At 44.0% G+C, this 57,671-nt stretch carries 50 protein-coding genes (1 of these 50 running past the window's edge); 11 read left to right on the top strand and 39 right to left on the bottom strand.

Annotated elements, in window-relative coordinates; all coding sequences use genetic code 11:
• Positions 1-871, bottom strand: the 5' portion of a protein-coding gene (locus QQL66_RS01985) for an MBL fold metallo-hydrolase (protein ID WP_284378157.1). It extends 188 nt beyond the left edge of the window; 871 of the gene's 1,059 nt are visible here — the first part of the coding sequence; the start codon lies at positions 869-871; the stop codon falls past the left edge of the window.
• Between the two features lie 34 nt (positions 872-905).
• Positions 906-2,162, bottom strand: a complete 1,257-nt coding sequence (locus QQL66_RS01980; protein WP_284378154.1) for an ABC1 kinase family protein — start codon at positions 2,160-2,162, stop codon at positions 906-908.
• A gap of 291 nt (positions 2,163-2,453) precedes the next feature.
• Between QQL66_RS01980 and QQL66_RS01975 the strand changes: the two genes are divergently transcribed.
• Both QQL66_RS01975 and QQL66_RS01970 read left to right on the top strand, forming a co-directional pair.
• The gene (locus tag QQL66_RS01975; RefSeq protein WP_284378151.1) at positions 2,454-3,788 is read left to right on the top strand and encodes an MATE family efflux transporter; all 1,335 of its coding nucleotides are present in this window, start codon (positions 2,454-2,456) and stop codon (positions 3,786-3,788) included.
• A gap of 3 nt (positions 3,789-3,791) precedes the next feature.
• A complete protein-coding gene (locus QQL66_RS01970) occupies positions 3,792-4,262 on the top strand; it encodes a DUF2489 domain-containing protein (RefSeq protein ID WP_284378149.1) in 471 nt (156 codons plus the stop codon).
• 70 nt (positions 4,263-4,332) lie between these two features.
• Here the strand turns inward: QQL66_RS01970 and QQL66_RS01965 are convergent, their stop codons facing one another.
• The 16 genes from QQL66_RS01965 to QQL66_RS01890 all read right to left on the bottom strand — a co-directional run bounded on the left by QQL66_RS01965 (position 4,333) and on the right by QQL66_RS01890 (position 23,436).
• Complete coding sequence (locus QQL66_RS01965; protein WP_284378147.1) at positions 4,333-6,432, bottom strand: TRAP transporter large permease subunit; 2,100 nt, start codon at positions 6,430-6,432, stop codon at positions 4,333-4,335.
• 100 nt (positions 6,433-6,532) lie between these two features.
• On the bottom strand, positions 6,533-7,537 hold the full coding sequence (locus QQL66_RS01960) for a putative solute-binding protein (protein WP_284378144.1): 1,005 nt from the start codon (positions 7,535-7,537) through the stop codon (positions 6,533-6,535).
• Positions 7,538-7,612: 75 nt separating this feature from the next.
• Entirely contained in the window at positions 7,613-8,632 is a 1,020-nt protein-coding gene (locus QQL66_RS01955; protein ID WP_284378142.1) for a hypothetical protein, read from the bottom strand.
• 384 nt (positions 8,633-9,016) lie between these two features.
• Positions 9,017-9,430, bottom strand: a complete 414-nt coding sequence (locus tag QQL66_RS01950; RefSeq protein ID WP_284378140.1) for an MAPEG family protein — start codon at positions 9,428-9,430, stop codon at positions 9,017-9,019.
• Positions 9,431-9,505: 75 nt separating this feature from the next.
• Entirely contained in the window at positions 9,506-9,697 is a 192-nt protein-coding gene (locus QQL66_RS01945; RefSeq protein WP_284378138.1) for a hypothetical protein, read from the bottom strand.
• Between the two features lie 54 nt (positions 9,698-9,751).
• Positions 9,752-10,204: a type IV pilin protein gene (locus QQL66_RS01940; RefSeq protein WP_284378136.1), complete on the bottom strand. Its 453-nt coding sequence runs from the start codon at positions 10,202-10,204 to the stop codon at positions 9,752-9,754.
• Positions 10,205-13,624: a PilC/PilY family type IV pilus protein gene (locus QQL66_RS01935; RefSeq protein ID WP_284378135.1), complete on the bottom strand. Its 3,420-nt coding sequence runs from the start codon at positions 13,622-13,624 to the stop codon at positions 10,205-10,207. It abuts the gene before it with no gap.
• A 10-nt stretch (positions 13,625-13,634) separates the two neighbouring features.
• Positions 13,635-14,273 carry a pilus assembly PilX family protein gene (locus QQL66_RS01930; protein WP_284378133.1) on the bottom strand — a complete coding sequence of 213 codons (639 nt, stop codon included), beginning with the start codon at positions 14,271-14,273 and terminating at the stop codon, positions 13,635-13,637.
• A gap of 2 nt (positions 14,274-14,275) precedes the next feature.
• Positions 14,276-15,328, bottom strand: coding sequence for a PilW family protein (locus QQL66_RS01925; protein ID WP_284378131.1), 1,053 nt, complete (start codon positions 15,326-15,328; stop codon positions 14,276-14,278).
• A gap of 10 nt (positions 15,329-15,338) precedes the next feature.
• Positions 15,339-15,929 (bottom strand): type IV pilus modification protein PilV, encoded by a 591-nt coding sequence (gene pilV / locus QQL66_RS01920; RefSeq protein ID WP_284378129.1) that lies wholly within the window; start codon positions 15,927-15,929, stop codon positions 15,339-15,341.
• Positions 15,929-16,453 (bottom strand): GspH/FimT family pseudopilin, encoded by a 525-nt coding sequence (locus QQL66_RS01915; RefSeq protein WP_284378126.1) that lies wholly within the window; start codon positions 16,451-16,453, stop codon positions 15,929-15,931. The genes pilV and QQL66_RS01915 overlap by 1 nt, the downstream gene beginning before the upstream one ends.
• Before the next feature lie 191 nt (positions 16,454-16,644).
• Entirely contained in the window at positions 16,645-18,357 is a 1,713-nt protein-coding gene (gene recJ, locus QQL66_RS01910) for a single-stranded-DNA-specific exonuclease RecJ (RefSeq protein ID WP_284378123.1), read from the bottom strand.
• A gap of 147 nt (positions 18,358-18,504) precedes the next feature.
• The gene (thrC, locus tag QQL66_RS01905) at positions 18,505-19,905 is read right to left on the bottom strand and encodes a threonine synthase (RefSeq protein WP_284379348.1); all 1,401 of its coding nucleotides are present in this window, start codon (positions 19,903-19,905) and stop codon (positions 18,505-18,507) included.
• A 49-nt stretch (positions 19,906-19,954) separates the two neighbouring features.
• The gene (locus QQL66_RS01900; protein WP_284378121.1) at positions 19,955-21,259 is read right to left on the bottom strand and encodes a homoserine dehydrogenase; all 1,305 of its coding nucleotides are present in this window, start codon (positions 21,257-21,259) and stop codon (positions 19,955-19,957) included.
• 99 nt (positions 21,260-21,358) lie between these two features.
• Complete coding sequence (locus QQL66_RS01895; RefSeq protein WP_284378119.1) at positions 21,359-22,672, bottom strand: tetratricopeptide repeat protein; 1,314 nt, start codon at positions 22,670-22,672, stop codon at positions 21,359-21,361.
• A 305-nt stretch (positions 22,673-22,977) separates the two neighbouring features.
• Complete coding sequence (locus QQL66_RS01890) at positions 22,978-23,436, bottom strand: acyl-CoA thioesterase (RefSeq protein ID WP_284378117.1); 459 nt, start codon at positions 23,434-23,436, stop codon at positions 22,978-22,980.
• Between the two features lie 153 nt (positions 23,437-23,589).
• Between QQL66_RS01890 and QQL66_RS01885 the strand changes: the two genes are divergently transcribed.
• Positions 23,590-24,510, top strand: coding sequence for a LysR family transcriptional regulator (locus QQL66_RS01885; RefSeq protein ID WP_284378114.1), 921 nt, complete (start codon positions 23,590-23,592; stop codon positions 24,508-24,510).
• On the opposite strand, the gene QQL66_RS01880 is transcribed toward QQL66_RS01885, so the two are convergent.
• The 11 genes from QQL66_RS01880 to ffh form a co-directional block, all read right to left on the bottom strand.
• Complete coding sequence (locus tag QQL66_RS01880) at positions 24,507-25,619, bottom strand: diguanylate cyclase (protein ID WP_284378112.1); 1,113 nt, start codon at positions 25,617-25,619, stop codon at positions 24,507-24,509. The two genes, QQL66_RS01885 and QQL66_RS01880, sit on opposite strands and share 4 nt — an antisense overlap.
• Before the next feature lie 181 nt (positions 25,620-25,800).
• A complete protein-coding gene (locus tag QQL66_RS01875) occupies positions 25,801-28,962 on the bottom strand; it encodes an efflux RND transporter permease subunit (RefSeq protein ID WP_284378110.1) in 3,162 nt (1,053 codons plus the stop codon).
• 2 nt (positions 28,963-28,964) lie between these two features.
• Positions 28,965-30,092, bottom strand: coding sequence for an efflux RND transporter periplasmic adaptor subunit (locus tag QQL66_RS01870; protein WP_284378107.1), 1,128 nt, complete (start codon positions 30,090-30,092; stop codon positions 28,965-28,967).
• A gap of 56 nt (positions 30,093-30,148) precedes the next feature.
• Positions 30,149-30,799, bottom strand: coding sequence for a TetR/AcrR family transcriptional regulator (locus tag QQL66_RS01865; protein ID WP_284378105.1), 651 nt, complete (start codon positions 30,797-30,799; stop codon positions 30,149-30,151).
• A 203-nt stretch (positions 30,800-31,002) separates the two neighbouring features.
• Positions 31,003-31,899, bottom strand: a complete 897-nt coding sequence (locus QQL66_RS01860) for a DsbC family protein (RefSeq protein WP_284378103.1) — start codon at positions 31,897-31,899, stop codon at positions 31,003-31,005.
• A gap of 95 nt (positions 31,900-31,994) precedes the next feature.
• Entirely contained in the window at positions 31,995-32,891 is an 897-nt protein-coding gene (xerD, locus tag QQL66_RS01855) for a site-specific tyrosine recombinase XerD (protein ID WP_284378101.1), read from the bottom strand.
• 110 nt (positions 32,892-33,001) lie between these two features.
• On the bottom strand, positions 33,002-33,355 hold the full coding sequence (gene rplS, locus QQL66_RS01850; protein WP_284378098.1) for a 50S ribosomal protein L19: 354 nt from the start codon (positions 33,353-33,355) through the stop codon (positions 33,002-33,004).
• 10 nt (positions 33,356-33,365) lie between these two features.
• Entirely contained in the window at positions 33,366-34,130 is a 765-nt protein-coding gene (gene trmD / locus QQL66_RS01845; protein ID WP_284378095.1) for a tRNA (guanosine(37)-N1)-methyltransferase TrmD, read from the bottom strand.
• Between the two features lie 40 nt (positions 34,131-34,170).
• Entirely contained in the window at positions 34,171-34,728 is a 558-nt protein-coding gene (gene rimM, locus QQL66_RS01840) for a ribosome maturation factor RimM (protein ID WP_284378092.1), read from the bottom strand.
• 56 nt (positions 34,729-34,784) lie between these two features.
• Positions 34,785-35,027 (bottom strand): 30S ribosomal protein S16, encoded by a 243-nt coding sequence (gene rpsP, locus QQL66_RS01835; protein WP_284378089.1) that lies wholly within the window; start codon positions 35,025-35,027, stop codon positions 34,785-34,787.
• Between the two features lie 249 nt (positions 35,028-35,276).
• A complete protein-coding gene (gene ffh, locus QQL66_RS01830) occupies positions 35,277-36,701 on the bottom strand; it encodes a signal recognition particle protein (protein WP_284378087.1) in 1,425 nt (474 codons plus the stop codon).
• Between the two features lie 314 nt (positions 36,702-37,015).
• On the opposite strand from ffh, the gene QQL66_RS01825 reads away from it, so the two are divergent.
• From QQL66_RS01825 to QQL66_RS01805, 5 genes are all read left to right on the top strand, one after another.
• The gene (locus QQL66_RS01825) at positions 37,016-37,834 is read left to right on the top strand and encodes a cytochrome C assembly family protein (RefSeq protein WP_284378084.1); all 819 of its coding nucleotides are present in this window, start codon (positions 37,016-37,018) and stop codon (positions 37,832-37,834) included.
• Positions 37,835-37,892: 58 nt separating this feature from the next.
• Positions 37,893-39,149, top strand: a complete 1,257-nt coding sequence (locus QQL66_RS01820) for an HlyC/CorC family transporter (RefSeq protein ID WP_284378082.1) — start codon at positions 37,893-37,895, stop codon at positions 39,147-39,149.
• A gap of 201 nt (positions 39,150-39,350) precedes the next feature.
• Positions 39,351-41,786 carry a hypothetical protein gene (locus QQL66_RS01815; RefSeq protein ID WP_284378080.1) on the top strand — a complete coding sequence of 812 codons (2,436 nt, stop codon included), beginning with the start codon at positions 39,351-39,353 and terminating at the stop codon, positions 41,784-41,786.
• Positions 41,780-42,871 carry a phosphatidylserine decarboxylase gene (locus tag QQL66_RS01810; RefSeq protein ID WP_284378079.1) on the top strand — a complete coding sequence of 364 codons (1,092 nt, stop codon included), beginning with the start codon at positions 41,780-41,782 and terminating at the stop codon, positions 42,869-42,871. The genes QQL66_RS01815 and QQL66_RS01810 overlap by 7 nt, the downstream gene beginning before the upstream one ends.
• Before the next feature lies 1 nt (position 42,872).
• Positions 42,873-43,916, top strand: a complete 1,044-nt coding sequence (locus QQL66_RS01805) for a prolipoprotein diacylglyceryl transferase family protein (protein WP_284378077.1) — start codon at positions 42,873-42,875, stop codon at positions 43,914-43,916.
• A 251-nt stretch (positions 43,917-44,167) separates the two neighbouring features.
• On the opposite strand, the gene QQL66_RS01800 is transcribed toward QQL66_RS01805, so the two are convergent.
• The 4 genes from QQL66_RS01800 to QQL66_RS01785 all read right to left on the bottom strand — a co-directional run bounded on the left by QQL66_RS01800 (position 44,168) and on the right by QQL66_RS01785 (position 46,683).
• Positions 44,168-44,404 carry a DUF5683 domain-containing protein gene (locus tag QQL66_RS01800; protein ID WP_284378075.1) on the bottom strand — a complete coding sequence of 79 codons (237 nt, stop codon included), beginning with the start codon at positions 44,402-44,404 and terminating at the stop codon, positions 44,168-44,170.
• A gap of 97 nt (positions 44,405-44,501) precedes the next feature.
• Positions 44,502-44,984 (bottom strand): FKBP-type peptidyl-prolyl cis-trans isomerase, encoded by a 483-nt coding sequence (locus QQL66_RS01795; RefSeq protein ID WP_284378073.1) that lies wholly within the window; start codon positions 44,982-44,984, stop codon positions 44,502-44,504.
• A gap of 300 nt (positions 44,985-45,284) precedes the next feature.
• Positions 45,285-45,530 carry a GrxA family glutaredoxin gene (locus tag QQL66_RS01790; protein WP_284378070.1) on the bottom strand — a complete coding sequence of 82 codons (246 nt, stop codon included), beginning with the start codon at positions 45,528-45,530 and terminating at the stop codon, positions 45,285-45,287.
• A gap of 97 nt (positions 45,531-45,627) precedes the next feature.
• Entirely contained in the window at positions 45,628-46,683 is a 1,056-nt protein-coding gene (locus QQL66_RS01785) for a PA0069 family radical SAM protein (RefSeq protein WP_284378068.1), read from the bottom strand.
• Between the two features lie 147 nt (positions 46,684-46,830).
• Between QQL66_RS01785 and QQL66_RS01780 the strand changes: the two genes are divergently transcribed.
• Genes QQL66_RS01780 through QQL66_RS01770 form a run of 3 tightly spaced genes read left to right on the top strand, consistent with a single transcriptional unit; the run spans position 46,831 to position 49,784 of the window.
• Positions 46,831-48,120, top strand: a complete 1,290-nt coding sequence (locus QQL66_RS01780) for an HD-GYP domain-containing protein (RefSeq protein WP_284378067.1) — start codon at positions 46,831-46,833, stop codon at positions 48,118-48,120.
• A gap of 55 nt (positions 48,121-48,175) precedes the next feature.
• Positions 48,176-48,721 (top strand): cyclic nucleotide-binding domain-containing protein, encoded by a 546-nt coding sequence (locus QQL66_RS01775; RefSeq protein WP_284378066.1) that lies wholly within the window; start codon positions 48,176-48,178, stop codon positions 48,719-48,721.
• Complete coding sequence (locus QQL66_RS01770) at positions 48,714-49,784, top strand: AI-2E family transporter (protein ID WP_284378063.1); 1,071 nt, start codon at positions 48,714-48,716, stop codon at positions 49,782-49,784. The genes QQL66_RS01775 and QQL66_RS01770 overlap by 8 nt, the downstream gene beginning before the upstream one ends.
• Positions 49,785-49,963: 179 nt before the next feature.
• Here the strand turns inward: QQL66_RS01770 and QQL66_RS01765 are convergent, their stop codons facing one another.
• The 6 genes from QQL66_RS01765 to QQL66_RS01740 form a co-directional block, all read right to left on the bottom strand.
• Positions 49,964-50,623 carry an MBL fold metallo-hydrolase gene (locus QQL66_RS01765; protein WP_284378061.1) on the bottom strand — a complete coding sequence of 220 codons (660 nt, stop codon included), beginning with the start codon at positions 50,621-50,623 and terminating at the stop codon, positions 49,964-49,966.
• Between the two features lie 127 nt (positions 50,624-50,750).
• Positions 50,751-51,740 (bottom strand): tRNA 5-methoxyuridine(34)/uridine 5-oxyacetic acid(34) synthase CmoB, encoded by a 990-nt coding sequence (gene cmoB, locus QQL66_RS01760; RefSeq protein WP_284378059.1) that lies wholly within the window; start codon positions 51,738-51,740, stop codon positions 50,751-50,753.
• A 132-nt stretch (positions 51,741-51,872) separates the two neighbouring features.
• Positions 51,873-52,637, bottom strand: a complete 765-nt coding sequence (cmoA, locus tag QQL66_RS01755) for a carboxy-S-adenosyl-L-methionine synthase CmoA (RefSeq protein ID WP_284378057.1) — start codon at positions 52,635-52,637, stop codon at positions 51,873-51,875.
• 76 nt (positions 52,638-52,713) lie between these two features.
• Positions 52,714-54,738 carry a sensor histidine kinase gene (locus QQL66_RS01750; protein ID WP_284378055.1) on the bottom strand — a complete coding sequence of 675 codons (2,025 nt, stop codon included), beginning with the start codon at positions 54,736-54,738 and terminating at the stop codon, positions 52,714-52,716.
• Positions 54,739-54,884: 146 nt separating this feature from the next.
• A complete protein-coding gene (locus tag QQL66_RS01745) occupies positions 54,885-56,108 on the bottom strand; it encodes an argininosuccinate synthase (RefSeq protein ID WP_284378053.1) in 1,224 nt (407 codons plus the stop codon).
• Positions 56,109-56,324: 216 nt separating this feature from the next.
• A complete protein-coding gene (locus tag QQL66_RS01740) occupies positions 56,325-57,269 on the bottom strand; it encodes a flagellar protein MotY (protein WP_284378051.1) in 945 nt (314 codons plus the stop codon).
• Positions 57,270-57,671: the final 402 nt, after the last annotated feature.

The raw sequence follows: 57,671 nt of genomic DNA, 5'->3' as shown, positions 1-57,671 counted from the left end.
CTACCGATTCTTCAGGGTTCACATGCATGTTCTTCATGAACCAACGCGGTTCATACGCGCCGATCGGTATCATGGCAAAATCGAACGGCCCCAACTTATCCCCAATTTCTTTAAACTGGATGTCGTTGTAGCCAGTATCACCACCAAACCAGCTATTAAAATCATCGATCTGGATTTGCCACGATCCCCACAAGGACTCATTAGTGTCCCACGGTGTTCGTTTGGACCAATGTTGGGCTGGCGTCAGGCGTAAGGTCAGGTCGTCAAATTGATGAGCCTGCCACCAATCCAGTTCAAGGACTTGAGTAACACCCTGTTCGTTGAACCATGCTTTTAAACCAAGAGGAACAAGCCAGGTGGTTTTATCCCCTATGGCCTCCACGGTTGGTTTATCCAAGTGATCATAATGATTATGGGAGATCACTACATAATCGACCTTGGGTAATTCCTTCAAATCTATAGCGGGTTTGAATGCCCGTTTTGGCCCGGCAAAGCTGACAGGGGACGCTCGGTCAAAGAAAATAGGGTCAGTGAGTACGGTTTTATCTTTGTATTGAATAAGGACAGTAGAATGACCAATCCAGCTAATTCTGGGCTTCACATAATATGACTGCTGAACATCCCTTAAATCCAGTTGGACTGGGGTAACGGTTACCTCATGGCCTTCCCAATCAGACCAATCAGAGGTGTACTTAGCCCATAGAAATTTCAGAATGGATTTCTTACTGTTCTCTAAATAGAGATTTTTGAAGCTACCATCAGGGTTATGATGTGCAGGCAGGCCTGATTTGGCGATAACGGGTGAAGATTGGCAGGAATACAGACTGATTCCTGCCAGTGCGAAAGATAGAAGTACAAAAAGTTTAAACATCCCTCTCAAGACTTGTCGTCCAAAGTGCTTCATATCAGTTTAAGAATGACATGTAGTCTTCAGCAACCAAATCAATCGCCATCACATGACGATAACGATCAAAATAAAGCAGTTGTTTGATCAACAAGCCAAACTGACGAGGGAACTGAATACCATGGCGCTTCGCCATGCGAACAAAGTCGGTCATCAGCTTGTTGATATCGTTCTCTGTCTCTGTAATGTCGAGGTAGCTTACTGATTGAAGACCATCCACACGTTTGATGAATTTCTCCAGATCATTCGCTAACTTAACGGTGTCTACCTTTTGCTTAGTAATACCAACGACCACCATTGCATTGGCCATGGTTTCATAGTCACCGGCGATCAATGCTTCGCCAAAATCATTCAATGCATCCCAAGTCCCTGGCGTTAATCGGCCTACGATACCAAAGTCAATGAAGCCTACCCGGCCATCTCTCAACACCATTAAGTTACCAGCATGAACATCGGCGTGGAAAATATCGCATTGATGCAAACTGGCAAACCAGGTATTCATAGCAATACGCAACGTCAACTCAGGGTTTTCACTGTAGCGTTTGATCGCATCAAGATCGGTCATGGAAACGCCGTAGAGTCGTTCCATGGTCAATACACGTCGACTGGTTGCCTGATGATACACCTTCGGCACCACCACTAAATTGTTTTGCGTTTCATCTAAAAAGCGTTGGAAGGATTCAATGTTTTGCGCTTCTTTTAAGAAATCGCATTCATCCATCATGGACTTCTGAATTTCTTCCACAATTTCAGAGAGAGAGGCCATTTCCAGATGCGGAGTAATCGTCTCCAGGATCTTCATCGCAAGATGAATAAAGTTCAGATCCGTGTGGATCACATGCTCCACTCCCGGCTTCTGGACTTTAATTACGACATCTTCACCCGTTACTAACTTGGCCGCATGAACCTGAGCAATCGACGCAGATGCCAGAGCATTAGGATCTATCTCAGAAAATACTTGATCCAGAGGCTGACGAAGTTCTTTCTGTAATACCGATTCAATGTAGGAATAAGGTAGGGGTTCGGTCTGGTCGAGACACGCTTGAAATTCTTCAACGTAATCTTCAGGGAAAAGCGTGGGGGAGCTGGCGATAAATTGACCTAATTTAATGTAGGTAGCGCCTAAATCTTCAAAGGTTTCCCGGAGTAACTTCGGCGTCGGCGGTCGATCACCTCGGAGCCAATCGAATCCATTTTTGGCTAACACCGAAGTCGTTTGCGCGATTCTCCAAGCGCCTTTGATTCCACTCAATAACATCGACAGCCCTCCAAGGCCAAAACCATAACTGGTCACATCACTAACAGATGAAAATTTACGTTGGTATTCTATGCAAGAGCTAACAATAAATCACCAAATGTTGACAATTTCACGAAAGGAAAATGTCTATTTCGGAACCTATATCCGTCTTAAACGACAGATCTTTCAAACTTTAACTTATGGTAGGATAGTCAATCCTGGTTTTAGGCCAAATTATTAACGTTCGTTTCCTATTGATCAGCGGCCAAAAATATCAACGTCTTTATTTAGGACTCTACATAAAAACTATTTATGTCTAAATCTACTAATTTATTGGACGGTAATATTGCCGCCACATTGACCCGACAAACACTGCCAATGACATTAGGACTCATCAGTCTGATGCTCTTCCACCTGGTGGATTCCTACTTTGTCGGTCAATTAGGCGTAAAAGAACTTGCCGCATTGAGTTTCAGTTTTCCGATCACCTTCACCTTAATCAGCCTATCAATTGGACTAGGAATTGGGGTTTCTGCGTACGTAGCCCAAACCATTGGAAGAGGCTGCGATAAGCAAGGAATACATCCGACTGCGCTCTTGCTGAATCTGGTTATTCTCTCATTCGCCAGTGCGTTAGGTTATGTTTTCAGCCGACCAATTTTCAGCCTTTTAGGGGCTGATGAAAACATGATTGTACTCATCATGGACTACATCAGTTTTTGGTACCTAGCCGCCCCCTTCTACGCCTTTATTATGACGATGAATAGCCTTCAAAGAGCCGCAGGAAACACTAAGTTTCCTGCGGCAATTATGGCGCTGAGTTCTATTTTGAACGCAATCCTAGACCCAATATTCATTTTTGGTCTCGGCCCAATTGAAGGGTATGGACTTAAAGGTGCCGCAATTGCTTCCCTAACCGCTTGGTTGATCAGCTGTGTTTTAAGTCTGATCTACATCCAGGCTCGTGAAGACTGGTTTGAAGCGTTTCCAACGCGCCAACAACTGATTCAACATTCTAAAAAGATCTTACATATCGGGCTTCCGGCCGCCGCCGCAAACATGCTTACGCCAATCACCAGCAGCGTACTGATTTCTATTATCTCAAACTATGGTGAGGCTTCAGTCGCAGCCTTTGGTGTTGGAACTCGAATTGAATCATTAGCGATATTGATGATTCTTGCACTCTCGATGACATTACCACCTTTCATCAGTCAGAACTTCGGAGCCAAACAGTTTGATCGAGTACACAGCGCCATCAAACTTACTCGAAAATTTTCTCTGGCATGGCAGTTTGCTATTTATCTTGTACTCGTTCTTTGCTCCGATAGTATTGCTCGTTTCTTTAGTGATTCCGCTGAAGTCCACGATCTCATTCAGCTTGTTATCTATATAATGCCACTGGGTCATGGTGCAATGGGCATTATCATATTGTCCGGGTCATCGCTGAACGCCCTCTCAGAACCTAAGAAGGCACTAATCGTCAGCATCATTCGCTTATTAATCATCACCATTCCATTTGCAGCCATCGGTGGTTACATCAACGATTTTAAAGGGTTATTGATTGGCATTACCCTAGGGTCCTTCCTGACCGCCTTCATAGCCGCCAACCTGGTTAATCAAGTCATTTATAAAGTAAAGGTTTCTTAACACATGACAACGCTTCATATCACTCTGTTAATTCTTGCGCTGGGTATCATTGCAGGCTTAGCCTTTTGGGCCTGGTCATTAACTCAAAAGGTAAAACAACGAGAACAAGAAATTCTCGACACCGTAAATGCCAGGCATGACAAGATCATTGAAAGCATAAGGGTCATCACATCTGCATTTGAAGATAAACAAGTGGAAATGATAGAAGCCTCAATCCGGCTCAAGGTATTGCTGGACAACCTACCTTTACCTGAAGAAGAGAAAAAGCCGTTTGTAGTATTTGATGTTATCTATGAAAAAGTAGCTCACATACCAACTCATGATAACTGGAAGGCCCTTAGTAAAAAGGAAAAATTCCAATTCGAAAAAGAAATGACAGACGTAGAAAAAGAATACAAAGATCTTTTTACTGCCGCAGCTAAAGATCTAAAACAATCCTCTTTTGATATCACACCTAAAGTAAAAATTAACTGAGTTTTTACGTTTCTAATAGACATTAAAAAGGGCTCATCAAGAGCCCTTTCTGTACTTATACACCCAACATTTAGTTGGACATATACCAGAGTGGTACGTAAGCAACAAGCAATAATGCTGTGCCCATGGTTAATAACGGCAACAGAATCTTCTCGTGTCGTCTCCAGAACGTAGTACCTTCGTTACGAGCTTGATCCACTTCATCCTCACCCACAACTTGTCGGGTCAATAAGTGGTTCAAGGCAACCGGTGGGCTGAGATAACCTAATTCAAAGGCCACCAAACACACCATCCAGAAGTGCAACGGTTCAATACCACTGTCAAAGGCAATGACGGCAACAGTAGCATTCACAAGAATTACAGCACCGTATGGGTCCATCACCATTCCAACAAACACCAGCAGAACAACCAGCGCAGTCATTGCCGCAAACTGACTATCAAATACCGTTGGGAACAACTCCATAACTCCAGAGCGCTCCATCACACCACCGATACTGACAGACAAGCCCATCAACAATAACAATGCACCGATATGTGCGGTTGTTTCGTTGATTGAAGTCCGCGTTGCACGCTCAATACCCTGATATTCCGGCTCAACATGATCAGAATCTCCTGCCATAGCAACCGAAGCTGAAGATACTCGCTTACGAGTAAAGTGCTCATACACTAAGAAACCAAGCATCATGACAGGTAAGATTCGAGGCGCAGAAAACTCATTCAGAGCGGTATCCAACACCACATGATAGAAAATCACTACGCCGGCAACGATGACCACATAAGGAAGAATCGGAAGCATTAGCTTCAATGCTTCAGGAATTGCCTGAGAAAGAGGTGCAGGGTTATTTTTCACTTCTTTATCACGCGTCAACCAAACAAACGCTAAGAAAAGGAAAGCTGTTAAGAAGAAGACTCGATTACCCCAGTAGAACAACTCATCGGTCGTCACGTCACGGTTCAGATAAGCAATGATCACAACCAACAGACAAGGACGTAATACAACCCCCATACTGCCTGACATAGCCGTTGTAGCTAATGCTAACTGACGACGTGCACCGGCACGACGAAGCTCCTGATAAATCACCGCACCTACCGCGATCACGAAAATACCTGACGCACCGGTATAAGCTGTCGGTACTGCCGCAACAACCACAGCAACAAAGGCTAGTAATTCGGTTGGCATTCTGAACGGTCTGAAAGTATTGAATACCAGAGACGCCAGACGAGTCTCTTTTAGCATCATCCCGGTCCAAACGTACAGACCAAGATTCAGGAACATGTCGGAGAAGTCCATCATTTTATCAAGATACACACCGATACCAGCGGTATGGCCTTGAAGCATGAAGTAAGTACCTGAAATTAGACACATTTGCGTATAAAGCGGCACCGACAACATCGCGTGTCCGAAACTACCGCCTTTCTTCGCATCTTTCGGAATATTAACCAGCTGATACAGACTGCAAATAGCCAGCAATCCGAAGCCAATCACCCAGGACGCATGGATACCTTCTCGCGCGGCATCAATGCTTTCTTTACCAACATAAGAAAGCGCCCAGAATTCAATGGAAGAATAAAACAGCATACTGTTCGCAATAAATTGCAACAGCGAGGACCAACGATGATCTAACGCCGATTCCATTGGACGCATCGCGATTTGGTGTCTTGATAAAGTAGCCGTAGCTGCACAAATCAATACCAAAAACGCCAGAATAAACTTCTGAGCACTCAAACCGAATGCAACGACATCCGCAACAAAGCGCTCTACCGTTCGGTAGATGATAACGCCTGTTGTCATCTGACCTTGAATACTTTCAAAAGACTCGAACTTCTCCTGACACAAAGATTTAGAGTTTTCGAGTGACTCTCTCATAGACTCAGTGTCTAAAGGCTCATCATCAAAAAGTCCAAACTCATCCTCTACGGCTTCCGCTTTGTGCGTAGCAACCAAACGAGCCAACTCGGCATCAATATTGATGGATGGATCACAGGTTGGAGCCTGAGGGTCATTTCTTAAATCAAAATAGCTATCCCAAGTGCTTTGACCCAATTTAAGTAATTGAGCATGAATATCCGCACTTGTGGTATACGCAATAACACCGAGAAGGAGGAAGAAGGCGGGAAGTGATGATAACCATTCCTGCCAAGTACGATTGGCAAATCCACCAGAAGACATGAACGAACCCTCTTTTTATTATAAAGCCCGGGGTCCATCACCGGGCCTACTACATAAACTACCTAGAACACACTAAAAATCAGGTGCTTTTTAGATCCACTTATTCAAGACGCTCAGCACACTCAGGACGAGAGGCATCCGACTTACAACGAACTTTGAACATCAATTTAAGTGCTTTAGGGTGGTAAACACCTTCGTCACGTAGCTTGATACGAACATCACGAAGCATGTTGTCGTAACCAGTGGTGTGATCCTTGGAAATAGGCTCAACCCAGTAAGAAGGTTTAATTTCTGCTTCAGCCGTCTTAATAATGTCAAAAGCTTGATCGAAACGAGTCATCGAGAAATCACGAGACGCTTGGCCAAAACCTTCTGGCATTTTGTCGGTGTGAATTAAGATCTGGAAGTTCATTTGTGCAATCTTGTAGTTAAAGACACCGCCTTCCGTACCAAGACCTTTGTATAGCTCAAGAGGCGTATAAGCCACTGCTGGAGCATATGCGATATCCACACTGCCATTATTGAACTTACCAGCAAAGGTAGACACAGTTGCAGGAACAACAGAACCACCTACATGACGCACCATCGTCAAAGCAGCTGGGTCGTAGTCTTGAGTTGCAAACTTCTTACCTTGAAGATCCGCAACGTCTTTTACAGACTTATCACGCATGTATAGGTAGATCGCACCCGCCGGTAGAACACCAGCAACTTCGTAATTACCTTCTTTCATGAACTTCGCACCTTTAGGAGAATGCAAAGTTTGAAGAATCAAGCGTAGCTCTTCATTAGAAGTGATCGCACCCATTGCTTCCAAAGAGCCAGTGAATTTATTAAATTCACGAGCGCGAGTTCCGGTCAAAAGAACGCTGTCACATTGACCAGCTTTAAACTCTTCTGCCGCAATTTTTTCATCTGTGTAAGCACGAAGTTCCAAATCCACACCCACTTTCAGTGCGAACGTCTTCGACTCTTTCATCAAATTGAACAGCGGACCGTTAGAACCAACGGGATCGAATACACAGAATGATTTTTTCTCTGCTGCTTGCGCAGTACCCATCATTAAACTTGCAGCAAAACCTGCAGCTAGAACCTTCTTGAGCGACATACCTGATTGCCTCTTTTCGAAATTATCTCGTTATTATTATTTATGTGCTTTGTTTGAATGACCTGCTATAGAACCCTATAGCAAATCATCTAAATCCAAAGTCTCTACTTGCACTACGTCATCCGGGAACTTACCAAGACTACCTGCAGGCGTTCTATGACCTGTTTTTTCTGTCCACATACGATCAGAAATTGCTCGAATATTCATGGTAGCGATGCGATCAAGCATCGCGGCATCTTTTCGAACAGGCATAGATTTAATTGATTTTGCATGAGCACGGATCACGTCTTTTAGAAGATCCGTTTTATTGGCATTTGAAGCAGCCAGTGCTTCAAAAACATGAGAAAGGCGAACACCTACGTTCTCACCTTGTTTCGATGACTGAGACAAGCGCGCCCAGGCATTCTGACCTTTAGGCATTGTTCCTGGCACCATTGTCCAAACAACTGCGCGCATAGCTGATGGTACACCCCACCAGTCTTCATCTTTCAAACACTCAGCGGCACGGCCAACTTTCGAAGCGATATTGGTAGGAATACCCTGATCAGACAATGAAGACAACTGACTATTCAACGCTTGAAGACCAGACAAGTTACCTACTAACCAAACCAACTGATCTTCACGATCATCAAGATCACCACACTCTTCACCAAGTGCCACATCGAAGTAAGCATCCATATGCTTGTAGGCTTTATATTGGCGTTTAGCCGCCAGAGCAAAATAACGTTTCTGAGCTTCACGAGCATCTTCGGCTTCTGCCGCATCACCCGCTTTTAATGCGCGAAGGTAACGTAACTCTTCATTCCAACCTTTTTCTTCAGCACAAGAAGCAGCAGAGGCATAAAGCAATACACCCACATTATGAGCAGGAGTAGTCACACGACCAAATGACATAAGTAACGGAGACATAGCTTCACCTGAAGCACAGCCCATAGCGGCATCATCCATAGACATGATGAACGGTACGGCATGATCCGCACTGTACCCTGCCATAGTATCGCCAGTTACTTTATAAATTAGATTACAACCCGAGCCTAGTAGAGCCAGAGTAACAACAGATACAAGTTTTACCAGCTTGTTATTATTGTTTTTCACTGCTTTCACCTTTGCTAGCTTTTTATTGGTATTTCTCACACGTGAGTGGAAATCTTCTTATTGGATTTAATAATTTTTATTGTTTTTATAGTAACCAGTTACGATCAGTTACACATGCGTTAATACGACATCTTGTCGTCATTTAGCACAAAAACCTTCGTTTTTGAGAAAGTTATCACATCTTAAACAAGTAAATTAGTATTTTTACTCTAAAATGGTTTGACCGACAAAATCAACCGCCAAGCGCCCTCTTTTGCATTCTTCTCATTGAATACGACTTTCCAACAGAAGCCTATCTTAAATTAACTAAGACGATATACGGTTCTGATAAGAAGACACATTTAGAAGATTCGTTTAGTTGTACCCAGAAGGTCTCAACAAAACTTAGATTAGACAGTAAGCGAGATAGACTAGCATTCCTAGTAGGATCAAAACACCAAGCGCAAAGATCTTCATTCGATAAGGAACATAGTTTGAGGTCATATGCACATAGCTATGGATATAACGGCTAGCAACATATATCCAGGCAACAATCACCAACCACTCAGTCACTGCCTGAATTAAGTAGGAGAGGATACAGAGAACGTAAAACAGCACCGGCGTTTCAAATTGATTGGCGATATTGTTTGATGCTTTAACAACACTTTCAGGCCATTGCCGGTTATCTAACGCCGTTTTCTGACGATCAACAGAGCCCTGTTTAACGGCGGTAGCTTTACGCCGAAGAAGCACAATATAGGCTATTAATGTGAGAAAGATCTGCCCTAACACAGGCAAAAAAATTGATGAGGACTCCATAATTTCGACTCTCCTAGTAAAGTATACTGGCAATCAAACTTACTACATAAGCATTATAAACTCGTTAGATAGTATCTAAGAGTCCGAGTCAGTCTGTGGTTCTCCCGATCCAGATTCCTCTTTCTTTTTACTGAAGATCTTGTCCCACAAATCCATCCCGGGAAAATCAAAGCCCGTTTGATCACCCAACTGATCAGGATCATAACGCATACCGCAACCAGCCTTCACAGTTTTAGCTTCGTCAACATTACCGGTTTTGATTTTCATAGAGTCCATCAACTACAAACTAAATGACCAATGTACACAACACTGACTCAATAGCTATCTGAGGCAATCAGATGTCATGTCTTTATTATCTTTAACAAGAGTCCAAACTCGATTGCTGTTTAGAGTAATTACACCGCACCGGTCTTCAACTTGCTTCCCTTTAGGTACCGCAGTAAGAATAAACCCCGTTACACTTGCCTGCTTTACAGTCACGGTGTAATGCTCTGCAATTTTAGTATCCAGTTTATATACTTTGACTGGATCAGGAACACCTTTATCGCCTTCTGAAGCAGCCCCCACAAACGTATGGTTTTCAAAGGCGTATTGCTGCATAGCTAGCTCAAGAGATTGAAGCTCTGAAATCACATCCTCTCGATGTGTTTCGATGACATACTCTTGGTAACTTGGATATGCTATAGAACTCAAAATCCCAACAATAGAGATAACAATCAGTAATTCAATTAATGAAAAACCAGTATTACCAACTAAGCCCTTTTTATTCTTCATTTATCTTACATCCGTCCAAGAACTTCGAATTGGCTGACGCCCCATTAAATCCATTATCATAACTTCAGGGCCCAAAAATTCAGAGATTCCTACACCAGAACTGCCTAATGTTGATATTCCAGCAGGCGGAGACTCAATCTTAGTACCGGCATAGTTATAATCTTTTTCGTTAATCACACCGTCACGACTAAAGTCCAATAAACTTTTTGGAGCAAGACCAGTGCGATAGTTAGCGGCCATCAAATAGCCTGCAGCTCCATATTTACATGGATCTAGCGCAGACGGGAAGAAGGTATTAAAAAGAACATAATCACCCACAATCTTAGGACTGTGTATCACCCGTTCCCCTGTATTCGGGAGCGGTAGATACCAACCATATTGTCGATCAGATGGATCTTTATGGTATGCGATTTTTTCCTCACCCTCCTCGCCAGTAATCAATCTCAATTCAAGAGCTTTCCCATCAATCTGAACTGAAGCATTAGTGATTGTACGTTCTACAAAATCCCCAGAAGTATCAATACTTAAATCATTTTGCCCGAAGGTATGCATCACACCATAAAAGTGCTCGACACGAGTGGATGTTGCATCCGAATTAGTCATGAATTGACCAGAGCCAAACATTACCATCACAGCAGGATAGTGATTATTCTGTCTGGTTTGGCGATAAAACGGCGCAACAGCTAAATCAGTAGTAATAGATGAAGAATCTTTAGTGACAAATAACGGCTCAATCAAACCACCGCCATAACTTTGAACAGTTCCATCTGAATTGTAAGTAACTTGACTATCAAATACCCACTCAGTCTTTTTGTCACTCCCAACATTAATGACCCAAACATTACCCTGAACATCACCTGCGTACAGATAATCGGCAGTACCATTGCCATCAATATCAAGAGGAGTCACTGTCGACATACCATTACAAGAATCACATGAACCGGAAGAAAGACCACCTTCCTCAGTATCAAACTCCTTAATGACGCGGCCAGTTGCTATATCAAGTAAGAAGATTTTGGCACGACCATCGCTGGTATTGTTGTAGCCATTACCTACAACCGCCACCCATGTGCCATCGTTCATTTTGGCTACTTTTGGCTGAGCGAAACTGTATCCCATATCCTCAGAGGTAAATTCCCACATCACAATATCCGAGGCATTAGATTCCTTAAGTGAATCAGGGTCAGTTACATCTAATGCGTAAACGGATTTACCACCTGCGCCTAAGCCACCCAATAAAACGGTTTTCCACTTACCACCAACATAAGCATCAGCAGGTGACGGTGTACCATCCACATAATAGCGATGGTTGTAATCTTTATCTAAAAGATAGTGCATCCCACCTTCCTCTTCGGTAGACGCAATTCCATGAGGAACGAAAGCAAACACTTCAGAGCCTTCTTCCGCATCAAACCCATGCACCATGCCATCATTGGCACCCACGTAAACAATGGCCTTCCGGTTTTTAACACTACCAACATAGCTTCCATAGCCCGCTTCAATGTACGGTGGCCAGTTGGATACAGCGCCTCCCACGTACACAGGAGAAGAGTTAATGATGTCCCCTAATCGTCCTTTACGGGAATTACGCTGTCTAAAGTCACGCCCTTCTTTATTTCGAGCACCTCTCATATAGTCCACAGCTGTAGTGTAGTAGTTACCTGAGTTACTCGAATTATTTCGGTCATAGGCCATTTTAAGGTCGTCAACCTGAGTCGAACTCAACAAACCTTGCTTAAAGGCAACACCCTTTTTACTGTCCGCATTGAAGGTCACAACTTCACGCTGGTTATTGTTATTAGCGGGGTCTGTCAGGATAGAAGCGGCTGACCACAAAGGCGTGTCTTCAATCGCACCACTGGTTCCATCTACCTTATACGCCAGTAAATCACCATACCAACCTGAGGTAGAGAATTGGGAGACATAAATAATACTACCGCTGTCCAAACTGGCAGAATTAAACGTAACCGAAGCAGCTGTTCCCGTTCGATCAGCAATATCTTCAAAGGCCGTTTTAAGGGATTGAATTAACGTATCAGGGTCTTTAGCAGAAAGAAATTGACCACGGCTTACCCAGGCTGCATGGCGTAAATCATCAATTTTCTCTGGAATATTTTCATCCTCACCTTCTTCTGTAAGAGGATTTGGCCAAATATATGTTTCATTTGGATCTGTTGGGTTTGCATCCAACGTTCCATTCACCCCAAAAGAAATCCCAAAGGTAACCAAATGCTGTGCGGAATTTTCATCAATACCAGGGCGTGTAGGTACATTATTATCCAAGCCGTCATCTAAATCTTTCAAATAATAAGTCATTGCAACATCAGCTAAGGTATTCGAATAACTATCGCTGTCAGACGTTCTAATCAAATCCTTAGTGGTGCTATCACCTTTTATTCCATCCCTGTCGGCGTTATCCACACCTGGGTTAGTAGTACCATTCCAGTACCCATCTGTCATTAAAACTGCAAAGTTTTGCTGACAACTACCTCCTTTGTCATTCTTCAATATAGGGCCGTTTGAAGAGGCGAAATGCTCACCAGCTCGTTTCAATGCCTTTCTAAGAGGTGTCCCACCTCCTGAAGCTTCATTATAAATTGCTTTTAACAGATTTTTTTTATCTTCTGTATCTCCTGATTTGGTCGCCATTTCCGCAACCTCAAAAGCTGGTTCACTACCGCCATTGATAGTCATCAAACCCACGCGCTGATCACTAGCCTTAACCACTTCTCCCATGGCTTTTTTAGATACCATCATTCGATCTCGATAATAAGAATACCAAAGGCGATAGTTTTCCTGTGTGGCAGCATCTTGATTACCAACCACCTTTGCAGCATTTGCGCTAGTGGAACACTCTCCTTTCTGTAATTTACCGTCGCCATTATCATTCCATAGATAGTATTTATGATTTCGAAGACTATAGTTTGAAGCTTCTGACGGACATCCATCTGTTCCCGGGCATCCAGTCCATGCAGAGTATTCAATGGATGGATTAAAAGCTAAAGCATTGTAGCCAGAACATAGCTCCAATCTATTCTGTTTCTTAACTTGGTAGGTATGCTCATCTGTTTTCCATGTGCAATTGCCCCAAAAGTTACAATCCTGATAAGTATGAGAAAAAACACCATCTAAGTCATAATCAGGAAATAACTCTCCATACCTAACATAGTACCCATGGTCACTGATGTAATAAGAATCACCTGAATTTTTTTTCGAAGGGTATATTGTCTTGGCTTCCTTGGTTCTTAGCAGTCGCCATCCCATACTCCCAGAATCGTCCGCTATCAGCATGATATTAGACTTAACGGAGTGCCCTAGAAACAAAGGACGCTCAGCTAGATCACCTGGCGCAGCAAACGCTGTTGAAATAGCAATCAATGAGAAGAGCAAACAAATATATTTAAAGGCATTGGGTTTCATTCAGACGTCCTTATCTAATCGCTAATGCCACATGGCTTCGTAGTACCGTAGAGGAAATGCCTTGTGGCCCCCATCCTATAACCGTCACTCTAAACATTTCTTTGGCTTGAGGGTCTGGCCCATAGCCACCACTTGAAGTCATGACATCGTATCGATCCCGCCCCATGTATTCGATCACAGCCAAGGGCTGCTTAACCATGCGCGTTACACTGTCCGCTCGATCATCGTACACAATGGAAATGGCACTAAAGCCTGGACGATCAACTTCTGCTGTCCAATTTCGGACACTTCCATTCTCATTCACCCAATGACTGGGATCACGATAATTAAACTGTATTGGCAATAGACTGAGAGACAGGCTCCGAGAGACATCCCTAACTTGGCTATAGTGACCATTTGTGCCTGTGAATAAATTAACGATATCACTCTTACTGGTCACCTGAGTTCGAACAAGGTTCTCGGCTTGACGAAGCGCATACTCAGCGGCCTCGACAGAAATTTGTTTAAGGCGGGCATTATGATTTCCCTGAAGCATGAAACTGGTGCTCTTTACTGCAGCAATGCCCCAGATAGTCAACAAAATAATCACAGCCAACGTGATTAAAAGCACACTTCCTTTTTGTTTTTGAACAATACCTATAGGTCGCATGACTATAACCCTCTGTTTCTAAGGTTAATGGTGGTCTCCAACATTTCTTCATCACTTCCGCGATCTAGTGTAATTTTGATCGTAACTGCAGACGGGGTATTATCAAAGTTTCCATTAGCGTCGATAAATCGATCAGGCAAACCATCCTGAGCATTTGCAGCATCATCCCGAACACCGTACTTAATTTGGAAATCCTTCACTGCACTAATTAATTCGTTATGAATGGACGGAGCCTCACCATTCACTATGCGAAAGAGAGAATTCTTATCACCATCAGGATCAATCTTGGACTTACCCACCATATACGTGATATGGAACAACTTACCTAATGAAGAAGCACCACCACTTGCATAGTCATTAAACATCGAAGGCTTTTGAATATTCTGGAAGCCATCAACGGTGCTAGTAGAGTTCTCCAACGCAGCAACTTTGGTAATTCCACTTTCTTTATACGCAGAAGTTGTCGATAAACTCACGACTGCAGGATTAGCAGTTAAGACAAATGGGTGTGCAGTCGCGCAATCACTCAACACCAACAGATCACCCTCATGAATTACGGGCGCACCAGCGGAATCAAGGACATTGGTTGCATCGACAATAATATCTTTCCCATAGGCATCTGCTAAATCGTGCTGCCCCTTAAAGTCCAGCACTCGAATGTCTAAGTCCTGACTGTATACAACATTCAATACATCCGGTTTATCACCCGAGCCATCGACACCATAGACGGCATAGCTAAATTGCATCCCGCCTGAACCATATAAAGACGCATTACCAGGCCCTCTTAGATTTACAATAACCCGCTCAGAGTTATCATCCTCATCTTCATACAAACCGGTTGGGACGCATCCCAAATACCCAGCTCTTTTTAGATCTTTAGTGATATCCTGTAATGCAAAACGACTTGTTTCCATTAAGGTCAATTCGTCTCTGTTAGATCGATATGAGCTGGCCGATTCAGAAAAAATTCGGGTCACAGCTAGAAGAAAAATAGAAGATAAAAGTAATCCAACTAACAACTCTACCAGAGAAAACCCTTTTCCTTTAAAGTGCATATTAACCATCCTATGGCAGTATCATTGTTTTCATACATGCTAAATCTACATTAGGATTTCCACTGCACTGGATTCCTAAATTGTCTGAACCACTATAATTTTTTGAAAGCTTACGATCATCCCACATAACAATTACTTCGTAAGCGTCGACTGTTATGTCTTCCCCATCAATAGTATTTTTCACCTGAACCTTATTCACAAAGCCTTGTCCCAACGGTAGCTCAGTAGCAATGGTGTTTTCCCATGTGGCAACATAATGCTGAATTAAAGCTCTAGAAGAACAGCTACTTTCACAGTTATCTGAACGTAAATATTGGGTATAGTTGTCTCCATCAACTTTCAATTCTTCAAATATTCCAAGAATTGAATAGTTACCTGTTGATGCCTGACCCCGGAGAATATCCCCCATTTCATCAACCAGTTTCATCGCCTGGGTTTTGTAACTAGAAGACGCATTTTTCTGCATCGCTTTAGACTGCATTGCTGCCATCCCCAAGAGTGCGATACTAAAAATCAAAATAGAAATAAGCACTTCCAGGATAGTCATTCCTGATGAAGTATTTGGGATAGAAGCTTGAGAAGAAAGATTACATGAATTCATTAAGAGCACCCCGCAGCTGAATCATCTACTTTTGGGATACCAATTAAAGACATGTTTAGTAGTTTTGAACGACCAGCCTCTGATGTATCACAGAACCTTACCGTACCAGCCTGGGATCGACCTTCTCCATCATAACTAAACCAAGTATTAGATGACGTAACGACAACGGATGAATGGTTTTGATTGACGACTAGTATTTCATCGCCAGAGTTAATAATACCATCAGCCTCACCGCCCTGATTATCTACAAATATTAGATAACCATTCTTCCAGTCAGCTTGGTTTGTTCCACATGTATCCTGAGAGTTGGATTTAAGAGCACAGATAGTGACATTTGTTCGGCGTTTCAGAGCTTCAGACTTAGCGGAATAAAAGCCTACCATCGCACTTTCTGATGCAACACTAGAAACGCTACCGGAAATCAGTTGAGTAAAGCTTCCAGTAGAGGCCACCGCTAATATACCTACAATCAGAATAACAGTAAGTAATTCCAAAAGAGTAAAGCCATCATTCTTTTTCGTCATAAGTGACCTTAAAATTCCATTTTCTGAACAAAGAATCCCAAAATATCAATAATAAATTATTACTAACATTCTTAGAAGTTTTCATTATTGATAACTTGATCGATATCACACAGAAGGCGAGAAGAAAGAAGAAAAATATACGAAATAGGAACTAAAGAAAGTTTAAAAAAATTTGGCAGCAACACTCCCAACTAAAGGAGTGTTGCAAACTCCACCATTAGCTGAAGAGTACGACGATCCCGAAACTCATTCACAGCCAAACGGTAGCATAATTTTACTTTAGAGGCGCCCTCAAACCCTTCTGGGTTTTTAACATTGAAGAAAATGGCATCTACCAATTCTCCTAACTCAGATAACAACACCCACTTAATGTGACCACCGTTCAGTACTCGGATCGAATCAACCGTAAACTCACCTTCGAACAATGGTTCTGCAAACTGCTGCCCCCACGGGAATTTCATCGTCAGTAATTCAGCATTCGACAAAGTCAGTTCATTGGCAGCAAGTTCGCCATCAGTTAATAACTTCTGCTGGAAATCCACATGACTAAAATGCTGATCCAGAACCCGGTTGAAGGCGACTTGAAATTGATCGACCATGCCTGCACCAATGGTTAATCCCGCCGCCATCGCGTGACCACCAAACTTGTGAATCAACCCTGGATTCTGCTTATGAACAAGATCCAAACAATCTCTCAAATGCAGCCCAGGAATAGAGCGAGCTGACCCTTTGATGATACCTTCACCCGACTCTGCAAAGGCAACCACCGGGCGATAAAAACGTTCTTTAATTCGTGAAGCGACAATTCCGACAACCCCCTCATGCCAATCCTGCTGATAAACCACAACACCTTTAGGTAAGCCCTGAGAGGAAACCAAAGCATCCACAAATCTCTCGGCCTCTTCCCTCATACTGGTTTCGATTGACTTTCGCTCTCGATTCAGCGAATCAAGATTCGCCGCTAACTCCAAAGCTTTGTTTGGATCATCTGCGAGCAAGCATTCAATCCCTTCGGACATATCATCCAAACGACCAGCTGCATTGATTCGAGGGCCAATCGCAAAGCCAATATCCGTACTGGTGAGATTTTTGGGTAGTCTTTTCGCAACCTGCAAAAGCGCATAAATTCCAGGAATCGCTCGACCTGAACGGATACGTTCCAACCCCATGGCAACCATAATCCGGTTATTCCGGTCGAGAGGAACCAAATCTGAAACAGTCCCCACGGCCACCAAATCAAGAAATTGCGACATGTTAGGCTCTGCAAGTGCTTGCTGTTCAAACCACCCTTGTTCCCTGAGAACACGCCGAACAGCCAGCATTGTATAGAAGGCAACCCCAACGCCCGCCATTGCTTTACTCTCAAACTCGCAGCCTGGTTGATTAGGATTGACAATTGCTGCTGCCTTAGGCAATTCATTCCCCACCAAGTGGTGATCTGTTACAACCACCTTTATCCCTAACCGATTTGCTTCTTCCACGCCTTCGACACTGGAGATACCATTATCCACCGTCATAATCACATCAGGCGAGAACCGAACAGCATCCCTCACCAACTCGGGGGACAAGCCGTATCCATACTCAAAACGATTAGGCACAAGATAGCTTACCTGTCTTCCACCGAAAGCCTTTAGACAACGAACACTCAGGGCCGTACTCGTTGCACCATCCGCATCGAAGTCACCAACAATCAGAATTCGCTGCTGTTTGATAATCGCCGCAGCCAGAATCATTGCAGCAGAGTTTATGCCCTTTATCCCATCAGGAGACAGGAGCCGCTTCAAACTAAATTCCATTTGTTCAGAATCCGTTACTCCCCTAGCTAATAAAAGCCTCTCTATCAAAGGAGAAACAAGGCCCAAATTGTGATTAACCTGCGGAAGTGAACGTTGAATTATCTTCATAACAATTGGAATGTAAGCCCGCTAACATTGTTGAATGGAACAGCTAAATAAATAGAACAGATAAATAAAAAAGCCCAGCCTCCGTTTTACAACAAAGAGGCCAGGCTTTTGAATAAGTATTTCAGCTAATGAATTTACTAGCGTCGATTACTTAAAGGTATTTTCTGCGATGAACGCTTGGACTTTGTCCAACTCAGCAGGAAGTACACTCACTCGCTCGTCACGATCCATCAGATCAGCAAGGTGATGTGGCAACGCTGGCATATCAAAACCTGCACGCTGAACAGCTTCTTCAAACTTAACAGGGTGTGCAGTACCTAGCGTAATCATAGGAATTCGAGGATTACGACGACATGCACGAGCCGCTTTCACACCAATGGCAGTATGCGGATCAAGTAGATAACCTGTTTCGTTATACACTTCCTGCATGGTTTCGATGGTGACATCTTCGTTCACAGCATAGCTATCGAACAACTCACGTGCTTTCGCAAGCTTGGACTCGTCCAAAGATACAATGTCTTCTTTCGCATTCATCTTAGCCATCAAGTCTGCTAAAGCAGCGCCATCACGATCATAAAGATCAAACAGAAGGCGCTCAAAGTTCGAAGAAACGGCAATATCCATCGATGGTGTGATGGTATGTTTCAACGGACGAACTTCGTATTGATTCTGACTCATGAAACGGTGAAGAACATCATTGCTATTAGTAGCAATAATTAGCTGCTCTACTGGCAAGCCCATTTTCTTAGCCATGTAACCCGCAAAAATATCGCCAAAGTTACCGGTTGGAACAGAGTAAGCCACCGGACGCTCTGGTGCACCCAGGTTAAGAGCAGAATAGAAGTAATAAACGATCTGAGACATGATACGAGCCCAGTTGATGCTGTTCACAGCAACCAACTTACGCTCACCACGTAAGAACGCCTGATCACCAAAGCTCGCTTTCACCATATCCTGAGCTTGGTCGAAGTTACCTTCAATGGCGATGTTATGAATATTATCGCCTTCAACGGTGGTCATTTGACGGCGCTGAACTTCAGACACTTTACCGTGTGGATGAAGAATAAAGATATCCACATTTTTACAGGCTTTAGTACCTTCAATCGCAGCTGAACCAGTGTCACCCGAAGTGGCCCCCATGATCACAACTTTCTCATGACGACGCTCAAGTACGTAATCCAATAAACGACCTAACATTTGAAGCGCAAAGTCTTTAAACGCCAAAGTTGGGCCGTGGAACAATTCCAACACATATTCGTTATGATCAATTTGTTGTACAGGTGCAACCGCTTTATGACCAAAGCCTGAATACACCTCATCAATCATTTTCTTCAGAGAATCGCTGTCTACTGAACCCTCAACAAACGGATAAATTACCTTGTGAGCAAGCTCCGCGTAAGACAGATCTCGCCATGATGCGATTTCTTCTTTGGTGAACTGAGGAACTTCCTTCGGAACATACAAACCGCCATCCGAAGCCAATCCAGTCAGTAGAACGTCTTCAAACGTTAACTCAGGTGCGTTACCACGAGTTGAAATATATTTCATCGCCATGATGCTAAAAACCTAATTCGTAAATCTAAAAATCGTTAACCAGTTACTCAGAATGCTCTGCACGAATACGAGTAACGCTACCAGACACATACTCCAGCGCTTCAATCGCGGCAATTGCTTCATTCATGATTTGTTCTTTCACTTCATGCGTCAGAAGAACAACGGTCGCGTTTGAATTACCGCCCTTGGCTTCTTTCTGAATCATTGCTTCGATGCTGATATCACGTTCACTCAAAATTTGAGTTAACTTCGCCATTACGCCAGTGTGATCCTGAACCTGAAGACGAAGATAGTAAGAAGTCTCCACATCTTCTACCGGCAATACACCGATATTATTGATACTATCAGCACGGAAACCAAGGTGAGCCGGACGCGCATTGTTATCCGCATCAAAGGTTCTCGCCAAATCCACCAAGTCTGCGATTACTGCAGACGCAGTCGGCTCGGAACCAGCACCAGGACCGTAGTACATGGTATCGCCTACGCCGTCACCATGAACAGCAACCGCATTCATCACGCCATCAACTTTTGCAATCAACTGAGACTCATGAATCAGTGTTGGATGAACACGCAATTCAACACCTGCCTCAGTTAGCTTGGCAATACCCAAATGTTTAATGCGATAGCCCAACTCGTCTGCAAACTTAACGTCTTGAGGAGTTACTTTACTGATACCTTCGGTATACGCCTTCTCAAATTGCAGCGGCACACCGAATGCGATAGAAGCCAAAATGGTCAGCTTATGTGCCGCATCAATACCTTCTACATCAAAGGTTGGGTCCGCTTCGGCATAACCTAATTCCTGAGCCTCTTTCAAAACATCTTCAAAATCACGACCTTTTTGGCTCATTTCAGTCAGAATGAAGTTACCAGTACCATTGATAATGCCAGATAAGTGATCAATATCATTCGCAGCCAAACCTTCACGAATAGCCTTAATGATAGGAATGCCACCAGCTACTGCCGCTTCATAGGCAACCGTAACACCTTTTTTCTCAGCCGCAGCAAAAATTTCATTACCATGTACCGCAATCAGAGCCTTGTTTGCAGTTACTACATGCTTGCCGTGCTCAATAGCCGTTAGCACCAATTCTTTAGCTACATCGTAGCCACCAATCAGTTCAACAACGACATCTACCGCCGGATTTTTTGCAACATCAAAAATATCACGAGTTACGTCGACACCAGTTAAATCGCACGTAGGATTATCACGACGCGCACCTACTTGTGTTACCACAATTTCACGACCAATACGGCCAGAAATTTTCTCGGCATTTCGTTTTAAAATATTGAAAGTACCGCTACCAACGGTGCCTAAACCACAAATACCAACGCTAACCGGTTTCAAAACGTCACTCCGTTTTTTTATTATCTGGATACAAAGAGGCGGTTATTCTACATGAAACAACTATTAGTTCGATAGTCGTTATGTGAACCTAATGCAGACTTAACTTCGAATATCAATCTTGGGACACTCAACACTTGGAAAGACTACAGCAGCCTGTAAACAATACTCTGTTAAACCTGCCTCATCTCCAATTTGAGCAAGAGATGCCAGGAGATATTGCCATGCTGGCTGAAAAAATGGGTTTGCATCTATACTCTGTTTTAAATACCCAACAGAATCATTAAATCTCTGCTCCAACATAAAGCTCCGACCATATAACAATAAAGCATAATGATCTGTAGAATTAATGAATAATATTTTATCTAGCATCCCTCTCGCTTGATCATATCTATTTGCTTGGAACTCATCTATTGCAACCTTATAGACTAACGGAGTAAAAACAGAGCTAACTTTAGAATTATACAAGTCCTGCTTTAGAGATAATTCATAAAACTGGATTGCTTTTTCATCATCTCGTAATCTCATATACACATCGCCCTTTGCAGCCAATACGCCTGCATCATTCCCATACTCTAAAACCTTATCTAAGATCTCCAATGCTTTAGAGAACCTTCCGATTGACACTTCCATCTCAGCTTTATCAATTGGAACCCTGAAATACAAACTTTTTAATTTTGGATTTATATTCCACCTAGATTTAGTCCTCTTTGCCTGACTAATCATCTCTGGATAAGAACCATGCCACCTTGGCAACAAACTTGTCATGAAACAGTGACGAATCACAGAACTGTATGGATGAGCTTTGAGCATTCCATCGGCATAAGCAATAAGATTAGCCTTTTGCTCACTCCGAGATAACTCTCTTCTTGAAGCCCTGTAGATATAACTTTTAGCACAGTACTCTGGAAGTAGGTGTTCACGAATACTTTCAGTTTTCTCAAAATCAGCTAAAGCATTTTCAAAGTATTTTTCCATCTGAAAAAATTGCTCTTTGGAGGTTTCATTGGCATACCTAGTCCCTCGAGACAGCCCGCCCATATGAGTAAAATAAATACCCCTGGCTAGATAGGGATAATAATTTTTAGGTGAATTTTTTACCCAGAGGTCCAAAAATTTTAGAAACTCAAGATTATCCACTTCAAAACTGCTATATGCCCAATCTAGAGCTTGATCGTTCATTGGATTATCTAGATATGCCTGATAATAACCATCTAGTTCAAGTTCAAGAGTAAGGTAATCACCACTAACCAATAGACTAATGAAATGCGATTGAGAAGGAGGAACTGAAATGTAACTATCAGCATAGGAAACCTCTGGAGCGAAATTTTCCTTTATAGCTTGGGACTTACAACCTGAGAGAACAGTCAAACAGATAAAAAGCAAGTAAAGGTAGCGTCTTCCTGACACAAACATTAATAGACCTCATTATTAAAATTCCAAAATTTAATCCAAGACTACCAAAAACCGAGTGATGGTTCACGATAACACACAAGGTGAACAACTCTTCAGGTTCATCACTTTCCTATCAATCGCTCCTAATGCTACAACTCAAGCAAAGACCTACGCTTAGAAAACAACAATTTCCAAGCGCCAGATACACCTATCCCAGAAATATTCATACAAATGAACATTCATAAAAAAGGCCCCATCAGGGGCCAAAACGTACGACGCTAAATAGAACTCAGGAACATTTACGCTTTTTTGAACAAGCGAAAGAATTAAGCCAACTCTTCTATCTGGGTGGCGTTTTTCGTCAACGCATCAATATCAGATAAATATACTTGCTGAATTTTTTCAGGCAGCTCAACGACTTTACGCTTTGCTACGTCCATCCAACCAACAACTACTTGATGCTGCGCCGCCAACTCACCACTTGGTTTATAAACTTTATTCACAATAGAAACGGACTTCTTAGACCCTGTCGGCTCACCTGTCTCTACAGTCACTCTGACTTGCTCACCAATGAACACTTCGCGGAAATACTCGGTTTGCTCTTTAAACAACACCGGGCCAATACCATTTTCCTTAAACCATTGAGAGGTCATACCAATTTCAGCCAAAAAACCAATTCGAGTATGAGCACATAAATCCGAGTAAGCACTGTGCCTCATATGCTGATTGGCATCACAATCCGCCCATCGAATTTCAAAAGTCTTTTCAAACAACGCATCAGACATGTGATTACCCTCTCTAGTATCCAGTGTGGACAGCGATATTAATTCAGAGGACATTCTCTACGGAAAAAGACCATAAATAAAATTCATTATAATAATCACACCCATGATTTATAATCATTACAATACATCATTAAGAAAGTGAGCAGAGCAGCTATGTCGATCAATCTCAAAACATTAAGACAATTTGATTTAAACGCTCTGGTTACATTAAGTGTTCTGCTCGAAGTTAAGCACGTAACCAAAGCCGCTGAACAATTGAATCTGACCCAATCGGCTGTAAGTAGAACACTGTCCAAGCTACGAGATGCATTAGATGATCCGATTCTTGTGAAATCCGGAAAACATTTGGCACTGACTAACAAGGCCGAACGTTTGGAACCGGCCGTCACAGCCATTCTCCAACAAGTCAGCAATATTCTTGAACCGGAAGTGTTTGATCCTAAAAAACACACAGGGACGATTCGTCTGGCAACCACGGATTACGGAACTCATACGCTGTTGCCTAAGCTAATTCCTCTACTCGCTGAGGAAGCCCCAAACGTTCAACTGACAGCCGTAGACTGGCCTTCAAACCTATTGAACGAATTAGAAGAGAATAAAGTCGATTTGATCATCGGAGGCACTAAAAAACCCCCGGAAGATATTTTTCAAAGAGTCTTGGCTCACGACCATTTCAAAGCCCTAGTTCGAGCTGAGCACCCAATAAAAGACCGGATAAGTTTGGAACAATACCTCTCGCTCAATCACATCATGATCAGTCCATCGGGTCGTGGAAATAGTGCCATTGATGAGATTTTGGCTACGATGGGACACAAGAGAAATGTCTCAGTTCGTGTTCCCCACTTTTTCGCTGCACTCGAAGTTGTAGCCAGCACAGATTACATCATCCTGCTGCCCAGCCACTTCATCAGGCGATATGTAGATCAAACAAAATTCAGAGTATTGGAACCCCCGTTCGAGATTCCACCAATGGAAGTTTCGATGTTCTGGCACGCAAGAATGCACCAAGCCCCATTACACAAATGGTTCCGACGATTCATTTATGAGAAAGTCTACAACCGGGTTAAATCTTAGTCGGCCAACTTTTTGTGCCTTAACTCCAGGACATCAGACGAGGTTTGTCGCTGCTTTGCCTGCTCTTTTCGGTGGTACATCAGGTCATCTGCCTGACGTATTAATTCTTCAGTCTCCAAGTAATCCTGCGGGCCAGTTTGAATGACACCAATACTGTAGCTAACAAAATTAGAGCGTTTTTCAATTTCATCTTCAAGCCGTTTCTTGTAAATATCGATAGCAGCGTCTGATTCACAATTAGGCAAAATGACACAAAATTCATCTCCCCCATATCGAAAACAACTGTCTTCTGCTCGGGACACCGCTCGTACCGTCTGAGCAAACATCTTCAATATTTCATCACCGAACTGATGCCCTTTGGTATCGTTCATTTTTTTCAGATCATTAATATCTATGTAGGCAAAACAAACCGGTTCGGAACGTCTTTGTGCAGCCCTCAGAACACTGGTCAAGGTATCGTTTAAGTGACGCACATTGAGCAAACCAGTCAGAGGATCAGTACGGGACATTTCCTCCAACTGCATGGTCCTTTCCTTGATTTTTTCTTCCAAATCCATCGCATACTGATCTGATTTTTCTTTTTCGATTTCAATTTCAGAAAGCAAACTACGAATGTAGGTATCAAATACCAAGGTGATATCAAAATACATCAACTTTTCAAGTGCATTGAGTGTATTTATCCTGATGTCCTGATCTTGTATATTATCTCTCAGGGCTTCGTTCAGAAGACTCTTAAGCGTATAGATAGCAGACAAATAGAGTTTAGGCTCAACCCCGATTCGCTTATGAACCAATCCAATACGAAGGCGATTATTTACATACTCCAAATCGTATAAACCGCTGAATAAATCCACGACATATTTACGCTGAGCATGAGCCAAACGTTGCAAGGTATCTGCATCACCAATCAATAAGGCAATTTCAGGGTTTTCAGTTTGAAGCTCGTAAAACTTTTGGACGATGTAATCAAGGTTTCGATCGATTAGAGGTTTTGAGGCTTTGAGAAGCTTTATATCATCAGAAGTAAGAGAAAACAGGTGTTTCCTTTGAGCAATTTCAAACTCACTGATTTTCATTTGCTCAAGTAACGTTTTTTCCGTCTGTTTCATCCTGCCATCTCTAGTCGACAAAGGTAAGAGTATTCCACCCACGCAAGTAGCGCTTTTAATTGAAGATAGCAGATATTAGCTCCGTACTAAGAATTTCTGACAAAAGTCAGCATTTACTTACAAAACTTACATCCTTACCCCCTAAATAAAAAAGGCCTGAACATTCAGGCCTTAGACGGTATTACACCACTTCCCGTCTGGGTTTCGACTGCACGTTAACGGAAACTTCCAGCGGACGATTCTTCACCAACCTGGAATTCCGTCGTAGACCTTTAAACCAGGACGATACGTTATCTCCTAGCACCAATAAGCAAGGCGTTAGCAACAAGGTTAATAGGGTTGCAAAAGATAGCCCGCCAGCAATAGAACTCGACAGTTGAGTCCACCACTGGGTTGAAGGAGCGCCGAAAGCCACATAGCGATTAATCAAATCAATATTCATCGACATCACCATCGGAATCAGTCCCAGCACGGTTGTAAATGCGGTCAGAAACACCGGTCTTAAACGAAGCATTCCCGTCTGTAATGCGGAATCATACGCAGAGTATCCAGCGGCCCGATATTGGTTGTAGGTATCAATCAAAACAATGTTGTTGTTTACGACGATTCCTGCCAGCGCGATGATACCCAATCCACACATAACAATGCCAAAGGGCTGATTTGTCACCAATAACCCCAGCACCACTCCGGCAGAAGACAGAACAATCGCACTCAACACCAAGATACTTTGATAGAAACTATTAAACTGCGTTACCAAAATCAAAAGCATCAAAATGATGGCTGTACCAAACGCCTGAGATAAGAATTCTCCAGTTTCCTTTGCATCTTCATCTTCGCCTTTGAACTTAATACGAATATCTGCTGGAAAGGTCACACCTTCGAGCTGACTCTGTAATTCCTTCAACTTATCCGCAACCAACACCCCTTCCTGCACGTCAGCCTGAATAGTAATGGCACGACGACTGTCTACACGGGTTAGATTGCCGACTTTAGGGTCAGGCTCTAACGTCAGGAAATTACCCAAGGCAACCATTCCGCGATCCGTTCGTAAACGAATCTGCTCAAACTGTTCCAGATTACGTGCTTCTTCAGGATAACGAACACGAATATCCAACTCTTCATCACTGTCATCCGGACGATAGCCAGCGACACGAATCCCTGTAGTCACTAACTGAACCGCAGAGCCTGTTAAGGTCACGTCGGCCCCGTTTTGTGCGGCCAATTCCCGATCCAGATTCAGTTTCCAATCAATACCAGGCAATGGACGGTTATCTTCAAGGTCTTTAATCCCGTCCATTGAACCAAGTACTGAGACAATACGATCCACCGCTTCGGTGATACTTTCGTTATACCAACCTGAAACCTGCAACTGAATTGGCTTGCCGCCAGAAGGGCCATCGTTTTGCTTACGATACTCCAGCACGACGCCAGCAATGTCCTGAGTCCGCTGTTTCATTTCTTCCAGAATCGCAGACGCTTTGGGCCTGTCCTGCCAGTCAATGAAACGAAACTGCAGCGCACCGATGGTATCGTCAGGCATTTCATTGGCAGCGCGGTTAAATGATCGGGCATAAACACTGAGTAGTTCAGGCATCCCAACCACTCGCTCTTCAACCTTTTTAAGCAGTGCATCTTTCTCATAAATAGATAAGTCACCACGAGCCCGTACAAGAATTTGCGCTGAGTCTGGCTCTACGTCGGGGAAGAACTCAGCCCCTTTACCAAACTTAAAGTAAGACGCATAAGCGGTAACCACCAAAATCATCACCAAAAGGAAGAACTTGGCTGGCATTTTCAACAGGACACCCAACAGACGGCCATAGCCACGGGTAATCAGGGAGGCAGAAACCTCCTGATCAAGACTGCCTTGTTGCTTCTTCCGGGTAATCGCAGCCCCGATCACAGGCAAAAACACAAGTGCCATTAACGTCGCTGCAATCAAGCAAATGATCACAGTGGCAGGCAAGAATTTCATGAACTCCCCCATCACCCCAGGCCAAGGTAATAGCGGAATAAAAACAGCTAACGTGGTTGCTGTAGAGGCAATAACAGGCCACGCCATTCGGGTTGCTGCTGCGGCATACGCCGCCTTCGGAGATTCACCTTCTTTTAATTTGCGATCTGCCAGTTCCGCAACCACAATTGCACCATCAACCAGCATCCCTACAACAAGAATCAAACTAAACAAGACAACAATGTTAAGCGTAAAACCAATAGCATCAATGATTAACAAGGCTGCCAGGAAAGATCCCGGAATCATCATTCCTACAATTACCGAAGATCTGAAGCCCATCGCTGCGATGATCACAATCATCACCAGCACAATTGCGCTCAACACATTATTGAAGAGATCCGTTAACATCTCTTCAATCTCTTCAGACTTATCCAGAATGTAGGCAACTTCCACGTCTGCTGGCCAGAATTCCTGCTTAGTCTTAATTAAGGCCCGAATTTCATCCAGAGTTCCAATGATGTTGGCACCAATCCGTTTCTTCACTTCCAACGCCAGCGCAGGCTGCCCGTTCACACGAGCAAATCCTTCCGGGTCTTTGAAAGTACGACGAACCTCAGCAACGTCACCGATCTTAACAACTCGACCATCATGCACTTTAACCGGTAGTTCCAAGAGATCCATAGGTTCTTCAATAACACCAGGCACCTTCATAACCATACGACCACTGCCTGTATCTAGTGCCCCGGCAGCCACCAACTGGTTATTGCGACCCACAATGTTAAACACTTCTTCCAGATTGACGTTGTAGGTTTCCAAAATGACAGGATCAACAATCACCTCGAGCATTTCTTCACGTTCACCGCCAATTTCAACTTCGAGAACACCGGCCAGCGCTTCAATGTCATCCCTTAAATCTCGGGCAATCATCAGCATCTGACGCTCAGGCACAGGCCCAGACAAACCGATGGTCATCACAGGAAAAAGTGCCACATTAATTTCATGCACTTCAGGTTCTTCGGCACCATCAGGTAACTCGACCTTAGCCAAATCCACCTTTTCTCGCACATCCTGCAAAGCGGTTTTACTATCAAAGCCCGCATCAAATTCAAGCGTGACCGACGCATGCCCTTCACTGGCCAAGGCGGTCATTTCTTTTACGCCTTCAATACTTTTCAGCTCAGATTCCATCGGACGAACCAACAGTCGCTCCGCATCTTCCGGGGAGATACCGTCATAAATCATCGACACATAGATGTAAGGTACCGCCACATCCGGTTCTGATTCCTTCGGCATACTATTTAGGGCAACGATGCCACTAATGATCAAGAACAGGAAGATAACGAATACCGACCTGTTTTTTTGCAGAGCAAATTCAATGAGTTTTGCCATGACTACGCACCTTCCAACTGGCTCTGAGCTTCTGTGGCCGAGTTTGTACTTTCAACAGAGGTGGCCGTTTCATCCTTTGACTCTTCGCCAACTACGACAGGCTCCACTTTCTGACCATCAACCACAAAGCCTTGTCCCATAGTAATCACAGTGACCTGCTCAGGCAGACCTGTTAGCCATAAGCCAGAGGATTCACTTTGAATGACGTCCACAGGATAGGATTCAACCACTGCGTCCTCCGTAACCGCTTTTACCAGAAGAACACCGTTGGCTCCCAAGCTGATCACAGAAGCTGATAAGAAATGCGCTTTTTGACGCTGGGTAGTTATTTCCGCACTGACACTAGATCCCAACAACTTGATTTGAGACTCAGGCTTAATCGTTACTTCTACCTTGAAAGCACGGGTGTCAGTATTGGCTTGCGGAGCCACATAGCTGATCACACCTTTCAGAGTTTCACCGTTTACCAATGTAGTGGTTACTGATTGGCCTTTAGCCAAAGAAGCCGCTCGCTGTTGAGGCACCCAACCCGTCATTTTTACCGTATTAATATCCAATACACGCGCTAAGTCATCGCCACTTTTCACATAATCCCCTACCTCAACAAAGCGGTCATCAATGATGCCATCAAAGGGCGCTTTCACTCGGGTGTGATCAATCTCGTTCTTTATTTGACTCAGCTGTGCTTTTGCAGATGCGTACTTAGCTTCATCCTGATTTAACTGACTCGCGGACAAAAGGCCACGTTTAAACAGTTTACGATTGGCTTCCAGATCACTTTCAGCCTTCAGAACTTCAGCCTTGGCCTCGTCCAATCGAGCAGCCCTGTCATCCATAGCAATCGTTAATAACGTTTGCTCCAAACCAACAGGTTGCGCTTTATCTACGTCAACCGCAGCAATTCGGCCCTGGGTTTCTGCTCTCAATACCACAGAGCGGGCGGGCAAAAGTTCACCTTGCATCTTGACTTTAATGTCCACAAATTCAGCTGCAACGGTCTCAACCTGAACTTTCATCAACGGGGCGTCTTCTCTTTGAGTAACTTCCGATGTTGAACGTCCTGGGCCAGATAACACCCAAAGCAAGAGCCCAATTGAAAGAGCAATTGCTATCCACATAGACTTATTCATATTTCCCCCTAATACCCAACTTCCATTGTTGGACTGTTATTTTTTGATTTTTGTATTCATTTCTCAGAAGACGCAGCTAGTGCATTCATCATGAAACCAGTGATAACCTCGACAAACTCATCTTCTTTTAGTTCCGAAAAATCGGTATATGAGTCGTTCATCATCATCGAGATCGCGCCTTCAAACGTGGCCTCCAAACCAATCATCAAGTGCATAATCGGTTGATTTTTTATCACGCCCTCTGCAATCCCGGATTCAAGAAGCCCCCCAAAAAAGGTTTCAAACTCAACGTCTAATGCTTCGTATTCTTCCCGCAAATGAGGAGAAATACGTTTCTTAAAATCAATGCGTTTACAATAAGAGCTCAATTTGGCACAAACGTTATTTTCCCGATAAAAACGGAACGACTCTGAAATAGCTTCTCTCATAAACCCTAAAACGCCCTGCTCCTGGTCTATGGATTGAAATACCTCCATCAACTGATAATGAAAGCTCAACGCAACTCGTGCATAGATGTCTTCCTTACAGCTGAAATGCTTATAAACCGTTCCCTTACCTATACCAGCCTGTTCCGCGATTTGAGAGACAGTTACGTCTTCCCAAGTATCCTTTTCAAACAGTTCGTTAGCTGCTTCCAGAATTTCCTGCTCTCTTCGCTGAAATTCCCTTTCCTTACGGCTCTGTACCTTTGATGTATCTATGGTCATGCCCCTACTTTTATCAAACTACAACTTTTCAAAATACAAGTTTTCATAATAAGACTTTTCACAATAGGAAAAGACGACAGCTTATCGAAACATACAGCCAAGGTAAATGACCATAAGTCATTTTGTGACCACTGGTCATACATTTATTCCAAGCGTAAAAAAGGCCATCAAATGATGGCCTCGATAACGCATTAACTGGTGATTTATTTCACACCTAAACGAGCAGCTAACTGATCTGCTGGGACATACCCTCGAATCAACTCACCCGATTCAGTCACTAAATTAGGCGTTGAATTTACACCCACCTGCTGCCCCAGCATATATTGAGCTTCAACAGGGTTCTCACAAGTCTTAGGTTCAATTGGCTGACGCTGTTTGGCCTTATTCATCGTTGCTTGCTGATCACTTGAACACCATACCGAAACATACTTATCGTACGAGCTTGAACCAATGCCTGCACGAGGAAATGCCAAGTAGCTTACTGAAATACCCATTTCATTCAGCTCAGGAACTTCCTGATGAAACTTGCGGCAATAACCACAATCGATATCAGTAAAAACGGTTAACTTAGCCTTTTCCTCACCTTTAGCAGGAAAAGAAATCATTTGATCCTGTTTAACTGAAAGCAGCGCCTTAGCACGAACCGTATTCATCTTTTCTTCAGTAACATTAGATAAGCCATTCGGCCCCACACGATAAAGATCACCGGCAATGAAATGACCACCATCTTCAGACATATAAATAATGCCATTCCCAACAACCTCTACCGCATACAAGCCTGAAATCGGACTTTCAGAAACAGATTCAATTGTAGCTTGAGGGATTACTTTCTTTAACTTTGCGGTAATATCGACCACTTGCTTTGGTTCATCGATATCCGAAAATGATTGTTGCGAGTTAGAGTCAACTTCAGTTTGAGGAATAGCTTTCTTTGACTTTTCGGTAATTTCGCCCTCTTGCTTTGGTTTATCAATATCCGAAAGCGATTGTTGCAAGTCAGACTCAATTTTACCTTCGGCACATCCAGTTACCCCAACCGCCAACAGACTAATGAAGGCAACATTTAACATTCCAATTTTCACAAGAGAAGAGTTTTGCATTTATATATCCGTTTCTTTAATAAAAAATACATTCTTGTTCAACATACCCTATCAGACTTATTAGCGAAGCGATAGTTCCTATATAACCCAAACAATTACCCTCGCGGATGATGCTGTTGGTGCAACTCATTTAAACGTTGTCTGGCCACATGAGTGTAGATCTGAGTGGTTGATAAATCACTGTGACCTAATAGCATTTGAACGACTCGAAGATCCGCACCATGATTCAACAAGTGAGTGGCGAAGGCATGTCGCAAGGTATGCGGAGAGAGATGCTTGGTTATGCCTGCTTCAATCGCATACCGTTTAATACGATGCCAAAAGGTTTGTCTCGTCATAGGACGCCCCTGCTGACTGGGAAAGACCACCGATTCAGACAAGTTATGTAAAAGCTCGCCTCTTGCCTCAGCCAGATAACGATCAATCCAATCCATCGCCTCTTCACCCAACGGAACAAGTCTTTCTTTATTCCCTTTACCCATAACTCGTACCAAGCCCTGTCGCAAGTTCACTTGCTCAAGTCGTAATCCAACCAACTCTGACACTCGCAGGCCGGTAGCATAAAGCACCTCAAGCATGGTTCGATCCCGCATACCCAGCGTGGTTTTAATGTCCGGCGCTTCCAACAGATCGTCAACTTCCATTTCTGTTAAAGAATCAGGAATCGGCCTCCCAAGCTTAGGACTTTCCAGGTTTTGTGTGGGATCTTCCGAAATTCGATTTTCACGAATCAGATAGCGATAAAAACTTCTCAGACAGGACATCATGCGAGCCGTAGATCGAGCTTTATAACCAGCCTTCATTCGACTGCCCAAATAATCCATCAGATCAATACGATCCACCAGAAGCAATGTTTTATCCAGCTTTTCTATAAACTCAGCCAACCCTTTAAGATCTCTTCGATAGGCCGCCAAAGAATTATCACTCAGTCCTTTTTCAAGCCACAAAGCATCCAAATAATTAGCAATAATCTGATCGTTTTCCGAATTCATACAAGACCATTTACCCAAACAACAGACACAAAAAAAGGCAGTCATCAGACTGCCTTTTTTCGATAAGTGATTCAAGCTTAGAAAGCTGAATCCCTCGTATCAAAAGAAGCTTACACTTTCTCTTTAATACGAGCAGCCTTACCTTGAAGCTCACGCAAGTAGTAAAGCTTAGCTTGACGAACCGCACCACGACGCTTCACTTCAACGCTGTCTACTAGCGGGCTGTAAGACTGGAAAGTACGCTCAACGCCAACACCGTGAGAAATCTTACGTACAGTGAACGCAGAGTTCAAACCACGGTTACGCTTACCGATAACCACACCTTCAAACGCCTGTAGACGCTCACGGTTACCTTCTTTTACTTTCACTTGAACTACAACAGTGTCGCCAGGGCCGAACGCTGGTAGTTCTTTATTGATTTGTTCGTTTTCAATTTGCTGAATGATTGGGTTTTTGCCACTCATGACACAACTCCTACTTTTTCGTGGCCGGAGATTCCGACTCACGTACAAACTCTTCTAACAACGCCTTCTGTTCTTTATCCAGCTCTTGCTGTTCAAGTAACTCAGGCCGCCTCAGCCAGGTCCGTCCAAGCGCTTGTTTCAAACGCCACTTGCGGATGGCCTCGTGATTTCCACTAAGCAATACATTCGGCACCTCTAGACCATTAATCTCTTCAGGTCTGGTATAGTGCGGGCAATCCAACAATCCCGTCGCAAAAGAATCTTCCTCTGCAGACAGCTCATGTCCTAGAGCACCTGGGATCATACGAGTAACTGTATCAATCATTACCATTGCAGCTAACTCGCCACCACTTAAAACATAGTCCCCAATTGACCATTCTTCATCAATCTCGGTTTGAATCACCCGTTCATCGATGCCTTCATACCGACCCGCCACAATAATCAGCTTGTCCATTGAAGAGAGGTACTTAACCCCGTCCTGATCTAACGGTCGCCCTTGAGGCGACATGTAGATAACTTTGGCGTCCTCACCCATTTCAGCTTTCGCTGTATGGATTGCATCTTGTAAAGGTTGAACCTTCATCAACATGCCAGGACCACCACCATACGGTCGGTCATCTACGGTTCTATGTCGGTCATGAGTGAAATCTCTCGGATTCCAAATATCGACTCTTAACAAGTCGCGCTCACATGCCCTTCTGGTCACCCCATGCTCAGTCACTGCTGAAAACATTTCAGGGAAAAGAGAAATTACTCCGATCCACTTACTTTGCATTGACTAAACCTTTTATTAGCTCTTTGGTTTGAATAAACACCTAGAACTCTGGGTCCCAGTCTACGGTAATCGTTTGTTCTTCAAGATCGACATTAAGTACAAACTGGTCAGGCAAATATGGCACCCAACGCTCTCTCTTATCGATACTTCCAGAACATGGCTTAACTACCAACACATCGTTTGAGCCTGTTTCAACCAGGTTTGCAACCTTGCCGAGCAATACAGGTTCACCTTCTGTAGCAACACTGAGAACTTTCAGTTTCTCAAGTTGATGCCAGTAGTACTCACCACTTTCTAACTCAGGCAGCTCATCGGAAGTCACTTCAATCATACTTCCAGCTAAACTCGCAGCCTGATCACGATCATCATAGCCAACCAGCTTTGCGATAATGCCTTTACCGTGTCGCTGGCCTTTTTCAACCTCAACCGCCAAAGTTTGACCGTTCAGATTGAGATACCAAGGCTGATAGTTGAAGATTCCTTCCATCGGATCAGTATAGGCATACACCTTTACCCAACCTTTAACACCGAAGACACCGGTAATTTTTCCGAGTTTAACCGTCTTTATAGAGACAGGTTTTTCAGTGCTTTTGGACATAGTAGAATCTTTCAGTCTGGTACCGCGATTACTTAGTTTGCTTTGCTAATTAACTCTTATTTCTGAGAGTCTTTAACTAGCTTAGCAACGCGATCAGATAGCTGAGCACCTTTAGATACCCAGTATTCAACGCGCTCATTATCAATGCGAAGACGCTCTTCCTGACCACGAGCGACTGGATTGAAAAACCCTACCCGCTCGATAAAGCGACCGTCACGTGCATTACGTGAGTCAGCTACTGAAATGTGATAGAAAGGGCGTTTTTTAGAACCGCTGCGTGCTAATCGAATTACTACCATAAGTTATCGATCCTTTATCTGCGGGAGGCTTTGATATCACCTACCATTGGTTTTAAGGTACTTCGGACTTAGCGAGGCCTGAAATACCCAGTAAAATAAGTGCGCGTATTCTACGCGAACGCTCAAACAAAAGAAACTAATTTCTAAACTGCTCTTATAAAGGGTAAAAACAGTCGGATTAACTCAGAACAAAAAAGCCGTAATCCAGTAGAATTACGGCTTTTAGAATCAACTAGACAAGCCTGCCAGTTAGAACTTCGGAGGCATTCCACCGCCCATTCCACCAGGAGGCATCCCGCCCGGCGGCATACCACCACCCGGTCCGCCGCCACCAAACATGCCTCCCATGCCGCGCATTAGGTTGGCCACAGCACCTTTTTTACTGAACTTCTTCATCATCTTCTGCATTTGCTTATGTTGTTTAAGCAAACGATTGATATCTTGAAGTGTGGTACCAGAACCAGTAGCAATACGTTTTTTACGCGAATTGTTAATCACGTCAGGGAAGCGACGTTCATGAGGCGTCATTGAATTAATGATGGCTTCCATTTGATCGAACATTTTTTCGTTCAAATGATCACCCGCCAATTGAGACAAATTACCCATGCCCGGTAATTTATCAAGAAGACTGGTCATACCGCCCATGTTCTTCATCTGATGCAACTGATCACGGAAGTCTTCCAGATTAAAGCCTTTACCTTTCTTGATCTTCTTAGCGAATTTCTCCGCCTTTTGCTTATCAATCTTACGTTCTGCTTCTTCGATAAGAGACAAAACGTCTCCCATACCCAGAATACGTGACGCCATACGATCAGGATGGAAAGGTTCAAGAGCATCGGTTTTCTCACCTACGCCCAGAAATTTGATCGGTTTACCAGTGATATGACGAACAGAAAGTGCCGCACCACCTCGCGCATCACCATCAACTTTAGTCAGAATCACACCGCTAAGTGGTAATGCATCATTAAACGCCTTGGCTGTATTCGCAGCATCCTGACCTGTCATGGCGTCCACCACAAACAAGGTTTCTACAGGATTGATTGCCGCATGGAGACGTTTAATTTCGCCCATCATTTCTTCATCAATGTGAAGACGACCGGCGGTATCGACAATCACAACATCCGCCTGCTTACGTCGGGCATCTGCAATTGCGTTATTTGCAATATCAACAGGATCTTGATCACCTGTACTTGGATGGAATTCAAGTTCCAAATCCGTTGCCAGCGTTTCCAGCTGTTTAATCGCCGCAGGTCGGTAAATATCAGCGGACGTCACAAGTACTTTTTTCTTATGACGTTCTTTTAAGAACTTACCAAGCTTACCAACGGTAGTTGTTTTACCGGCACCCTGCAGACCCGCCATCATAATAACGGCAGGTGGCTGAGCATTCAGATTCAGGTCTTCATTCGCTTCCCCCATAAGAGCTTCCAGCTCTTCACGGACGATTTTGACAAATTCCTGACCTGGATTCAGATGTTGAGACACATCCAACCCGATGGCACGGTCTTTAACTTTCGAAATAAAGTCTTTTACCACCAACAACGCCACGTCCGCTTCTAACAGCGCCAGACGTACTTCACGCAACGTGCCTTTGATATTATCTTCAGTCAGTTTTGCCTGACCGGTAATGTGTTTGAGGGAGTCCGTTAAACGATCGGATAAATTTTCAAACATGAATCTCTGTCTACCTTATACGGCTATATTCAAACGAGTAACCAATAACTATGATCAATCACTCTGATAATAAGGGCATAAAAGCCGATTCCAAACTCCCGAAAATCCTAACACACCAAGGAGCTTAAATAGCTTAAAAACACACCTTTTTAATGATTGAGGACAATTCTAACTGATTCCCCCCCTGTTAAGCTATTAAGACTCTTCTATAAACCCCTTATCTGTGACAAACTACTGTGGTTTTTTGATCCCAATCAGATCAGTCCCTAAGTATTCAGGTAAGAATCGAAGTTAAACAGGAAAGATAAGAGCATATGTGGGAACTTGCCTCGGCGATTGCCGTTTCCATTATTTATTTAAGTGTTGCAGTTTCACAGCTGCGAATTCTTAATGGAAAATCCGGTATACCTCTGGATAAACAAAACCTGTTACTCGGCTTAGGCATTTTTGTTCATTTCATTCTGTGCAGTAGCAGCATACGGACGGATCACGGCCCGGACATCAGCATCGATAACATTTCATCACTAGTCGCCGCGCTGATTGCTCTAATGGTGTTCCTCAATGGCTTTAAAAAACCAGTTTTGAGTTTGTTTATCGGTATTTCACCAATAGCTACTGCCGCCCTATTATGGTCGGTATTATCAACGCACACTGATCGCCCAACATTCACCCACCTTTCACCAGGTTTAGCCGGGCACATTATTCTTTCAATTACTTCCTACGCGTTCTTTAGTATCGCGGCATTACAGGCCATTTTGTTACTGGTACTGAATAAAAAACTAAAACAACGTCATAACAGTTGGAACATTATTAAGACCCTGCCTCCATTACAAACAATGGAGCACCTTCTGTTCAATATGCTATGGACAGGATTCATCCTTCTCACCGGTGCAATGATTGCCGGTGTCATTTTTGTTGAGGATTTATTTGAGCAGCATCTGGTTCATAAGACAGTGCTTTCCATCATTGCCTGGATAGTCTTCGGGACCCTACTACTGGGTCACCAAATTTATGGCTGGCGTGGTAAAAAAGCGATTCGTTGGACCTTAGGTGGCTGGGCACTCTTACTGATCGGTTACTTTGGTAGTAAAGCCGTTCTGGAATTCGTACTTCAGATTCCAGCTAGTTCTTGACGTATGAGCGTTTGTGCTTAACAATTTCAACAAAATTGCATAGTAGGTCTAACTTTCCTTGAACGAGTACCCCATCGCACTTCTAAGTGCATTCCTAGTCTTTTTGATTATTCTCTCTGCATTCTTTTCAAGCTCAGAAACCGGCATGATGTCGCTTAACCGGTATCGTTTGAAACATTTATCCAAGAACGGAAACCGTGGTGCTAAAAACGCCGAAAAACTCCTGAAAACACCGGACAAACTGATCAGTGTCATTCTGGTTGGTAACAACTTCGTAAATATTTTGGCATCAGCCATTGCCACTATCATTGCTGTTCAATTGTGGGGGGATGCAGGTATCGCCATCGCGACTACCGCATTGACAATCGTCGTTCTCATTTTTGCCGAAGTAACCCCTAAGACCATTGCGGCCTTGCATCCTGAACGAATAGCTTTTCCTGCTTCGTATGCATTGTCTTTTTTATTGAAAGTGCTTTATCCGGTGATCTGGATACTAAATCAAATCACCAAGTTTTTACTTTCTCTATTAGGCATCAAAAGCAGTGATGAAGGCACAGACGCACTGAGCAAAGAAGAACTTCGTACCGTCTTATTTGAGTCCAGTCAGCGCATTTCACCCCGCTATAAAGACATGCTGGTTTCAATCATCGATTTAGAGAAGGTAACCGTCGATGACATCATGGTGCCTCGTCATGAGGTAGTGGGCATCGATTTAGATTTGGAAATCAACGACATTATTGAACAGATTCGACACAGCCAGCATACCCGTATGCCAGTCTACAAATCAGACATTAATAAGGTCGTTGGCATTGTGCATCTTCGCAGCATCAACCGTTTCTTAAATGAGAATCAACTGACCAAGTCGATGATCATGCAAGCGACGCGTGAGCCGTATTTTGTTCCTGAAAGTACCCCGCTTCATACCCAAATGTTTAACTTCCAGAAAGAGAAACGACGTATTGCACTTGTGGTGGATGAGTACGGAGACGTACAAGGTATCGTGACTCTCGAAGATATTCTTGAAGAAATTGTGGGCGAGTTTACAACCGATATCGCCACCTTCAACAAAGACATTACTCCGCAGGACGATGGTTCCTTCATCATCGATGGTACTGCGGCCATACGTGATATCAACAAAGCTCTGGGCTGGGCATTACCTACTGAAGGTCCTAAAACCATCAATGGTTTAATCCTTGAGTATTTGGAATACATACCGGACGCGAGCTTAAGTCTAAAGCTGGGGAATTACTACATAGAAATTCTTCAGGTTAAAGAAAATATCATCAAATCCGCCCGAATTATCCCTGCTTCTTAGGAAGCAGGTATCCCCATCTCTTATTGCTTCTACCTAATAATTTCCCAACCCGTTAATTCCAAACGATTTTCAGAAAAAACCACACAATCACTGTCATCTTTCTGAAAAGAAAGTGTCACATCTTGTTCAACGAACGGCCAAATTTCATACACATAATCGCCATAGACTCCTAATAAAACAGTAACAGGAGTCGGACAAACGATGTCCAGAAGCCATGAAAATCCGACCTATATCCAGCTAACGCAAGATAAGAAAACTCACACAAACAGTGAGCTTCTCAACGAACAAGTTTGCTGCGAATTATTAGGTATCAACTCCAACGATATCTCGACACTGCCTTTTTCGGCAGACGACATTACCGCAGGCTCAGAAACCGAGCTCCAAGTTGCCGTAATGGGGGATAAAAACCATGTTGATCTACCCTGCACGATCAGAAACTCATCCTACTATGCCAATATCGTCCGTCGTTCCAAAACAGGGGATGTTCCTGACACGGCATTAGAACAATTGGATGAATATCTAAACAACGAGTCCAACGTCTGGGAAAACAGCTGGGTACGCTTTCCCCTGGAAAAGCTCAATACCAACAGCCTTAAGATTTTCAATTACGATTTAAAAGCCGACAAAAAGTCGGAAGAGAATCTACAACGCAGCGACTCGTCAAACTTCTTATTTATGGAAGACGACCAGCCCTGGGTTCGCGTGCCGATCAGTTATCTGGTTCGACTCTCACTGGCCGATATTCTGGCAGAGAAATACGAATTGCCGGAATACATTCGATCTGAGGGTATGAAGTTGGTGGATAATTTCTCCAACGACAACACCTCACCGGAAACTCATTCATTCACCGTGCTGAATCTGGATAAACAGAAAGGATTAGGTTTCCAACTCTCACGAGAAACCTCCCACCGCTTTCTGTTTACTCACCTATTAACCGAGTACGCCAACAAGCACTTCGGCTTGGAACACTTCCAGCAGAAAGCCTTAATATTTTTCTCACCTCACCCACCGAGTCGTCAGAAACAATTAAACGATTGTATTTCGGATAACTTCTATCGTGCCTTATTTATGAGTCCTTGCCTCTCTGGCTGGGATAAAGGCGAAGAAAAACACGCCTACATGGCCTTGTGCCATCAAGTATTAAGCCGTTCTCATTTGAATGCGGTCGCTAAGCTGAGAGATGCCGGCATTATTAACTCCAACCTGATTATCCTGCCAAACACCTCCAACATCAGTTTGGCCAATAATGGCACACACATCAGTTTGGGCAGTAAGAAAGTACAGCGTGCTATTGAAGACAAACAAAACGCATTCAACGAAGCGCACGAAAAGTTGTTAGGTGATTTGGTGATCAAAATTACCGAACACTTTTTGCCGTTGTTCGTAGGCACCTATACGGCGGCCCCTTACCGCATCGACTTTGAGCAATTCCACCCGGAAACCGCGCTGGGCTTCTTGCCTCACGAATTAGATTTTACGCACCTTCGGATGTTCTGGCGTCGCTGGAAGAACAAAGCCAAGATCAAATTTATTGGCCGCCCGATCACTCCATTTGGTCCAAACCTGGTTGATCAGACGGTCAGTTCATCTTTGGGCTTAAAAGGGGATTTTGTTCCTGATTTCCGATTGATTGACTACCCGGCCGCTCTGCTCAGCACCGATGAAAATGCGGCACTGGATGGAAAATTAGGCAATCAGGATTTGCTAAAAGAAGACCTCGATAAAATGGGTATCTTCGACAAAAACATGTCGATGTATCTTCTCTTCAAACTCCGGGAATTCCATAAGATGGGTTACTGCGGTTTTGAGGGGCGTCACTACTCCCTGTTCCACAGCATCGAACACGACATGGGCCAGGCTGTTAACTTACAGATCTTAATTCAGGCGTTGGCCTATAAACTGATAGCCGAAGGGAAAGTGACCCACAAGGACATTCCGGACTCGCCCGAGATTGAAAGCGAGCGTCGTCAAATCTTCTTTACCGCCGCTGTACAACTGAAGAAGTTTTCGATCAAACAAGACACACAAAATCAGTTCTTAACCACCCTACTCCAATCGGCTAAGCGCATTAAGAAAAGTCGCCGCAACAAAGGGTTCAATTCGGTACGACTTAAAGACTACCGGGAAGCCTTGGTTAATTTCATCAAGACCGAAGGTGAAGAACTCATAACCAGTTTGGGCTTGGAGGAAACCGTCACAGACTTAGAGCGCCGACTGAACAGTGACTTCTCTGTTTCGGACAGATTGGTGAGTGACATCCTCAAAGAGGAAAGACATGACAATCCGATTAAGTTAAGCGGTAAACGTTTCAACAGCAAAGCCGAAGAATATTACCGCACGGATTTGAGAATCAAGCACTTAGCCGAAGCAATGGATTCTATCTTCATTCAGGTAAAAGCAATGACAACGGAGCATCAGACTCAGCTCCAACAGAGCCTGAAGATTGAGATAGAACTGACAGAATGGTTATTCCAAACCAAACAGCACCTGATTTCTGAAGCGTTGAATAGCGACAGAATTCGTAAGCTAGTAGCTCTGATTATCTTCCTGGATTGTGATCTATCCGCAGACAGCCACACAACAGAGCAATCCAACGACGAACAAACTAAGTATCAGGAAAATGTAAACGCATGCTGAACCACCAATACATAGATAAAAATGCAGAGGTCATTGATGAAACTCTGTTTGCAGATCGAATCATTCAGTGGCTCTACAGTTCTGCCCGTGAACGTTCGCCGACTGTATTTAAAGCATTGACTGGCTCATTCAGCTCAAAGCTGCTTGCTCATTTGAACTTTGACATGGCTCTGACGACCCGGTTACTGGGCAATAAAAAGTTCTTAAAGCAATGTGGCGTCAATCTCGAAGAATGCATCGATCCACCAGAATCCTTTACCACAGCACGACGTATCTTCGAGCGAAAAATAAAATACTGGGAATGTCGTCCACAGCCCGATGAATCAGAGGCAATTATCTCTCCTGCCGACTCCCGAATGTTGATCGGTTCCTTTGATGATCAATCGCCTTTGTTAATCAAAGACAAGTTTTTCAGGTTTGAAGAGCTGCTCGGTGAAGATAAGACGCGCTGGCTTACCGCCTTTGATCGTGGTGATTTTGCGATCTTTCGTTTAACGCCGGACAAATACCACTTCAATCATGTTCCGGTCTCCGGCAAGGTGGTGGACATCTATGAACTTGATGGCCATTTCCATTCTTGCAACCCAGGCGCCATCGTTAAGGTTGTAACGCCCTACTCCAAAAACCGTCGGGTAGTGACCATCATCGATACCGACATTCCGGGTGGTAGTAATGTTGGCTTGGTTGCCATGATCGAAGTAGTTGCTTTGATGATCGGGGAGATCGAACAATGCTACAGCGACCGGGAATACGACAGCCCCGTTAATGTAGAACCCGGGTTATTCCTGAAAAAAGGCCAACCTAAAAGTCTTTACCACCCTGGGAGCAGCACCGATGTGCTGATTTTCCAAAAAGATCGAATCCAGTTTTCAGAACAAATCATTGCAAACCTACGCAATGAACACGCTAAAAATCGTTTCAATGATGCGTTTAATCAACCACTGATTGAAACCGATGTTGCGGTTCGTTCCTTGATTGCAATGCCTGCTAATCCTAAAAAACGCCAAGTAAGCGGTCTTGGTCAAACCAACACGTTAGATAATTCTCTACCAACGTACACGACATCGAAAGATGGAGGAAAATAGTATGAATACTGTTTTTGTTCTGGCATTAGGCGCATGTCTATTAGCCTTTCAAGCATGGATGTTCAAAGTCTTAACTAAGGAACGGTGGCAGTTTCTTGCAACCATTCCTTTCAAGAAAAATGAAGACGGTGAGTGGGTTGGCCTGAACCTCACCTATTACGGTGTATTCACAGCCACTTCATTAGCCATCGGGGTTTTATTGTTTGTGATGATGATGGAATCGGTCAGCAACTCCCTGATTTTAACGGCCGTCGTTATTGCCCTACTACTGGCTATTTGCTTGCCATCCGCCCGACTGGTGGCCCGAATTGTCGAAGGAAAAAGTCATACCTTCACCATTGGTGGCGCAACCTTTGTTGGCATCATCGCAGCACCTCTGCTGATTGAAGGTGCAAACACCTTATTAGCGGATTATGGCGAATTATCTCTGATTCCAACCATGGCTGCGATCTCCGTCGCTTACAGCTTTGGCGAAGGCTTAGGTCGACTGGCCTGTGTCAGCTTTGGTTGCTGCTACGGAAAACGTATGGATGAACTACCACAGTGGGTTCAGAAAGTATTCGGCCCAATGAGCTTCAGTTTTTCCGGTGAAACACGCAAAGCCTGCTATGCCTCTGAATTAAATGGTGTTCAGGTATTACCGATTCAGGCCATCACATCAGTACTCTACGTAATGTGTGGATTGATTGGTTTGATGACTTTCCTTGAGGGCTATTACTTCTTCGCACTGATGTTTACGCTGGTATTCACTCAGTTCTGGAGACTGTATTCAGAAACGCTACGTGCCGATCACCGAGGTGACAGCAAAATCTCTCCTTATCAGATCATGACCGTAGTTGCCGTCATCTACACAGCCGTGTTTATGAGTTTCTACCCGGCACCTGAAGCCGCTAAGGCAGATCTGGCTGCGGGCCTGTCGTTCCTTTGGAGCCCTGAAGTGATTTTGGGTGTTCAAGCGATCTGGCTACTGTCGTTCTTCTATACCGGAGCCAGCACGGTAACCAGCTCGAACCTGCGTTTCCAGCTTCACAGGGATCGAATCTAGAAACGTCGTGGGGTAGATACTGATTTCAGCTAGGGACTTTTTTCAGCTAGGGACTTTTTCAGGTAAGTACTTTTTCAAGTAAGTACTTTTTCAAGTAAGTACTTTTCCAGATGGGCATGTCTCTCAGGTAAGAACTAAATAACCTAAAATCAGTACCTACAAAACAGCGCCCTTCTGAATTAGCAAGAACGCGACACACAAAAAAGGCTGCTCAACATAGGCAGCCTTTTTTGTTTTAGCATCGATATTCGTTAATCAGGCACATTACCGTCCAGCTCTAAGAGTTGCTTCTCTTTGGCCTTTTGATAGGCGGTGTAGGAGGCAATTAAATGACAAATCCAACCTAAGAAACCACCAGACCCAATCCAAAAACCAGGAGTGATGATTAACCAAAAGATGGCCCGCCAAAAATGACCGTTATAGATCTGCCCTAAACCTGGAAGAATCAGACTTAACACAGCTGCAATGCCTGGAGAAGAGATATTCATCCACCTTCCTAACGTACTCAATTAAATATCGATGCGTCACTAGTAGCAGTTCTGTCCACTACCCAGTGATAACCTGGAATCTATTGATGGTGACGTATTAGTGGTGACAACCAGGTCCATGAACATGTCCGTGTTCCAGTTCATCAGCAGTCGCTTCACGAACGTCTTGAACAGTTACTTCGAACACAAGATCTTTGCCAGCCAACGGATGGTTACCATCAACCGTTACCATGTCACCTTCTACTTCAGTAACAATGATTTGAATTGGGTGACCGTCTGGAGATTCTGCGTGGAACGCCATACCTGGTTCTACCTGATCAACACCTTCAAATGCTGCCATCGGTACTTGCTGAACCATTTGATCGTGGTACTCACCATAGGCTTCCGCCGCAACCACTTCTACTTTTACGAAATCGCCAACGTTTTTGCCTTCAAGCGCAGCTTCCAAGCCAGGAATGATGTTTTGTGCACCATGCAAATACACTAACGGCTCTGCACCTTCTGACGAATCCAATACTTGTCCGTTAGTATCAGAAACTTTGAAGTCCATAGTGACAACTTTTTGATTGGAAATAGACATAATTATTCTCTATTTGGTGTGTCCGCACACTGCGGAAATGAATTTATGATATAGAGTAAAGCAAAAAGGCGGGCTTCTCGTCGGAACTCATGCTCTATTTATAGTCTCACTTTGATAATTCAAGTAGCAAGCTCCAATTTTTTATTCAACACCGTACACATTCCGACAACAATGCCCAAATATTCTTCATTTGAGGTCGTCAGCTCATCATTTCAAATTTGCCGTCCCAATCAAAAACTGCCTACACCTACCCCTCATTCACGATCAAGTGCAGACAGTTTAAAGTAGTCATCAGGTCATCTAGGCTGCAAGCTGCTGCTTTACAAAGGCATTAAGCTCTGTGAAGCCACCAATGTGATCCTTACCGTGAAATACCTGAGGTACCGTCAGTACAGGCTTACCGACTGTTTTCTCAAGATCAGCTTTGGAAATACCTTCTTGGTGAATATCCACATAGACATAGTTCAGTCCCTGCATTTCACACAACTCTTTCGCGCGCTTACAGAAACCACATCCCTCACGACCAAAAATAGTAATACGTTGCATTTCAGACACTCCCCATCGATTGATTTGATGGGTTCATTATCAAAGCAACTCCAATTTAAATAAAATTAATTATTTCTCTAGAAGCAATAGTTTTTTATTAAAACAAGCTCATTTGTTGATTAGGCTTTGATGCCGAAAACAAGTCGCAATTGAGCTTGTCGGAATGCGCAACCTTTAAACCCAACTTATTACAAGCCAGTAAAAAGCGTTTCGAAATCATATCGGCAAACACACCTTCGCCGCTCATTCGCTGACCGAAAGAAGAATCGTACAGTTTCCCCCCTCTGCTTTGACTGATCAGACTCAATACGTGTTTTGCGCGCTGAGGGTAATGCGTCTCTAACCAAGTGCTAAACAGCTCTTTCACTTCCAACGGTAATCTCAACAAGATATAAGTCGCTGAGATGGCCCCTGCATGTTTAGCCGCTTCTAGAATTGCTTCTAACTCACTGTCATTAATAGAAGGAATGATAGGTGCTACCAGCACTCCGGTCGGAATGCCTCGTTCAGCCAATTTTGACACTGCCGCTAATCTGGCTTGGCCGGAAGCAGTTCTCGGCTCCATCTTTCGTTTCAGTTGATTATCCAACGTAGTGACGGAAATTCGAACCGAACACAACCCTTTTTGCGCCAGCTGCTCAAGAAGATCAAGATCCCGTTCAATCAAGGCGCTCTTGGTGATTAAGCTCACGGGGTGTGACTTTTCCAGACACACTTCCAGCAGCTGTCGGGTCAGTTCCAAACGCTGTTCAACCGGCTGATAAGGGTCCGTATTGGCACCAATCAAAATAGGCTTGGCTTTGTATGCTTCTTTCGAAATCTCTCGTGAGAAACACTCACTGACGTTGGTTTTGGCAATGATTTTGGTTTCGAAGTCTAACCCTGGGGATAAATCATGGTAAGCATGGGTAGGTCGGGCATAGCAATAGACACAGCCATGCTCACAGCCGGCGTATGGATTAACTGATTGACTATGAGGAACGTCAGGTGATTGATTTCTGGCAATAACCGTTTTCGCTGTTTGCTCAATAATATCAGTACTTAAAAGTTTTATTTCTCCGACATCTCCATCATCCCCTACGGAATGCAATGAGTGATATCGATTATGAGGATTACCAGAAACGCCACGGCCTTTTATTGCATGTGCTTGCATAATGAATAAACCATAAAATACTGTACATAAAAACAGTATACTTATCTTTATGAAAATGCAAATCAAAAAGCGAGGTTGAATATATGCACTATATTGAAGAAACAAGCATCTTGTTTGACATCAGGCCATCACAGAAAGGAACCATTGATGACCACCAATACAACCAATGACCAGTACTTAGGCCACGTAACCGACTTGGGTGAAACGGATGTGGTTACTGCCAGCGAAGACATCGTTAGTGCCAAGGGAGTAATGCTGTTACCCAAAGGCGCAAAGATAAATAAAAAACTTCTGGCCCGTCTTCAGCAGCACGCCCTAAGTAAAGACGTAGATCAAGTCATTGATATCCAAAATACTTTGGATGGATCGGCGTTGATGGAACGATGCCAGGAATTTCTCAAAGAAAATCCACACTACCGGGCATCACTGGACTTTTTACACAACCGGGATCTTCCTATCCGGGGGTTTGCCCGTCTTCGCCTGAATACCAGTATGCGAAACAAAGTCACTGTCTGTCTCAAGCGTAAGCCGGATCTTTTTGAACACTCCATGTTGCTTACTTATGCCGTCCTCTGCGTGGCAGACATGATGCAGCTTCCATTGATTGAGTGCGATGACTTGGCGACAGCAGCCATGCTTCATGATCTCGGGATGATGCACCTCAGCGAAGAATTACAAAATCGGGATCACATCTTTACGCCTCAGGAAGAACAGCACATTGCCAGTCACCCGATCATCATGCATCGGATTCTCGAACGATTTCCGGAATACCAGGACAGCATTGCGCGTCTGGTACTGGAACATCATGAACACCTGGATGGCAGCGGTTACCCTGTTGCAAAGAACGAAGCCCAATTATCGCTGGCGAGCCAGGTACTGGCAGCCACGGAGTGTGCCATCAGTATCTATACCCGTCACGGGTATCATTATGCCGCGACAGTTCTCAAAACCCACATGGGCCAACAACTCAACGACAAAGCCTCGAAGTGCTTAATTAAGATATTGGAAAGTTGGCAGAGTGCCTCTTCTGATTTTGAACTACCGAGAGATGCTGATGAGGTCCACAAAGTCTACGATCAGCTCATTGCCTGCATAACCAGCGGTCAAAAAGTACTGGATAACATTCAAAACCCATTTGCCAGCAGCACCGCCGCTCAGCGCCTTAAATTTCGATTACTGTCCATTGATTTAGCGATGGTAAACGCCGGTCTTGACCGCCTCAGAGGCAGTACAACAATGAAAATGGCCACCGAAGATGACGATCTGATCATGGAAATTGGCGCCCTGGTTCAAGACGGAATTTTCCAAGTCATCGATAGCATTAGAATTTTCAGACGACAACTACACCCTGACAGCCACGTACCTGCGGAATTGAATCAGTGGATGAAACACGCAGAACAAACCCTAAAGGATTACTTCCTGGGTGAAAGGCTGTAAAAAGAATCGAACCATATGGTACTAAAAAACCCTATGGCGTTATGACGAGATAAGTATGGACTCAAACAAAAGCCCGCTTTGGTACAACTTCTTTCGTAAACAAACCCAAATGGATGAGCGCATCGCGGATCTCTGGTTGAAAACGCCATTGTTCCGAAAGATATCCAGAAAGCATTGCCGTGCGCTCGTTCCCGATATGCACCTTAGAAGCTATCAAGATGGAGAGGTCATCTTCCATCAAGGAGAAACAGGGATTGGTGCGGCCTTGATTTTATCGGGTCAGGTGGACATTACCTCCCATCATCGGAACTTGGCGCGTCTGGATGCAGGAGACTTTTTTGGTGAGGTGGCACTCGTTGTCGACGAACCAAGAACAGCCAATGCCATAGCCGTCGGTTCCACAGAGTTGATCTTTTTCTTACGCCAGAATCTGGACGAACTCACAGATAGATACCCGGTGGACGGCGCCCGACTGATGAGAAATCTGGCAAGCATTCTGGCTACCCGCTTGCGATTAAGCAACGAAGCCATTAGCCAGCAAGAACCGTTGGAGACTTCGGCTAAGTTAACAGACATTCCCAAGGAGCAAAACGATGCCTAGTTGGCTACTTCGGCCTTCCTTTCAGGCATGTCTGGTCTTTGCTCTCATCACGGCGCTACTGATTACGATCGCCTGGCTATTTAAGCCTGTGATCTTCGCATTGCTCGTCTCATTTACCCTCTATGCCATATTAGAACCGGTCAATAACCAAATGACCGGCCGAGGATTAAGCCCTGCCAGCTCGGCCACCATCATTCTGTGCATTCTGGCCGGTCTCAGTACGGTGTTCACCTTCATTGGATTTCCCAAGCTATTGGACGGAATCCTGGCACTTCAACAGAAGTTCAGTATTTTGAAAGATACCCTGTACGCCTGGATTGAAAAGCTTCAGTTCTTACTAGAAAAATCAGGCATACAAGTGGATGAAGCCAGTATCAGTCAGTACCTTCAAGGGGCCAATACGGAATTAAATCTCGATGTCATTATTCAAGGGTCGAACATTCTGTTAGACATCTCCGGCACTTTACTGCTCGTCCCTTTTATCGTGTTCTTTTTATTAAGAGACTATAAATCCTCTCGCAACCGCCTACTGTCGCTGCTCCCGAACGAATACTTCGAAATGGGATGGTCGATCTATTATCGAGTCGCCCGCCAGCTTCAGGGGTACATCAAAGGGGTCATCATCCAAACCAGTATTCTTGCTACCGTAGCAACAACAGGGTTCTTCATTGTCGGTTTTGAATCTGCAGTCATGCTCGGAGTCTTTGCGGGACTGTTTGGCATCATTCCCTACCTTGGCCCGGTGCTGGCCCTAATGCCACCGTTAATGCTGGCAATGAGCATCCAACCCTTCGATGTGTATTATGTTTGGGCGGCCGTTGCTGTGATTGGTGTGGCTTACATTTTCGATAACCTGGTGGTGATCCCCACAATTATTGCCAATGCCGTAGACCTTCACCCGTTTGTGGTGATTGTAGGTGTCATTATTTTTGGCAGTATGTTTGGAATTGTAGGAACCATTTTGGCATTGCCGATTATGGCCACATCAAAAATCTTATTTGTGGGGCTGTATCAAGGCTTTTCGCAACGTGCGTCAGTGATCAGAACCTATGCGGAAGGTTAGCCAAGCACGAACGCGATCTTCAAAAGATCTATAGTTAAGACCTTCTAATAAACACCTTGGTTTTAGAAAATAAATTTAAAAAATATCGTTAAAGCATGGTTTAAAGACAATGCTTTAAACCATGCTCTATGAGTAACGAAGTCACGTGACTGGCTCAGTATGATTACCACCTGACCACATTAACCTCTGTGGTCAGACACAAACGGATTGTGCATGCGCTCATGGCCAATGGTTGAGTTCGGACCATGACCGGCAATGAATTCATAGTCATCGTCCAACGACCATAGCTGTTGATGAATGGAATTCACCAACGTCTGCATGTCGCCTTTCGGAAAATCGGTACGACCGATGGAACCGTTAAACAGCACATCGCCCACAATCGCCAACTTAGAAGGGTGATGAATAAATACTACGTGACCCGGCGTATGGCCCGGGCAGTGACGAACTTCCAGATATTGGTCGCCCAGTTGAACCGTATCCCCTTGCTCTAGCCATTGATCCGGGGTGAACTGTTTTGCAGGAGGGAAACCAAACATCATGCTTTGTTGAGGCAACATATCAATCCAGAACTGCTCTTCTTTTTGAGGCCCAACAATTGGCAGATTCGCTTGTTCAGCCAGGTCTGCAGTAGCGCCCGCATGGTCGATATGACAATGCGTCAGAAGAATTTTATCCAGGATCAAGCCACGTTCATTGATCACTGCCATGACCTTGTCCAGATCGCCACCAGGATCAACCACTGCGGCTTTCTTTGTGTTTTCGCACCATATAACCGAACAGTTTTGCTCAAAGGCTGTAACTGGAACAACTTGATACGCTAACCCACGACCTGATGACATGGTTTCTCCTCTTTATGTGAGTGATTCGAGCTTAACCGAACCTACAATTTTATCTTTCAACAGCATTAATTATCTAACAATGCCAAAACGAATAATCATTAACGAACGGCACTTATTCACAGCCTTCTTATAAACGGGCAACGAAGGTTGCGCGCGTCGGAGCCTGATAGCCTTCAGCGGTTTTATTGATGTCGTCCGGATCAAGAAAATCTTTTAATGACTGGTAATTCATCCATTCCGTCGTGCGTTGTTCCTCAAGAGAGGTTTGATCCACATCGACCACTTTGATGTCTTTAAAACCAACGCGTTGCATCCAGTGCGTCAGGGTTTCAACGGTTGGCAAGAACCACACATTACGCATCTGAGCGTAACGATCTTCCGGAACCAAACTGTATCCCAAAGGATCTGTACCTTCCGGAGCATTCACCACCAAGGTTTCAAGAACCAGCTCACTTCCCTGCTTCATACAGGCTTTTAATTGATACAAATGATCAATAGGTGAGCGTCGGTGATACAAGACCCCCATAGAAAATACCGTATCGAAACCAGCGACGTTTGCCGGGACTTCTTCCAGCGTCAAAGGCAACATATAAACATTATTGGCACCAATAAAATGACGAATTGACCAATACTGCATGTTGGATAAAGGCGAAGGCTCGATCCCAACAACCATGCTTGCACCTTCACCGGCCATACGCCAGCAGTGATAACCACTACCGCACCCTACATCCAGTACATAACGATACTTCAGTGGCGAGATATGTGGAGACACTCGGTCCCATTTCCAGTCCGAACGCCATTCCGTATCAATATCAATGCCCATCACACTGAACGGGCCTTTTCGCCACGGCATAAACGACTTCAATTGATGGCGTAATGCATCTCTTTGCTCTTCGGAAATCGGATGCGTTTTCCCGATTGCCAGATCATGAGCATTCAAATCGAAATCCACGTCACCGAAGTCAGGAAGATTTTCTACTTCCGGTATCCACTTTTTAAGATTTGCCCAACGTTGCTCCGACAAACCATGTGCAATTTTCTCAGGTAGGTCATTAGCCAAACGAGCAATGGGGGTATCAGGTAATAGTTCCAGAAGATCTTCGAAGGTAATTTTCATAAGGCAAATAAAAAACAGTTTGGCGCTAATAATTCAGCAGTTCTAGTTCGGCAATGACGGTTCAGTAGTTCTAATTCAGCAATAACAGCTCAGAAGGATCTATTCATGAAATCAAAAGTTTGAAAGTCATACTCATTTGATGGCTAGGAAAGATGCAAAGTTAAGACATCTGAACCAGGAATAGACGTTAGAGAAACCAACTTTCTCCAGACGACAAATATGCTCACCGCTGGTCTCAGGAATCAACACATTCTCAATCGCAGCACGTTTCTGTGCAATTTCCAAATCGCTGTAGCCGTTAGCACGCTTGAAATCATGGTGAAGTTTGATCATCAGTTCTTGTTCGGAATTATGGTTAAATGCCAATTTTTCCGACAACACCAATGCGCCACCATCGACTAGACCGTCGTAGATTTTCTTGAGTAAGGCTTCGCGAACTCCTTTCTCAATAAACTGGAGAGTAAAATTCAAGATCACCAAAGAAGCATTGGATATGTCTAACTCAAGAATATCAGCCTGCTGAACACTCACAGGAAAACGATGTCCGGCTTTCTGGAGGCTTTCAGTACATCGAGACACCATCGCCTCAGACGTATCCACAGCGATCAACTCACAGCCATCCACCTCAACCATCTGGTTTATCACTAACGAACAGGCGCCGAGAGAACAGCCTAGATCATAGATACGAGTGTTTGGCTGAACAAAGTGTCTGGCCATCACACCAATATGAGAGACAATTGTGCTGTAGCCAGGTGCAGACCGGGAAATCATATCCTCAAACACTTTGGCCACGTTCTCATCAAACACAAAGTCACGAATACGCTCTTGAGGCGTCGAATATATCTGATCTGAAGCACGCTCTGAGATGTGATCGGAGTTGTTATCTGACTCGTTCATGAAGTAACCACTGATTTATGAAGCGGCTATTTTAAAGGAAAGGACGCAACGCGCAAATGTTATCCGAAATAAGCCGTTAACTTATGATCATGGCCTGATCCAAAGCGTCGGACTCAGGCGCTTTCTTCGGCAGCTTTAACTCCACCTGAGTCCCTTTATTTTGATGACTGAAAATATGTATCTTGCCGCCTAGTACCCCTGTCACCATGTTATATACGATATTCATTCCCAAGCCGCTGCCGCCCTGCCCAAGCTTGGTGGTGTAGAAAGGTTCGAAAATCCTCTGTTGAATGTCCTCGCTCATACCAATGCCATCATCGCTGACCAAAATCATGACTTCATCGTCCCTATCCACTGCACTGATCTGGATAGACCCGTAAGGACGCCCATCAAAGCCATGCAAGCAAGCGTTATTGATAAGATTACTGATCACTTGTCCGTAAGGCCCAGGGTAACTGTCCAACATGATATCGTCAGGAATATGAAGTTGAAATTCAAAGCTGTGATGCTTAAAGCTTGGCGTTAACGTCGCAACGACTTCATCGGTCACTTCTTTCAAACTGAACAACCGACGACTTTCACTGGTCTGATCCACCGCCACTTGTTTAAAGTTCTTAACCAGTTCACTGGCCCGATACAAATTCTTCTCCGCCAGAGCCAAACCAGATTCACAGTATTCCAGATGAGTAATGAGGTCACTCTCCTTCAAATGTTTACTTTGAAACAGCTTCACCACACGCTTTCTTTCATCCCCCAATGAGGTCAATACGGTTAAAGCATTACCAAGCGGGGTATTTAATTCATGTGAAACCCCCGCCACCAAGGCCCCTAACGCTGCCAGTTTTTCACGTTCTAAAAGCTCGTGTTGAGCCATCTGCAACTTCTCTAAGGCATCATTTAGATCATCATTGCGAACCGCCAGCTCTTCCGTTCGCTCTTTAACCTTGATTTCCAGTTGCTGATTGCTTTCTTCCAACGTCTTACGACGGGCTTCGTTAACCGCACCTTTCTCCGCTTGGTACAAACTCTCTTTAAACACCTCTGCAGCTCGAGCAATCTGCCCCACTTCGTTATCCAGTTTTTTATAAGGAATATCACAGGAGCGATCGCCTTCGGACAAACGCTGCAAACTCTTAACGATCTGTGAAATTGGACGACTGATGGTAAATGTCACAAAACGGCCCGCCAAGAATACTGCAATTCCGGCAAACACCGCAGTTAACACCATCAGCATGAGAAAGAGCTCAATTCTCTCTTGAAGACTCGCCTTGGTATCTTCCAGCTGCTGTCTGATCGCCTCCATCCAATCCAGCAGATTCTCAGCAAACACTTTATGACTGGCTTCCAGCGTCAATTTGGCTTGTTGTACATCCGCATTTAAATAAGAGGCTCGCACGAAAATCTGGTAATACTGATAGATTCTGTCCCTAATATTATTTTGTTCAGTCTGAGACAACTCACTTCGTTCAAGTGTTAGTAAAAAGTCATCGTAAAGCTGTTTCATCCCCACCAGAAACAGTGGCAAATTTGTCAGAAAGTAATCTTTTTCATTTTGACGAATATCAAGTAACGCTAGCTCTAATGCCTGATGCTGCCGGTTTTTCAACTCTTGCTTTAGATTCAAGGCTTCCAGATTTAACTCTCGCAATAAACCTTGATCATACCCCAATCCCATATCCTGGAATTTCTGCCATAAGCTATCAAAACTGCTCTTATACAACCCCAACTGGGTTTGCATTTTCTGAAAAGGAATATCCAAATCAATGGAATGAGGGAGCTGTGTGAAATCCGTTACTTTTTCCTTGAGTGACACGAGCTTCTTCTGGAAATTTCGAGCCTTACTGGGCGAGGGCTGACGAATAAAGCCCTCCATATCCGCCCGTACTTCGGAATGCTGAAATCGAATATCCGCTAATAAACGCTCATCATTTAAAAGGGATTCTTGAAGATGAAGGTAACCTTGGAGCGTAATGCCAAGTAACGATAAAACAACAATAGAGACGATTAAGCCAATCGCAGAAAGCCACGTTATCAAACGGATCTGATTTCGAACCCGAAGTGCTTCAAGCGCAGCAACGATGTTATTTTTAAATCTCAGCAAGTAGGCTTCCTCCCCACTTAGGAATATAGCCCACTCCTGCCGAAATTCGAGGGAAACAGCATCTTAATTGAAGAAAAGATGCTGAAATGAATCCATAAAAAAAGCCTCCAACTGGAGGCTTTTCAGGTTAAACACTAAATCGGGATTTAGTCGTCTAACATATTTCTGCCTTTGCTTGATGCAATACGCAGACGAAGTGAGTTCAAACGAATGAAGCCCTCTGCATCTTTCTGGTTGTATGCACCTGCATCGTCTTCGAACGTTGCAATGCTTTCATCGAACAAAGAGTTCTCAGACTTACGACCAACAACAACCACATTACCTTTGTACAGTTTCAAGCGAACGTTACCGCTAACGTATTCCTGAGTTGCATCGATTGCTGCCTGAAGCATCTTACGCTCTGGCGACCACCAGTAACCGTTATAAACAAGCTCAGCGTACTTAGGCATCAACTCGTCTTTGGTGTGTGCAGCGTCACGGTCCAAAGTAATAGATTCGATCGCACGGTGTGCACGAATCAATACAGTACCTGCTGGTGTTTCATAACAACCACGAGACTTCATGCCTACATAACGGTTTTCAACGATGTCTGCACGGCCGATACCGTTAGCACCCGCTATTTTATTCAGCTCGATCATTACTTCAGCTGGTGTCTTAGCCACGCCATCGATCGCAACTACATCACCTTTTTCATAGGTCAATTCGATGTAAGTTGGCTCATCCGGTGCATTTTCCGGAGACACAGTCCACAACCACATGTCTTCTTCTGGCTCTGCATAAGGATCTTCAAGAATGCCGCCTTCATAAGAGATGTGTAGTAAGTTAGCGTCCATAGAATATGGCGACTTCTTACCTTTCTTCTGCTCAACCGCAATATTGTGCTGTTCACAGTAAGCCATCAACTTCTCACGGGAGTTCAGATCCCATTCACGCCAAGGAGCAATCACTTTTACACCAGGCTTAAGAGCGTACGCACCCAACTCGAAACGAACCTGATCGTTACCCTTACCGGTTGCACCGTGAGCAATCGCATCCGCACCTGTTTCATTAGCGATTTCGATCAAACGCTTAGAAATCAACGGGCGAGCAATCGAAGTACCTAGAAGATATTCACCTTCATAGATCGCATTTGCACGGAACATCGGGAAAACGAAATCGCGAGCAAACTCTTCACGAAGGTCATCAATGTAGATTTCTTTGATACCAAGCGCTTCAGCTTTTGCACGCGCTGGCTCAACTTCTTCACCTTGACCTAGATCCGCAGTAAACGTCACAACTTCACAATTGTATTCTTCTGATAACCACTTAGCGATTACTGAGGTGTCTAAACCACCGGAATAAGCTAGAACGACCTTTTTCACGTCACTCATCGATTTGGGCTCCTTACCTAATTGGGCATCGACACTGGTATCGATACTATAAAAAAATCGGCCTATTGTACTGGCGACAAGCCCAGATGCCTAGTATTTGTGGTGAATATCCGAAGAAATGTGCGATTAAGTTAACGTAGAAAGAACAGACAAATAAAAGCCAGGAGATTGTCCTGGCTCTGATACGTATTTTCTATGATCTAAAGACCAAGAATACTAGAAAAACTCTAGATTACTCGGGCGGAACGGTTCATCACGCTCTAAACGAATGGTAACCCGACGGTTTCTTGACCGACCGTCTTTCCCTAAGTTTCTGACCACCGGATAACGCTCACCGTGATAGCGGGTGGTAATCAGCTCTTCCGCAAGCCCTGCTTTAATGAAGTAATTGGTAATGTGTTCGGCCCGTTCACGAGACAACTCGCGGTTTTTAAAGCGTCGACCAATGTCATCGGTATGACCATCAATTATGATGTTAGAGATTGCAGGATCGGCTTTTACATACATCACGATGTAATCCAGCAACTGGTAATACTTTTCATCAGGGAACAAGCCACCACTGTTATAGAACACCACCGAACGTTTAATCTGATCGAAGTTTACAGGCAACAGATGACTGACACAGCCAAGAAAATCCCGGTAAATCGGATCAAAATCAAAGGCACTTAGTCCTACCCGTACCGAAGGTTCAGTCGGTTCATACCAACTTTTTCGGGTAAACATCGGCACATAGCCTTTGTTCAAGCTGGCAAGCATGGTGCTCGCGCGTTCAGGTTCCACTTCAAACGGGCGATCTCCCGACACCACATCAACATACCCCATGTGACGGGCAGGATTTCCCGGACGCCAGCTTGGCGGCTCAATTACTAAAGAAGCTTGTCCTTTTCGCATCTGGTTGTAAGGCGTTTGAAGGAAAAACACCATTTTCTCGCCAGCACGACGATAGAAGACGCCTTTTCCGTAGGAAGGAATTTCTTGCGACAGAGAACAAGCGAAAACAGACGATTCAAGTTTCCACTCGCTGTTGTCAAAGGTTGCCAAGTAAGTCACCGCTGGTACATTTGCAGCCACCGGTAATGCCACGGCAACCAGAATGAGAACCAGTTTGGTAAACAGCGTTTGAGCTAACCAATTGTTCGTTTTTAACCTATCGATGCGCACGTTTTCGATTCCAATAACTTCCGGCAGTTATTTACACGGTTTATTTGATTTTTTTGCCATCCTTTAAAAATCAAATAAACGCATTTCTTAAACTATCGGCACTTCTTTTAAAAACTTAACCTAATTTTATGAGACGAGTTTCAGCTTCGCCATGAAGAAGCTGTAACCTGATGTGAAGAAGTGAAACCAAGCTTTATCGATCACAACAGCACTTTACGACAGGTTACTCGACTGATAACAGGTCAGAGAACACGGCACGGATTCTTAACTTGATCCGCGAATTCAACTCGCAAGTGCAACACTCGCCCTAAGCCGCAGCTTTTAATTCGTCATAGACCTTCTGCGGCTGCTTAAACCCAAGACACTTTCTGGGCCTCAGGTTTAATTTCTTTTCTATGATCG

The organism is Litoribrevibacter albus (genome assembly GCF_030159995.1).
Lineage (GTDB): Bacteria > Pseudomonadota > Gammaproteobacteria > Pseudomonadales > Litoribrevibacteraceae > Litoribrevibacter > Litoribrevibacter albus.
The sequence above is the reverse complement of the archived record's forward strand: the minus strand, read 5'-3'. Positions and strand labels throughout refer to the sequence as shown.

Excerpts from the sequence above, each read along its gene's own strand:
- ffh (WP_284378087.1), bottom strand. The coding sequence starts at position 36,701 with ATGTTTGAAAATTTATCCGATCGTTTAACGGACTCCCTCAAACACATT.
- QQL66_RS01825 (WP_284378084.1), top strand. The coding sequence starts at position 37,016 with ATGTGGGAACTTGCCTCGGCGATTGCCGTTTCCATTATTTATTTAAGT.
- QQL66_RS01960 (WP_284378144.1), bottom strand. The coding sequence starts at position 7,537 with ATGTCGCTCAAGAAGGTTCTAGCTGCAGGTTTTGCTGCAAGTTTAATG.
- QQL66_RS01745 (WP_284378053.1), bottom strand. The coding sequence starts at position 56,108 with ATGAGTGACGTGAAAAAGGTCGTTCTAGCTTATTCCGGTGGTTTAGAC.
- rplS (WP_284378098.1), bottom strand. The coding sequence starts at position 33,355 with ATGAGTGGCAAAAACCCAATCATTCAGCAAATTGAAAACGAACAAATC.
- thrC (WP_284379348.1), bottom strand. The coding sequence starts at position 19,905 with ATGAAATATATTTCAACTCGTGGTAACGCACCTGAGTTAACGTTTGAA.
- rimM (WP_284378092.1), bottom strand. The coding sequence starts at position 34,728 with ATGTCCAAAAGCACTGAAAAACCTGTCTCTATAAAGACGGTTAAACTC.
- QQL66_RS01800 (WP_284378075.1), bottom strand. The coding sequence starts at position 44,404 with ATGAATATCTCTTCTCCAGGCATTGCAGCTGTGTTAAGTCTGATTCTT.
- QQL66_RS01965 (WP_284378147.1), bottom strand. The coding sequence starts at position 6,432 with ATGTCTTCTGGTGGATTTGCCAATCGTACTTGGCAGGAATGGTTATCA.
- QQL66_RS01805 (WP_284378077.1), top strand. The coding sequence starts at position 42,873 with ATGAATACTGTTTTTGTTCTGGCATTAGGCGCATGTCTATTAGCCTTT.
- pilV (WP_284378129.1), bottom strand. The coding sequence starts at position 15,929 with ATGAATTCATGTAATCTTTCTTCTCAAGCTTCTATCCCAAATACTTCA.
- QQL66_RS01870 (WP_284378107.1), bottom strand. The coding sequence starts at position 30,092 with ATGAATAAGTCTATGTGGATAGCAATTGCTCTTTCAATTGGGCTCTTG.
- trmD (WP_284378095.1), bottom strand. The coding sequence starts at position 34,130 with ATGCAAAGTAAGTGGATCGGAGTAATTTCTCTTTTCCCTGAAATGTTT.
- QQL66_RS01785 (WP_284378068.1), bottom strand. The coding sequence starts at position 46,683 with ATGCAAGCACATGCAATAAAAGGCCGTGGCGTTTCTGGTAATCCTCAT.
- QQL66_RS01875 (WP_284378110.1), bottom strand. The coding sequence starts at position 28,962 with ATGGCAAAACTCATTGAATTTGCTCTGCAAAAAAACAGGTCGGTATTC.
- QQL66_RS01970 (WP_284378149.1), top strand. The coding sequence starts at position 3,792 with ATGACAACGCTTCATATCACTCTGTTAATTCTTGCGCTGGGTATCATT.
- QQL66_RS01915 (WP_284378126.1), bottom strand. The coding sequence starts at position 16,453 with ATGACGAAAAAGAATGATGGCTTTACTCTTTTGGAATTACTTACTGTT.
- QQL66_RS01865 (WP_284378105.1), bottom strand. The coding sequence starts at position 30,799 with ATGACCATAGATACATCAAAGGTACAGAGCCGTAAGGAAAGGGAATTT.
- QQL66_RS01880 (WP_284378112.1), bottom strand. The coding sequence starts at position 25,619 with ATGAAACAGACGGAAAAAACGTTACTTGAGCAAATGAAAATCAGTGAG.
- QQL66_RS01945 (WP_284378138.1), bottom strand. The coding sequence starts at position 9,697 with ATGAAAATCAAAACCGGTAATGTTGACGAAGCTAAAACTGTGAAGGCT.
- QQL66_RS01975 (WP_284378151.1), top strand. The coding sequence starts at position 2,454 with ATGTCTAAATCTACTAATTTATTGGACGGTAATATTGCCGCCACATTG.
- QQL66_RS01925 (WP_284378131.1), bottom strand. The coding sequence starts at position 15,328 with ATGCACTTTAAAGGAAAAGGGTTTTCTCTGGTAGAGTTGTTAGTTGGA.
- QQL66_RS01765 (WP_284378061.1), bottom strand. The coding sequence starts at position 50,623 with ATGTCATCAGGTCGTGGGTTAGCGTATCAAGTTGTTCCAGTTACAGCC.
- QQL66_RS01885 (WP_284378114.1), top strand. The coding sequence starts at position 23,590 with ATGTCGATCAATCTCAAAACATTAAGACAATTTGATTTAAACGCTCTG.
- QQL66_RS01940 (WP_284378136.1), bottom strand. The coding sequence starts at position 10,204 with ATGAAGAATAAAAAGGGCTTAGTTGGTAATACTGGTTTTTCATTAATT.
- QQL66_RS01775 (WP_284378066.1), top strand. The coding sequence starts at position 48,176 with ATGGACTCAAACAAAAGCCCGCTTTGGTACAACTTCTTTCGTAAACAA.
- cmoA (WP_284378057.1), bottom strand. The coding sequence starts at position 52,637 with ATGAACGAGTCAGATAACAACTCCGATCACATCTCAGAGCGTGCTTCA.
- xerD (WP_284378101.1), bottom strand. The coding sequence starts at position 32,891 with ATGAATTCGGAAAACGATCAGATTATTGCTAATTATTTGGATGCTTTG.
- QQL66_RS01980 (WP_284378154.1), bottom strand. The coding sequence starts at position 2,162 with ATGTTATTGAGTGGAATCAAAGGCGCTTGGAGAATCGCGCAAACGACT.
- QQL66_RS01930 (WP_284378133.1), bottom strand. The coding sequence starts at position 14,273 with ATGCGACCTATAGGTATTGTTCAAAAACAAAAAGGAAGTGTGCTTTTA.
- QQL66_RS01890 (WP_284378117.1), bottom strand. The coding sequence starts at position 23,436 with ATGTCTGATGCGTTGTTTGAAAAGACTTTTGAAATTCGATGGGCGGAT.
- QQL66_RS01795 (WP_284378073.1), bottom strand. The coding sequence starts at position 44,984 with ATGTCTATTTCCAATCAAAAAGTTGTCACTATGGACTTCAAAGTTTCT.
- QQL66_RS01895 (WP_284378119.1), bottom strand. The coding sequence starts at position 22,672 with ATGTTTGTGTCAGGAAGACGCTACCTTTACTTGCTTTTTATCTGTTTG.
- recJ (WP_284378123.1), bottom strand. The coding sequence starts at position 18,357 with ATGAAGATAATTCAACGTTCACTTCCGCAGGTTAATCACAATTTGGGC.
- rpsP (WP_284378089.1), bottom strand. The coding sequence starts at position 35,027 with ATGGTAGTAATTCGATTAGCACGCAGCGGTTCTAAAAAACGCCCTTTC.
- QQL66_RS01770 (WP_284378063.1), top strand. The coding sequence starts at position 48,714 with ATGCCTAGTTGGCTACTTCGGCCTTCCTTTCAGGCATGTCTGGTCTTT.
- QQL66_RS01780 (WP_284378067.1), top strand. The coding sequence starts at position 46,831 with ATGACCACCAATACAACCAATGACCAGTACTTAGGCCACGTAACCGAC.
- cmoB (WP_284378059.1), bottom strand. The coding sequence starts at position 51,740 with ATGAAAATTACCTTCGAAGATCTTCTGGAACTATTACCTGATACCCCC.
- QQL66_RS01810 (WP_284378079.1), top strand. The coding sequence starts at position 41,780 with ATGCTGAACCACCAATACATAGATAAAAATGCAGAGGTCATTGATGAA.
- QQL66_RS01860 (WP_284378103.1), bottom strand. The coding sequence starts at position 31,899 with ATGCAAAACTCTTCTCTTGTGAAAATTGGAATGTTAAATGTTGCCTTC.
- QQL66_RS01935 (WP_284378135.1), bottom strand. The coding sequence starts at position 13,624 with ATGAAACCCAATGCCTTTAAATATATTTGTTTGCTCTTCTCATTGATT.
- QQL66_RS01790 (WP_284378070.1), bottom strand. The coding sequence starts at position 45,530 with ATGCAACGTATTACTATTTTTGGTCGTGAGGGATGTGGTTTCTGTAAG.
- QQL66_RS01815 (WP_284378080.1), top strand. The coding sequence starts at position 39,351 with ATGTCCAGAAGCCATGAAAATCCGACCTATATCCAGCTAACGCAAGAT.
- QQL66_RS01950 (WP_284378140.1), bottom strand. The coding sequence starts at position 9,430 with ATGGAGTCCTCATCAATTTTTTTGCCTGTGTTAGGGCAGATCTTTCTC.